The 57289-nt window shown below is 69.3% G+C and carries 50 protein-coding genes (2 of these 50 running past the window's edge); 26 read left to right on the top strand and 24 right to left on the bottom strand.

Features of this window, described 5'->3' with window-relative positions; translation table 11 throughout:
- Together DLJ53_RS23165 and DLJ53_RS23160 are read right to left on the bottom strand one after the other, a co-directional pair.
- Positions 1-199, bottom strand: partial view of a cyclic nucleotide-binding domain-containing protein gene (locus tag DLJ53_RS23165; protein ID WP_111349606.1) — the 5' end (the start) only. The gene continues 260 nt to the left of window position 1, outside the view; only the first 199 of its 459 coding nucleotides appear in the window; it begins with the start codon at positions 197-199; its stop codon lies beyond the left edge, outside the window.
- Positions 196-2817 carry an ABC transporter ATP-binding protein/permease gene (locus DLJ53_RS23160; RefSeq protein WP_111349605.1) on the bottom strand — a complete coding sequence of 874 codons (2622 nt, stop codon included), beginning with the start codon at positions 2815-2817 and terminating at the stop codon, positions 196-198. Before DLJ53_RS23160 ends, DLJ53_RS23165 begins: the two co-directional genes overlap by 4 nt.
- A 309-nt stretch (positions 2818-3126) precedes the next feature.
- Here DLJ53_RS23160 and DLJ53_RS23155 point away from each other — a divergent pair, with 309 nt between their 5' ends.
- From DLJ53_RS23155 to ruvX, 6 genes are read left to right on the top strand one after another with little or no spacing between them, the layout of a single operon-like run.
- Positions 3127-4248: a glycosyltransferase family protein gene (locus DLJ53_RS23155; RefSeq protein ID WP_319005101.1), complete on the top strand. Its 1122-nt coding sequence runs from the start codon at positions 3127-3129 to the stop codon at positions 4246-4248.
- Positions 4248-5462, top strand: coding sequence for a glycosyltransferase (locus tag DLJ53_RS23150; protein WP_111349601.1), 1215 nt, complete (start codon positions 4248-4250; stop codon positions 5460-5462). Before DLJ53_RS23155 ends, DLJ53_RS23150 begins: the two co-directional genes overlap by 1 nt.
- Positions 5462-6538 (top strand): glycosyltransferase family 4 protein, encoded by a 1077-nt coding sequence (locus DLJ53_RS23145; RefSeq protein ID WP_111349600.1) that lies wholly within the window; start codon positions 5462-5464, stop codon positions 6536-6538. The genes DLJ53_RS23150 and DLJ53_RS23145 overlap by 1 nt, the downstream gene beginning before the upstream one ends.
- Positions 6535-7731 carry a glycosyltransferase family protein gene (locus DLJ53_RS23140; protein WP_111349598.1) on the top strand — a complete coding sequence of 399 codons (1197 nt, stop codon included), beginning with the start codon at positions 6535-6537 and terminating at the stop codon, positions 7729-7731. Before DLJ53_RS23145 ends, DLJ53_RS23140 begins: the two co-directional genes overlap by 4 nt.
- Positions 7719-8429: a polysaccharide deacetylase family protein gene (locus tag DLJ53_RS23135; RefSeq protein WP_111349597.1), complete on the top strand. Its 711-nt coding sequence runs from the start codon at positions 7719-7721 to the stop codon at positions 8427-8429. Before DLJ53_RS23140 ends, DLJ53_RS23135 begins: the two co-directional genes overlap by 13 nt.
- A complete protein-coding gene (gene ruvX / locus DLJ53_RS23130; protein WP_111349595.1) occupies positions 8426-8911 on the top strand; it encodes a Holliday junction resolvase RuvX in 486 nt (161 codons plus the stop codon). The genes DLJ53_RS23135 and ruvX overlap by 4 nt, the downstream gene beginning before the upstream one ends.
- Positions 8912-9186: 275 nt before the next feature.
- Here the strand turns inward: ruvX and ychF are convergent, their stop codons facing one another.
- The 7 genes from ychF to DLJ53_RS23095 form a co-directional block, all read right to left on the bottom strand.
- A complete protein-coding gene (ychF, locus tag DLJ53_RS23125) occupies positions 9187-10284 on the bottom strand; it encodes a redox-regulated ATPase YchF (protein ID WP_111349594.1) in 1098 nt (365 codons plus the stop codon).
- A gap of 3 nt (positions 10285-10287) precedes the next feature.
- A complete protein-coding gene (gene pth / locus DLJ53_RS23120; RefSeq protein WP_111349938.1) occupies positions 10288-11058 on the bottom strand; it encodes an aminoacyl-tRNA hydrolase in 771 nt (256 codons plus the stop codon).
- Between the two features lie 21 nt (positions 11059-11079).
- On the bottom strand, positions 11080-11754 hold the full coding sequence (locus DLJ53_RS23115) for a 50S ribosomal protein L25/general stress protein Ctc (RefSeq protein ID WP_111349592.1): 675 nt from the start codon (positions 11752-11754) through the stop codon (positions 11080-11082).
- 266 nt (positions 11755-12020) lie between these two features.
- Positions 12021-12494, bottom strand: a complete 474-nt coding sequence (locus tag DLJ53_RS23110) for a GNAT family N-acetyltransferase (RefSeq protein WP_226579544.1) — start codon at positions 12492-12494, stop codon at positions 12021-12023.
- Positions 12495-12672: 178 nt separating this feature from the next.
- The gene (locus DLJ53_RS23105; RefSeq protein ID WP_111349589.1) at positions 12673-14118 is read right to left on the bottom strand and encodes a sensor histidine kinase; all 1446 of its coding nucleotides are present in this window, start codon (positions 14116-14118) and stop codon (positions 12673-12675) included.
- A gap of 90 nt (positions 14119-14208) precedes the next feature.
- Entirely contained in the window at positions 14209-15612 is a 1404-nt protein-coding gene (locus DLJ53_RS23100; RefSeq protein WP_111349588.1) for a dihydrolipoyl dehydrogenase family protein, read from the bottom strand.
- On the bottom strand, positions 15609-16304 hold the full coding sequence (locus DLJ53_RS23095) for a TVP38/TMEM64 family protein (protein ID WP_111349586.1): 696 nt from the start codon (positions 16302-16304) through the stop codon (positions 15609-15611). The genes DLJ53_RS23100 and DLJ53_RS23095 overlap by 4 nt, the downstream gene beginning before the upstream one ends.
- Positions 16305-16893: 589 nt before the next feature.
- Here DLJ53_RS23095 and rpmH point away from each other — a divergent pair.
- The 7 genes from rpmH to DLJ53_RS23060 all read left to right on the top strand — a co-directional run bounded on the left by rpmH (position 16894) and on the right by DLJ53_RS23060 (position 22338).
- Positions 16894-17031, top strand: coding sequence for a 50S ribosomal protein L34 (gene rpmH, locus DLJ53_RS23090; RefSeq protein ID WP_111349585.1), 138 nt, complete (start codon positions 16894-16896; stop codon positions 17029-17031).
- On the top strand, positions 17028-17402 hold the full coding sequence (rnpA, locus tag DLJ53_RS23085; protein ID WP_111349936.1) for a ribonuclease P protein component: 375 nt from the start codon (positions 17028-17030) through the stop codon (positions 17400-17402). Before rpmH ends, rnpA begins: the two co-directional genes overlap by 4 nt.
- On the top strand, positions 17402-19243 hold the full coding sequence (yidC, locus tag DLJ53_RS23080; protein ID WP_111349583.1) for a membrane protein insertase YidC: 1842 nt from the start codon (positions 17402-17404) through the stop codon (positions 19241-19243). The genes rnpA and yidC overlap by 1 nt, the downstream gene beginning before the upstream one ends.
- 164 nt (positions 19244-19407) lie before the next feature.
- Positions 19408-20028: a ribosome biogenesis GTP-binding protein YihA/YsxC gene (yihA, locus tag DLJ53_RS23075; RefSeq protein ID WP_111349934.1), complete on the top strand. Its 621-nt coding sequence runs from the start codon at positions 19408-19410 to the stop codon at positions 20026-20028.
- Between the two features lie 151 nt (positions 20029-20179).
- Positions 20180-20554: a hypothetical protein gene (locus DLJ53_RS23070; protein WP_111349581.1), complete on the top strand. Its 375-nt coding sequence runs from the start codon at positions 20180-20182 to the stop codon at positions 20552-20554.
- A 173-nt stretch (positions 20555-20727) separates the two neighbouring features.
- Positions 20728-21183 (top strand): hypothetical protein, encoded by a 456-nt coding sequence (locus tag DLJ53_RS23065; protein ID WP_111349579.1) that lies wholly within the window; start codon positions 20728-20730, stop codon positions 21181-21183.
- A 144-nt stretch (positions 21184-21327) separates the two neighbouring features.
- Positions 21328-22338, top strand: coding sequence for a dienelactone hydrolase family protein (locus DLJ53_RS23060; protein WP_111349578.1), 1011 nt, complete (start codon positions 21328-21330; stop codon positions 22336-22338).
- Between the two features lie 1238 nt (positions 22339-23576).
- On the opposite strand, the gene DLJ53_RS23055 is transcribed toward DLJ53_RS23060, so the two are convergent.
- Positions 23577-24074: a hypothetical protein gene (locus DLJ53_RS23055; RefSeq protein WP_146620069.1), complete on the bottom strand. Its 498-nt coding sequence runs from the start codon at positions 24072-24074 to the stop codon at positions 23577-23579.
- 773 nt (positions 24075-24847) lie between these two features.
- Between DLJ53_RS23055 and DLJ53_RS23050 the strand changes: the two genes are divergently transcribed.
- The 5 genes from DLJ53_RS23050 (at position 24848) to DLJ53_RS36145 (ending at position 34949) form a co-directional block, all read left to right on the top strand.
- Complete coding sequence (locus DLJ53_RS23050) at positions 24848-25552, top strand: ABC transporter ATP-binding protein (protein WP_202913307.1); 705 nt, start codon at positions 24848-24850, stop codon at positions 25550-25552.
- Positions 25549-28134 carry an ABC transporter permease gene (locus tag DLJ53_RS23045; protein WP_342353608.1) on the top strand — a complete coding sequence of 862 codons (2586 nt, stop codon included), beginning with the start codon at positions 25549-25551 and terminating at the stop codon, positions 28132-28134. The genes DLJ53_RS23050 and DLJ53_RS23045 overlap by 4 nt, the downstream gene beginning before the upstream one ends.
- 252 nt (positions 28135-28386) lie before the next feature.
- Entirely contained in the window at positions 28387-29085 is a 699-nt protein-coding gene (locus tag DLJ53_RS23040) for an ImuA family protein (protein WP_111349572.1), read from the top strand.
- Positions 29086-29090: 5 nt separating this feature from the next.
- Entirely contained in the window at positions 29091-30635 is a 1545-nt protein-coding gene (locus DLJ53_RS23035) for a Y-family DNA polymerase (RefSeq protein ID WP_162409493.1), read from the top strand.
- A 6-nt stretch (positions 30636-30641) separates the two neighbouring features.
- Positions 30642-34949, top strand: coding sequence for a helix-hairpin-helix domain-containing protein (locus tag DLJ53_RS36145; protein ID WP_244935143.1), 4308 nt, complete (start codon positions 30642-30644; stop codon positions 34947-34949).
- A gap of 14 nt (positions 34950-34963) precedes the next feature.
- On the opposite strand, the gene DLJ53_RS23020 is transcribed toward DLJ53_RS36145, so the two are convergent.
- Entirely contained in the window at positions 34964-35719 is a 756-nt protein-coding gene (locus DLJ53_RS23020; protein WP_162409491.1) for a DUF502 domain-containing protein, read from the bottom strand.
- A 100-nt stretch (positions 35720-35819) separates the two neighbouring features.
- Between DLJ53_RS23020 and DLJ53_RS23015 the strand changes: the two genes are divergently transcribed.
- The 3 genes from DLJ53_RS23015 to DLJ53_RS23005 are packed head-to-tail and all read left to right on the top strand — an operon-like array spanning position 35820 to position 37621.
- Positions 35820-36746 (top strand): cation diffusion facilitator family transporter, encoded by a 927-nt coding sequence (locus tag DLJ53_RS23015; RefSeq protein WP_111349567.1) that lies wholly within the window; start codon positions 35820-35822, stop codon positions 36744-36746.
- A 39-nt stretch (positions 36747-36785) separates the two neighbouring features.
- The gene (locus DLJ53_RS23010) at positions 36786-37220 is read left to right on the top strand and encodes an NADH:ubiquinone oxidoreductase subunit NDUFA12 (protein ID WP_111349566.1); all 435 of its coding nucleotides are present in this window, start codon (positions 36786-36788) and stop codon (positions 37218-37220) included.
- Entirely contained in the window at positions 37217-37621 is a 405-nt protein-coding gene (locus tag DLJ53_RS23005; RefSeq protein ID WP_111349564.1) for a (R)-mandelonitrile lyase, read from the top strand. Before DLJ53_RS23010 ends, DLJ53_RS23005 begins: the two co-directional genes overlap by 4 nt.
- Before the next feature lie 446 nt (positions 37622-38067).
- Here the strand turns inward: DLJ53_RS23005 and DLJ53_RS23000 are convergent, their stop codons facing one another.
- The 5 genes from DLJ53_RS23000 to DLJ53_RS22980 form a co-directional block, all read right to left on the bottom strand.
- Positions 38068-38862, bottom strand: coding sequence for a hypothetical protein (locus DLJ53_RS23000; RefSeq protein ID WP_111349563.1), 795 nt, complete (start codon positions 38860-38862; stop codon positions 38068-38070).
- Between the two features lie 228 nt (positions 38863-39090).
- Positions 39091-39960 (bottom strand): NAD(P)-dependent oxidoreductase, encoded by an 870-nt coding sequence (locus tag DLJ53_RS22995; RefSeq protein ID WP_111349561.1) that lies wholly within the window; start codon positions 39958-39960, stop codon positions 39091-39093.
- Between the two features lie 48 nt (positions 39961-40008).
- On the bottom strand, positions 40009-41145 hold the full coding sequence (locus DLJ53_RS22990; RefSeq protein ID WP_111349559.1) for a trans-sulfuration enzyme family protein: 1137 nt from the start codon (positions 41143-41145) through the stop codon (positions 40009-40011).
- A complete protein-coding gene (locus DLJ53_RS22985) occupies positions 41142-41885 on the bottom strand; it encodes an ABC transporter permease (protein ID WP_111349558.1) in 744 nt (247 codons plus the stop codon). Before DLJ53_RS22985 ends, DLJ53_RS22990 begins: the two co-directional genes overlap by 4 nt.
- Positions 41882-42586, bottom strand: coding sequence for an ABC transporter permease (locus DLJ53_RS22980; protein WP_111349556.1), 705 nt, complete (start codon positions 42584-42586; stop codon positions 41882-41884). Before DLJ53_RS22980 ends, DLJ53_RS22985 begins: the two co-directional genes overlap by 4 nt.
- A gap of 234 nt (positions 42587-42820) precedes the next feature.
- Here DLJ53_RS22980 and DLJ53_RS22975 point away from each other — a divergent pair, with 234 nt between their 5' ends.
- Entirely contained in the window at positions 42821-44008 is a 1188-nt protein-coding gene (locus DLJ53_RS22975; protein WP_111349555.1) for a pyridoxal phosphate-dependent aminotransferase, read from the top strand.
- 191 nt (positions 44009-44199) lie between these two features.
- Here DLJ53_RS22975 and DLJ53_RS22970 read toward each other — a convergent pair whose 3' ends face one another.
- The 6 genes from DLJ53_RS22970 to DLJ53_RS22945 all read right to left on the bottom strand — a co-directional run bounded on the left by DLJ53_RS22970 (position 44200) and on the right by DLJ53_RS22945 (position 50441).
- The gene (locus DLJ53_RS22970; RefSeq protein ID WP_111349553.1) at positions 44200-45471 is read right to left on the bottom strand and encodes an MmgE/PrpD family protein; all 1272 of its coding nucleotides are present in this window, start codon (positions 45469-45471) and stop codon (positions 44200-44202) included.
- 13 nt (positions 45472-45484) lie between these two features.
- A complete protein-coding gene (locus tag DLJ53_RS22965; protein ID WP_111349551.1) occupies positions 45485-46336 on the bottom strand; it encodes an ABC transporter permease in 852 nt (283 codons plus the stop codon).
- The gene (locus DLJ53_RS22960; protein WP_404801174.1) at positions 46333-47328 is read right to left on the bottom strand and encodes an ABC transporter permease; all 996 of its coding nucleotides are present in this window, start codon (positions 47326-47328) and stop codon (positions 46333-46335) included. Before DLJ53_RS22960 ends, DLJ53_RS22965 begins: the two co-directional genes overlap by 4 nt.
- Entirely contained in the window at positions 47325-48608 is a 1284-nt protein-coding gene (locus DLJ53_RS22955; RefSeq protein ID WP_111349549.1) for an ABC transporter substrate-binding protein, read from the bottom strand. Before DLJ53_RS22955 ends, DLJ53_RS22960 begins: the two co-directional genes overlap by 4 nt.
- A 112-nt stretch (positions 48609-48720) precedes the next feature.
- Positions 48721-49731 carry an ABC transporter ATP-binding protein gene (locus DLJ53_RS22950; protein WP_202913327.1) on the bottom strand — a complete coding sequence of 337 codons (1011 nt, stop codon included), beginning with the start codon at positions 49729-49731 and terminating at the stop codon, positions 48721-48723.
- A gap of 80 nt (positions 49732-49811) precedes the next feature.
- On the bottom strand, positions 49812-50441 hold the full coding sequence (locus DLJ53_RS22945; RefSeq protein WP_111349546.1) for a glutathione S-transferase family protein: 630 nt from the start codon (positions 50439-50441) through the stop codon (positions 49812-49814).
- Positions 50442-50611: 170 nt separating this feature from the next.
- Here DLJ53_RS22945 and DLJ53_RS22940 point away from each other — a divergent pair, with 170 nt between their 5' ends.
- Together DLJ53_RS22940 and DLJ53_RS22935 are read left to right on the top strand one after the other, a co-directional pair.
- Positions 50612-51550 (top strand): TAXI family TRAP transporter solute-binding subunit, encoded by a 939-nt coding sequence (locus DLJ53_RS22940; RefSeq protein WP_111349545.1) that lies wholly within the window; start codon positions 50612-50614, stop codon positions 51548-51550.
- 199 nt (positions 51551-51749) lie between these two features.
- Positions 51750-53585 carry a TRAP transporter permease gene (locus DLJ53_RS22935; protein WP_244935142.1) on the top strand — a complete coding sequence of 612 codons (1836 nt, stop codon included), beginning with the start codon at positions 51750-51752 and terminating at the stop codon, positions 53583-53585.
- A 91-nt stretch (positions 53586-53676) separates the two neighbouring features.
- Here DLJ53_RS22935 and DLJ53_RS22930 read toward each other — a convergent pair whose 3' ends face one another.
- Positions 53677-54756: a methyltransferase domain-containing protein gene (locus DLJ53_RS22930; protein ID WP_111349542.1), complete on the bottom strand. Its 1080-nt coding sequence runs from the start codon at positions 54754-54756 to the stop codon at positions 53677-53679.
- Between the two features lie 117 nt (positions 54757-54873).
- Positions 54874-56040, bottom strand: a complete 1167-nt coding sequence (gene pobA / locus DLJ53_RS22925; RefSeq protein ID WP_111349540.1) for a 4-hydroxybenzoate 3-monooxygenase — start codon at positions 56038-56040, stop codon at positions 54874-54876.
- On the opposite strand from pobA, the gene DLJ53_RS22920 reads away from it, so the two are divergent.
- Positions 55976-56980, top strand: coding sequence for a helix-turn-helix domain-containing protein (locus tag DLJ53_RS22920; RefSeq protein WP_342353607.1), 1005 nt, complete (start codon positions 55976-55978; stop codon positions 56978-56980). The two genes, pobA and DLJ53_RS22920, sit on opposite strands and share 65 nt — an antisense overlap.
- 238 nt (positions 56981-57218) lie before the next feature.
- Positions 57219-57289, top strand: partial view of an ABC transporter ATP-binding protein gene (locus DLJ53_RS22915; protein WP_211100659.1) — the start only. Its footprint extends 1825 nt past the window's final position; only the first 71 of its 1896 coding nucleotides appear in the window; it begins with the start codon at positions 57219-57221; its stop codon lies off the right edge, out of view.

The following is a 57289-nucleotide window of genomic DNA, read 5'->3' as shown; positions in this document are numbered from 1 at the left end:
GGGAGCCGACCAGGACATCGGCCCGGCCGGAGAGGATGATGTAGGCGACGTCGCCGAAGTCGCCTTCTTCGACGAGGTTTTCGCCTTCGTCGAACCGCACGCGCTCGGACATGAAGGCCAGGAGTCGGAGCTTTTGGTCTTCGATCCCGCGGAACAGCGGGATCTTGCGGAGCGCGGCGGCGTCCGTGTCGATGCTCATGACGCCTCCTTCTCCCGAGCTTCGTCATCTTCGCCGTAGACGGCGATGTTCTTCACGCTATCCCATCGACCGCGTGCAACCAACCTGCCATCACGCATGACTGCGACCGATTCCATGGCTTCAGCGACCTTCGGATCCGTGGTCCCGACGACGACTGTGCTCGACTGTACTGCACCCAGAACGCGCGAGAGGAGCTGACGGTCCCCGTCGACCACGCTGTCGAGGATGAGAATTTCGGGTTTCTTGACGAGCGCGCGGATCAGGCCGACGCGGCGGCGCTGTCCGGACGAGAGCCGGCCGCCGGCAATGCCGACGTTGAAGTTGAGGCCGGCCCTGGCGATGGGCTCGCGCAGGCCCAGCGCACGGGTGGTGTCGCGCAGCAGCGCGTCGATCTTGTCCGAGGCGCCGCGGCGGTCGACGCGCGGCTTGCCGAACAGGATGTTCTCTTCGATGGACAGGGGGGCGATCACTGTGTTGGCGTCGAATAGGGCGTAGTTCGGGTCGTCCTTCAGCGTCTCGTGGATGACGCCGCGGGCCTCGACCATCTGCTGCTCGTCTTGCTCCGTCAGCGTGACAATGCGGTGACGGCCCGGAATGATCCGGAACGCCAGCCCCACGAAGCTCGCCCGGTCCGCCTTGGAGAGGTCCTCTCCCGCCTTGTGGCGGCGCAGGCGCTCGGTGAACTGCGGGATCTCCTCCGCCGACAGGAACGAGTAGTCGCCGATCAGCGAGGCATCGGCGCCGGTGTCGGAAAACAGCTCGATCATGGTGGCTGCGACATCGGCGCCCATGCCGACGAGCCGGTCGGCGATGCCCGCCTTGACGAGCGCGTTCATGACCGCCGGGTCCGACGCGGCCGACCACACCGGCGTGCCGACGGTCTTGGGGACGCCGTAGAGCACGTTCTCGCCGATCGTCGCGGAGTGGTTGAAGCCGTCCCGGTCCCACAGGGCGACGAGGCCCTTCCAGCTCTTGTCCTCCTGGACGCGGCGCACGACGTCGGCCCGGGCCTTCAGGATCTTCTCGTCGAATCCGGGGTCGCGGTTCTCGAACGAGTAGGACGCGAGGCCGAGCCGGTAGAGGTCGGCCTCCAGCCCGACGAGCTGGACGAGCTCGATCAGCATGTCGTCGAACTCGTCCTGCGCGTCGACGCCGGCGCGGCTGAGATCCTCCCACGTCGCGGAGATGTCGTGCAGCGAGTTGCCGGTGAGCGAGGCCTCGACCTGGCGCAGGTCCGCGAGGTGGTCGCCGTCCTCCTCGATCGGGTCGGTCCTGAGGCCGTAGACGATGTTGGAGCGGATCGTCTCGTTGAAGAGGTAGGGGTCGGAGCCGACGTAGGAGATGTGCCGGGCGATGGTCTGATGCGGCAGGTCGTCGAAGCGGCGGCCGCCGATGGTGCTGCGCCCGGCCATGGGGCTCAGCAGGCCGCACAGGCTCATGACGAGCTCGGTCCGGCCCGAGCCGTCGGCGCCGTAGACCGCGAGGCGGTTGCCGTACTCCACCTCCAGCGTGACGTCGATGATCTCCTGCCCGCTGCCGCCGCCGCTCGCCGAGACGGAGTTGAGGGCGAGGTCGAGGCTGGTGAGCTCGATCGGGCCGTCGGGCTCACCTTTGATCCGCTCCGGCGGCATCGCGTCGTCGACGTCGAAGTTCTCGACGACGGTCTCGTACTTCACCTTCACGCCGGCGAGGGTCTGATACCAGTCGAGCAGCTCCTTCCACGGCGAGGCGAGGTCCTTGTAGGCCGCCAGCACCGCGACGAGCGCACCGAAGGACAGGTTGCCCTGGATCACGAGGTAGCCGCCGACCGAATAGAAGAAGAACGGCGGCAGCTGGTTCATGAAATTATTGATGAACTTAATCATGTACTTGCGGCGGAAAATCGCCAGCCGGATCCGATAGTTGAGGAACAGTCGGTCCGACAGGTCCGCCATGTGCCAGCGGGACGTGTCGTTGGCATGGATGTCGGCGGCCGCGCTCACCGTCTCGTTGATGCGTTCGGAGATGGCGCGGATATTGATGATGCGCTCGCGCGAGAGCTGGATCACCCGCTTCTGCAGCTTCGGGATGATGTAGCCCTGGATCGGGTAGAGCGAGATCGCGGCGGCGCCCAGGAAGGGGTCCTGGGCGAAGATGAAGACCGTGTAGACGAGGAGCGTGCCGCCCTGGAAGGCGGGGGTCGCGATCGCCTCGCCGATGAAGACGCCGACGTCCTCCACCTCGGCGGTGATCATCGGGATCAGCTCGCCGCCCGACACCCTGCGGAACCGCGGGAGCCGGAACCGCAGGATGGAGTTGTAGAGCATGAAGCGCAGGCGCCGCAGCATGCGTTCGCCGGCGATGCCCTTGTAGATGTTGAGGGTGTACTTGACGCCGTTGTTGGCGACCACGAGGAAGAGGAAGCAGGCGCAGAGGGCGATCAGGTAGGGGATCTGCCCCAGTTCGAAACCCCAGAACATCTTGGGGAAATCGGTGCCGGAGATCGCGTCATTGACGATCCACTTCGGCAGTTCCAGTGTCATGTAGAGGATGGGGAACGAGCATACCGTCAGCGCGAGGATGACGATCTGCTGACGCTTGGAATAGCGCCAAATAAAGCCGAAGAGGTTTCGTTCCATCGTGCCCTTTAGCTTATCATTGTCCCGATCCGCCGCAATCGCAAAAAAGCCGCGATTGCGAAGCAGATGGGCCACGCTCGGCCGTCGACAGTATCCCTACGCCGGCCGCTCGTCCCCCGTTGATGTTGCGTCACTGGCGTCCCTGACGCATAGCTCTGATATACAGACAGTTGCCGAGCATCGGCCGCGGTCCGGGTCGAGGGGTCCATGCCGAACAATCATCCCCGCATCCTGATCTATTCGCACGATTCGTTCGGGTTGGGACACTTGCGACGTTGCCGGGCGATCGCGCATTCCATGGTCGGTGCCATGGATACGCTGTCCGTCATCATCCTGTCCGGATCCCCGATCATTGGCAGCTTCGATTTCCGGTCGCGGGTGGATTTCGTGCGCGTGCCGGGCGTAATCAAGCTCCGCGACGGCGCCTACTCATCACATTCCCTTTCGCTCGGGATCGAGGAGATGCTGCGCCTGCGCGCGTCGATCATCGAGCACACGGCCGACGTCTTCGATCCCGACATCGTCATCGTCGACAAGGAGCCGCTCGGCCTGCGCGGCGAGGTGCAGCCCACGCTCGAGATGCTGAAGGAGCGTCGCTGCCGCCTCGTCCTCGGCCTGCGCGACGTCATGGACGACCCGGCGAGCCTCGCCGACGAGTGGGAGCGCAAGCACGCCGTCGCGGCGCTCGAGGAGCTCTACGACGAGATCTGGGTCTACGGCAAAGCCGAGGTGCACGACCCGCTGGAGGGCGTCTGCGTCCCCGACGGCGTGCGCGACAAGATGCTGTACACCGGCTACCTGAAGCGGGAGCTGCCCAACGGGGACTCCACCGCCGAGCTGAACCCGTTCGACGAGGAGCCCTTCATCCTCGTGACGCCCGGCGGCGGCGGCGACGGGATGGAGCTCGTCGACTGGGTGCTGCGCGCCTACGAGGCGCACGAGCGACCGCTCTTCCCCGCCCTCGTCGTCCTCGGCCCCTTCATGCCGACGGAGAAGCAGGCCGAGTTCAAGGCCCGCGCCGAGGCGCTGCGCGACGTCCACGTCATCCGCTTCACCCCGGTGATCGAGAAGCTGATGAACGAGGCGACCGCGATCGTCGGCATGGGCGGCTACAACATCTTCTGCGAGATCCTGTCGTTCGACAAACCGACGCTGCTGGTGCCGCGTGTCGTGCCCCGGCGCGAGCAGGCGATCCGTGCCCGCAAGGCGGAGGCGGCAGGACTTCTCACGTGCCTTCCCATCGACGACTACCCCAACGTGGAGCGAATGGTCGACGCGCTCGCCGAGCTGCCTGAACGCCAGCCCCCCTCCGCCGCAGGCTTCGACGAGCTTCTGTGCGGCCTCGAAACCATCAATGCGCGGACCGAGGAGATCCTGTCCCACCGCAAGACGCGCATGCCCCACTACAGCCGCCTGAGCCTCGTGCGCTGATGGGAGGTCGCGTCGCCGTCGTGGTGAAGGGCTATCCGCGCCTGTCGGAAACCTTCATCGCCCAGGAGATCCTCGGCCTCCAGCGCCGCGGGATCGACCTCACCATCGTGTCGCTGCGCCACCCGACGGAGAGCGCGGTCCACGAGGTGCACCGGCAGATCACCGCGCCGGTGCTCTACCTGCCGGAGTACCTGAAGGACGACCCCGCCCGCGTGAGGGCCGCGCGGCGCATCGCCGAGGGTCTCCCCGGCTATGCCCGCGCCGAGGCCGCCTACCGCCGCGACCTGGAGCGCGATCCCTCGGCGAGCCGCCGGCGCCGCTGGGGGCAGGCCGCCGTCCTCGCCGCGGAACTCCCGGAAGGGACGGGGGCGATCTACGTCCACTACCTCCACACCCCGGCCTCGGTCGCCCGCTACGCCTCGCTGATGACGGGCGTGCCCTACGCCTTCTCGGCCCACGCCAAGGACATCTACACGACGCCGGAGTGGGACCTGCGGGAGAAGATCGCCGACGCGGAGTGGGGCACCACCTGTACCGCCGCGAACCGCGACGTCCTCGACCGCCTGGCGCCGAGGGGCCGGAGCGTGGACCTCGTCTACCACGGCCTCGACCTTTCGCTGTTCCATCCCGAGGCGAAGCGCGGAGAGGGGCCGCTGCGCATCCTCTCGGTCTGCCGCGCGGTGGAGAAGAAGGGCCTCGACGACGTCTTCAGGGCACTCGCGAGGCTCGACGTCGACTGGCGGTTCGAGCATGTCGGCGGCGGCGGCCTGGTGAAGGACCTCACCGGGCTCGCCGAACGGCTCGGGATCGCCGACCGCATCGCCTTCCTCGGCGCGCTGCCGCGCGAGGACGTCGTGGCGGCCTACAGGCGGGCCGACGTCTTCGTGCTGGCGAGCCGCATCGCCAGGAACGGCGACCGGGACGGTCTCCCCAACGTCATCATGGAGGCGATGGCGATGGGGCTGCCGGTGGTCTCGACCGAGGTCTCGGCCGTGCCGGAGATCGTCACCGCGGAGACGGGCATCCTGGTCCCGCCGCGCGACGCCGCGGCGCTCGGCAAGGCGCTCGCCGACCTCGCGGCGTCGCCGGAGACGCGCACCCGGCTCGGCCAGGCCGGGGCCGCCCGCGTCACGTCGCATTTCTCGCCGGACCCCGGCCTCGACCACATCGCCGCGCGCCTCACACAGACGATGTCGGCCCGCCAGGCGGCCTGATGCGGATCGCGCTTCTGACGCCGATGAAGCCGCCGGACCACCCGGTGCCTTCGGGCGACCGCACCTTCGCGAGACTGATCCGCGCGGCGCTGGAGGCCGGCGGCCATGATGTCGTGCTGCCCTCGACGCTGCGCACATGGTGCCGCACGCCCGACGATCTCGCCGCGGTGGAGGCCGAGGCGTCCGCCGAGGTGGGGCGCATCGCCGACACGTGGCTGCGCGGGCTCGCGCCCGACGCGATCCTCACCTACCACAACTACCACAAGGCGCCAGATCTCCTCGGGCCGCCGCTCGCCCGGCTGTTCGGCTGCCCCTACGCCATCGTCGAGGCGAGCCGCGCCGAGAAGCGGGCGAGGGGCCCCTGGGCGCGGGGCTTCGCCCTCGCCGACCGGGCGCTGTCGATCGCCGGCGCGCTCGGCGCGGTGACGGAGCACGACGCGGCGGCGCTGTCCGCCTTCGCGCCGGACAAGGTGATGCGCGTGCCGCCCTTCGTGGACGTCGCTCCCTTCCGCGCTTCGGCCGGGCGCGTCCCCGAAACCCTCGCCTGCGCGGCGATGCTGCGGCCGGGGCGCAAGGCCGACAGCGTGCGCGTCCTCGCCGACGCCTACGCCAGGATCCGCGCCGCCCGGCCCGGCGCGACCCTCACCCTCGCGGGCGAGGGCCCGGAGCGGGACGCGCTCGAGCCGCTGTTCCCCCCCGGGACCTTCTGCGGCCTCCTCGACCAGGAGGCGCTCGCCGACCTCTTCGCCCGTTCGTCCCTCTTCGTGTGGCCGGCGATCGACGAGCCCTTCGGTTTCGCGTTCCTGGAGGCGCAGGCGGCGGGATTGCCGGTGGTCGGCGGCCGCTCGCCCGGCGTGGTGGACATCGTCAGGGACGGCGAGACCGGCATCCTCGTCGACCCCGGCGACCCGGACGCCATCGCCGGGGCGGTCCTGTCGCTCCTCGACGATCCGGCGCGGCTCGCGGCGATGTCCCGCAACGCCGCCGCGTTCGCGGCCGCGAACGACCTCGCCGCCGGCCTCTCGCGTCTCACGGAGCTGATGAAGCGGGCGGCGATGGTGGGCGCGCGCCCATGACCGGAGCGACACCGCCCGCAGCAGCACCGCCCGCAGCAACACGGCCCGGCGCGGTCGGCGGCGGGGCGACCCGTGCCGTCATCTGGGTCCAGCACCTTCTCGGCACCGGACACACCGTGCGCGCGGCGGCGATCGCGCACGCGCTTGCGGCGCGCGGGACCGAGGTCACCCTCGTCCTCGGCGCGACGCCGCCGCCGACGCTCGATCTTCACGGCCTCCGCGTCGCCCGGCTCGAGCCGGTGGTGGCGACGGACGCCACCTTCGCCACCATCGCGACCGCCGGCGGCGTCGCCTACCGCGACATCGCGGCGAGCCGCGCCGCGGCGTTTGCGCAGGTCGTGGACACGGTCCGCCCGGACATCCTGCTCCTCGAGACCTTCCCACTCGGACGGCGCGCCTTCGCGGCCGAGATCCTTCCCGTCCTCGAGGCGCTTCCGGTGCCGCGCCCGCTGGTCGCCGCGTCCGTGCGCGACGTCCTTGTGAAGAAGTCCGCCGGCAAGGCCGCCGCGATGACGGACCTCGCCCGCGCCACCCTCGACATCGTGCTGGTCCACGCCGACCCGCGGTTCGTGACGCTGGCCGACAGCTTCCCCGCCGCGGCCGCCATCGAGGACATGATCCGCTACACCGGCTTCGTCCACAGCACGGCCGCGCCCGACGACGGCGGCACCGACGGCGCGGGGGAGGCGATCGTCTCCTGCGGCGGCGGTGCGGTCGGCCGGGCACTGGTGGAGGCGGCCATCGGTGCGGCGGCGCAGGGTCCCTCGCTCCAATGGCGCATCCTCGTCCCCCGGGGCCTCATGCCGCTGCTGCCGGAGTGGCGGGCCGCGGCGCCGGGCAACGTCCTCCTGGAGCCGAACCGGCCGGACTTCCGGGCGCTTCTCGGCCGCGCGGCGATCTCGATCAGCCAGGCCGGCTACAACACCGCGCTCGACGTCCTGGCGGCGGGCGTCCGGGCCATCTTCGTGCCGTTCGCGGCGCACGACGAGACCGAGCAGACCGACCGCGCCCGCGCCCTCGCCGCGAGGGGTCTCGCGGCGGTGATCGCCGAGCGGGACCTGACGGCGTCGCGCCTCGCCGGGGCGGTTGCGAGCGCCATGGCCGCCCCGCCGCCCGCCCGCCCCGAGATCGACCTCGACGGTGCCGCCCGGTCGGCGGACATCCTCGTCGCGGAGGCCGCATGCAGGCGCTGAGGCTTCTGGAGCGGGCGTTCGACGCCGCCGCCGACACCGGCCGCCGGGTCGAGGTCTGGTGGCGCGACGACGACGCGGTGGTGATCGGCCCGCGGCTGGAACGCATGGTGGCCCTCGCCGAGCGCACCGGCGCCAGGGTCGCGCTCGCGGTGATCCCGGCCGACGTCCACTCCCATCTCCTCGCGTGGTGCGAGCGGCGGGTCGACGTGGTGCAACACGGCGCGGCGCACCGCAACCACCAGGCCTCGGGCAAGAAGGCGGAGCTGGGCGATGCCCGTCCGCTGGAGGAGATCGTCGAGGAGCTGGTCGCCCTGCGTGCCCGCCTCGAGGGGCCGAGCTTCGTTCCCGTGATGGTGCCGCCCTGGAACCGGATGCGCCCCGATCTCGCCGCCGCGCTGCGGGACGCGGGCTACCGCGGCGTGTCGCGGTTCGGCGAGGGGGAGGCGTTCGAGCCGATCCGGCGGGTCGACACGCACATCGACCCGATCGCCTGGCGCGGCGACCGCTCGCTCGCGCCTGACGAGGCGCTGGCGGCGATGGTGACACGGGGGCTTGCGGTCGGCGGCCCGATCGGTCTTCTGACGCATCACGCGGTGGAGACGGATGCTGTGGTCGATTTCGTGGCGCGGTTCGCAAGTCTGGTGGCAAGGCACCCCGGGGCGGTCTGGACCGACGCGGCCCGGCTGTTCGCGTCATGACGGCGCCGGGACCGTTCACCCCGATCGAGGACATCGGCCACCTGAGGGGCGCGCTGTTCGGCCTCGACTTCGGGACGAAGACCATCGGCATCGCGGTGTCCGACGAGGGCTGGCGCATCGCGACCCCGCTGCACACGATCCGCCGCACCAAGTTCAAGGCGGACTCGACCGCGCTCCTCGACCTCGCCACGCGCTACAACGTGACCGCCTTCGTCGTCGGCCTGCCGCTCAACATGGACGGCACGTCCGGCCCGCGGGCGCAGTCGACGCGCGACTTCGCGCGCAACATGGCCAAGCTCTCGGAGCGGCCGATGGTGGCGTGGGACGAGCGGTGGTCGACGGTGGCGGCGGAGCGGGCGCTGATCGAGACGGACACGTCACGCGCCAAGCGCCGCGAATCCATCGACAAGATGGCGGCGACGATCATCCTGCAGGGCGCGCTGGACCGCCTGAGGGCCCTCGATTACCCGATCAGGGGCTAATTTCTCCGGAAGGGCTGCGGCGGGGTCAAGTGGCCGCCCGGAGCCACGCGCAGCCCGCGAGGGCGAGCATGGCGAGGACGGCCGCTTGACGCCGTCGTGGCCCGGAGCAGCCTTGAGAGGAGGGTCGCGGCGGCCGGACGCGCAAGCGGCCGTCCGTCCCGAACCTCTGCCCGTCGGCGAGACGGGGAGGAGCACGAGGAGGGGAACCCCTCCTCGTCTTCGGGCCGGGGCGCGGATCGCCGGCCCGGCGCCGGTTCGATCCGAGGCGCGCCCCGTCAGTTGGCGAACTTGAAGAGGATCACGTCGCCGTCGTGGACGCGGTAGTCCTTGCCTTCGTCGCGGGCCTTGCCGGCTTCCTTCGCCGCCACTTCGCCGCCGAGGCCGATGTAGTCGTCGTAGGCGATGGTCTGGGCGCGGATGAAGCCCTTCTCGAAGTCGGTGTGGATCACGCCGGCGGCCTGCGGGGCGAGGGTGCCGTCGCGGATCGTCCAGGCGCGGGCCTCCTTCGGGCCGGCGGTGAAGTAGGTGATGAGGTCGAGGAGGCCGTAGCCGGCGCGGATGAGCCGGTCGAGCCCCGGCTCCTCCAGGCCGAGTGTCTCCAGGTACTCGGTCTGCTCCTCCGGGTCGAGCTGGGCGATCTCGGCCTCGATGGCGGCGGAGATGACGACCGACGCCGCGCCCTGCTTCTTCGCCATCTCGGCGGCGCGCTCGGAGATCGCGTTGCCGGTGGCGGCCGAGCCTTCGTCGACGTTCAGCACGTAGAGGAGGGGCTTGCCGGTGAGGAGGTTCAGCATCTTGAACGGGCGCCGCTCCTCGTTGGAGAGCTCCAGCTCGCGCGCGGGCCGGCCTTCCTGGAGGAGGGCGATGACCTTGTCCATCAGATCGACGTCGGCCCTGGCCTCCTTGTCGCCGCCCTGGGCGCGCTTGCGCAGGTTGGTGACGCGGCGCTCGAGGCTCTCGAGGTCGGCGAGCATCAGCTCGGTCTCGACGGTCTCGGCGTCGGCGACCGGGTCGATGGAGCCGGCGACATGGGTGATGTCGTCATCCTCGAAGCAGCGCAGCACGTGGGCGATGGCGTCGACCTCGCGGATGTTGGCGAGGAACTGGTTGCCGAGGCCCTCGCCCTTGGAGGCGCCCCGTACGAGGCCGGCGATGTCGACGAAGGTGAGGCGCGTCGGAACGATGTTGGCGGACTTGGCGACCGCCGCGATCCGGGTGAGGCGCGGATCCGGGACGGCGACGTCACCGGTGTTCGGCTCGATGGTGCAGAACGGATAGTTGGCCGCCTGCGCCGCCGCCGTCTTCGTCAATGCGTTGAACAGCGTTGACTTGCCGACGTTCGGCAGGCCGACGATGCCGCATTTGAAACCCATGGCTTACTTCCTGAGAAGGTTGGCGAGCGCGGCGAAGGGGCCGGACGCGGTGGTGTCGGTGCCGCGCTCGGGCGCGGGTTTCGGGCTCGGTGCCGCGGCGGGCGTCTCCTCGCCGGCGGTCTCCGCCTTGCCGGCGGCGGCCTTCTCGGCCTCGGCACGGGCGGCGGAGCGCGCGGCGCGGCGGGCGGCGCCGGTGGACCTGGCGCCTTCGCCGAGGCGCAGATGCACCTTGGAGGCGAACTTGGCGTCGTCGCCCGTGGCGAGGAGGGGGGCCTCCTCGGCAAAGGCGGTCAGCATCGGCTCCAGCCAGTCCTGGTCGGCCTTGGGAAAGTCCTTGAGGACGTAGCCGGGGACCAGCTCCTTGCGGCCGGGGTGGCCGACGCCGATGCGAAGGCGGCGGTAACCGTCCTTCAGCAGCGAGGACAGGGACTTGAGGCCGTTGTGGCCGCCGGTCCCGCCGCCGGTCTTCATCTTGAACTTGCCCGGTGGCAGGTCGATCTCGTCGTGGACGATGATGATGTCCGACAGGTCGACCTTGTAGAACCGCGCCGCTTCCGCGACGGCGTGGCCGGAGAGGTTCATGAAGGTGGTCGGCTTCATGAGGAGGACGCGCGTGCCGTCGATGGTGGCTTCGGCGACCTCGCTCTGGAACTTGGTGCGCCAGGGGGCGCCGTTCCACCGGTCGTGCAGGCGGTCGACCGCCATGAACCCCACGTTGTGGCGGTTCATGGCGTATTCCTTGCCGGGGTTCCCGAGGCCGACGATGAGCTTCAGCATGGGGTAACCCCGGTTCGATTACTCGCTGTCGCTCTCGGCGGCGCCTTCGCCACCCTCGGCGGACTCGTCGGCGCCTTCGGCTTCACCCTCGGCACCCTCTTCCGTCTCCTCCTCCTCGACCGGCTCGGCGACCGGCGCGGTGATGGTGGCGATCGGGAACGGCTCGTCGGTGGTGAAGTTCACGCCGGACGGCAGGGTGACCTGGTCGGACATGACGTGCGCGCCGATCTCGAGCCCGGCGATCGAGACTTCGATGTGCTCGGGAATCGCGGTGGCGCCGGCTTCGACGGTCAGGGTGTGGTGGACGAGGTTGAGGACGCCGTCCTGCTGGGTGAGGCCGGGGCACTCGTCCTCGCCGACGATGGCGACCGGAACGTCCACGGTGACGCGCGAGCGGGCGGTGACGCGCAGGAAGTCGACGTGGAGCAGGCGCTCGCGGACCGGGTCGCGCTGGTAGTCGCGGGCCAGGACCTGGACCTTCTTGCCGCCGACGTCGAGCGTCCAGACGTGGGTCTTGAAGCCGCCTGCGTAGAGCGCCATCGAGGTGGGCTTCCACGGGATCGCGATCGCGACCGGCGGTTCGTTGTTGCCGTAGATCACGGCGGGAATCATATCGGTTCGCCTCAGTGCGCGCGCGGCCCCCTTGCCCGTCCGTTCGCGCACTTCGGCCTTCAGCTCGAAGCCTGCGGCCATCGTACTCTCCTTCGGTGTTGGAACGATGCCGGAGGCTGTCGTCAGCGCCGGCATCCGCGCACAGGTGCGCGTCCCGCCTCCAGGGGTGCGGGCGAGGGGGGTATAAGGTTGACGGAGCGCAAACACAAGAGGGCGAGGGCGCGCCAGCAGCCATGCCGGGCGTCCGCCGAACGGTCAGGCGGCGATCCTAGCGCCCGCGCCGGATTTGGCAAAGCCCCTCCCGCCGCCCGGGATCGGCGCGGATCGGCCTTGCCGGCCGGTCGCCGTCAGCGGGTGTCGAGGCGGAATTTCAGGAACCGGGCGCCGGCGTGCTCGACCGTCCCGACCGGCGCGGCACCGATCCGCCTAAGCGCGCCGAGGTGCCTGCGCGACGGGGGGAGGAGGAAGGTCACGTAAGGGATCCTGGCGTCGGACCTGGCGATTGCGAGGGCCTTCCGGGTGACCGGAAGGCCGAGTCCGAAGCGGTCCGGCCGGAGGACGAGCCCGTAGTCCCACTCGTCGCCCTCCCTCTGGAAGCCACCCCAGCCGACATAGGCGCCGCCGGCGAGAATCCCCCAGTGGCCGAGCCCGTCGCGCGTCCAGCACGCTTCCTTCGCGGCGACGAACCCGGCGAGCCGGGCCTCGTCCCAGGCGAAGTCGAGGAGCGGCATGTGCCGTGCGACGCGCGGGTCGGACATGTGGGCGATGATCTCGCCGGCCGGCACGTCCGGCAGGCGGACGAAGGTGATCTCGGGCGGCACGGGCCGGGGCTCGGCTCGGGATGACGCAGGTGACGCGGCAGGGGGCATGGCGCGGTATCGGTTCACGGCCGGCGCAGGTGGGCCGTGCGCGCCGCGGGGGTCAAGCGGGTGAGGCGCGCAGGGGGGTCACGTTCGGGTGTGCGTCCGGCGGCCGCCCGGCTGCGGCGGCGTCCTGACGTCAGGCGATCGCGGCGCGGCGGACCGAGAGGTCGATGGGCCGGTCGGGGATGATGATCTCGAAGCTCGCGCCGGTGGGCGCGTCGATCAGCGTCAGGCTGCCGCCGTGGGCGCGCACGAGCTCGGCGGAGATGGCGAGGCCGAGCCCGGTGCCGCCCCGGCGCCCGTTGCCCTTGAACGGCTGGAAGAGGCTCTGCTTCACCTTGGCGGGAATCCCGGGCCCCGTGTCGGAGACGACGATGCGAACGACCGATCCCGACCGCTCGGCGGCGATGGCGAGGCGGCGCACCACGCTGTCGTGGTCGCTCGACTCCAGCGCCTCCATGGCGTTGCGGCACAGGTTCATGAGGACGCGGTAGAGCTGGTCCGGGTCCGCGTCGACCTCGATCTCATGCTCGATGATGATGCGGAAGTCGATGTTGGGGTGCGTGTCGAGGCCGAGGATCTCGCCGACGTCGGCGGCGAGATGGTGGAGGTCGACGAGACGGCGGCTCGGCGGCGCCTCGCCCGCGCGCCCGTAGGCGAGCACGCCGGAGGTGTAGCCGACGGCACGGTCGAGCGCGCGCACCAGCTTGGGGACGAACCGCTGCACGGTCGGGTCCTGCACCATCGCGAGGCGGTCGGAGAAGAGCTGCGCCGAGGCGAGGAGGTTCCTGAGGTCGTGGTTGATCTTGGAGACCGCCATGCCGAGCTCGGCGAGGCGGCGCCGCTCGATCATCGTGTCGCAGAGCTGGTGCTGCATGGCGGCGAGGCTCCGCTCGGCCTCGCCCAGCTCGTCGGTGCGGCCGGAGGGGATGATGGTGCGGCTCGTGTCCTCGGGGTCGGTGGCGAAGTCGATCATCGCGTCGGCGAGGCGGCGGACCGGCCGCACGAAGAGCCAGCGCAGCGACATGTAGACGAGGATCGCCGTGACGATGGAGATGACGAGCGACAGGGCGAGGATGTTCCAGGAGTAGGCGAGCATCGCCTGCCGCAGCGGCGTCTCCTCCAGGATGATGTCGACCTCCTCGTCGAGGCCGTCCGGCATCGCGGTGACGCGGATGATGCGTCCGTTGGGGGCGAACAGCGTGTCGAATGCGGAGACGATGGACTGGAAGATCGTCTCGTTGCCGAGCTCGATGTGCCGGTCGACGCTGGTGGGCGGCATCGCCATCGCGAGGAGGCGGCGCCGATTCCCCTCGCGGTGGGAGATCGCGATGGTGTTGGTCGCGGTCAGAAGGCGCAGCTTGAGGCCTTCGGGGACGTTCGGCGTCTCGGCGATGATCGCGGCCGCGACGGAGGCGTTGCGGTGCGCATCGCGCAGCCAGTTGTTGCGGTAGTTGGCGATCGACGGAACGAAGATGAAGATTTCCGACACCATGACGAACACGATCGTCAGGACGAGAAGTTTCGTCCCCAACGATGCGCGTGCCGGGACACGCTCCGTTTTCGTCATCATCATGGCCATGGCCCGCCCACCTTAGACCAGCGTGCCCCGTCTCGGCATCTCATTGTTGGTAATTGCACAATGCCGAGCGATGTGCGTGGCCGGAAGGTCTCACACGCGCTTCAGAAAGGCGAGTAGGGACCGGACCCACTTCTTATCGAGCTTTTTGCCGAAATAAAGTGTCGCGGCCCGTTTGCCGGCTTCGGAGAGGGTCGGGTAGGCGGGGGTGAACGAGGCGATCGTCGCCGGCGACACCTTTGCGGCGAGGGCGAGGGCGTAGGTGGCGACGATGTCGCCCGCCGTCGGGGCGACGACGGTCGCGCCGAGGAGCTTGCCGCGCCCGCTGAGGACGAGCTTCACGAAGCCCTCGGTCGCCGCGTCGGCGCGCGCGCGGTCGTTGCCGGAGAGGGGGGCGACCCAGGCCTCGGCCTTCGGGTCGGCGGCGCGGGCCTCCGCCTCGGTCAGGCCGACCTGGGCGAGCTCGGGGCTCGTGTAGGTGCAGCGGGGCATCAGCGCCGGGTCGTACGTGACCGGCATGCGGAAGACGATCGACTTCACCGCGAGGCTCGCCTGGTGGCCGGCGACGTGGGTGAACTGCAGCCCGCCGGTGACGTCGCCGATGGCATAGATGCGCTTGTTGGAGGTGCGCATCCGCCTGTCGACGGTGATCCCCTTCGCCGTCGCCGCGACGCCCGCCGCGTCGAGGCCGAGGTCGAGGTTGGGGCGGCGGCCGACGGCGACCAGGATGGCCTCGGCGGTGACGGCGCGTCCGTCCGACAGGTGCAGCGTCTTCTCGTCGCCCGAGCGGGTGCAGCGGGCGACCGTCGCTCCCTCTATCAGGTTCACCCCCTCGGCGGTCATCGCGCGGCGCACGACGTCGGCGGCCTCCGGGTCCTCCTTCGAGAGGATGGTGGCGCCTTCCACCACCGTCACCGCGGCGCCGAGGCGGTGGATCGCCTGCGCCATCTCGCAGCCGATCGGTCCGCCGCCGATGATGGCGAGGCGCGCGGGGAGGGCGGTGAGGTCGAACAGCGTCTCGTTGGTGAGGGGATCGCACTCGGCGAGGCCCTCGATGGGGGGCACGACGGGGCTGGAGCCGGTGGCGACGACGAATCGTCGCGCCCGGATCGTCCGTCCGCCCGCCTCGAGCACGTCCGGCCCCGTGAACCGCGCGCTCGCCTGGATCACGGTCACGCCGAGCCCCTCGAACCGCTCCACCGAATCGTGCGGCGCGATGCCGTCGATGACGTCATGGACATGCCGGTGCACGGCGCCGTAGTCCACCGACGGGGCGGCGTGGACGCCGAGGCCCGCACCGGCGCGGGCGGCGTGGGCGTGCCGCGCCGCGGCGATCAGCGCCTTGGAGGGCACGCAGCCGTAGTTGAGGCAGTCCCCGCCCATCTTGCCGCGCTCGATGAGGACGACGCTCTGTCCGAAGGTCGCCGCGGCGGCGGCCACCGTGAGCCCGGCGGAGCCGGCGCCGATGACGGCGATGTCGTAGGGTGTCTCGCTCAACGGGCCGCCCCCTTCGCCTTGCGCCAGCGCTTCAGCGCCACCGGGATCAGCGCCGCGACCGACAGCGCGACGATCGCGGCGATGACGCCGGGCGTGAGGAGGGCGCCGAGCTCGATCTGGCACGTCCCCGCGTCGGCGCAGCCGGGGTTGGCCCGCTCCTGCGCTGCGATCAGCCCGCCGAGGCTGTCGCCCACCAGCGTGTAGGCGAAGGTCCCCGGAATGATCCCGACGGCGGTGGCGATGACGTAGACGCGCAGCGGCACGTCGAAGATCGCCGGCGCGACATTGACGAGCCAGAAGGGAAAGAGCGGGACGAGGCGCAGGAAGAGAAGGTAGTTGAAGGCGTTCTCGTTGAAGCCTTCGGTGAAGCGCTGCGCGAACCGTCCGGCCCGCTCGCGCAGGACGCCGCCGAGCGAGCTCTTTGCGGCGAGGAAGATGACGGTCGCGCCCGCGGTGGCCGCGACCACCGTCAGCGCCGTGCCGAGGACGGCGCCGAAGAGGAAGCCGCCGACGATGGTGATGAGGCTCGCCCCCGGAAACGACACCGCCACGGCGAGCGCGTAGATGCCGAGGTAGGCGGCGACGGTGGCGGCGAGATTGTCCTCCAGCGCCTCCCGCAGCCGCTCGTTGTTGCGGATGATGGCATCGAGCGAAATGTAGTCGTTGAGGCCCGCCGCGTAGAACGCCGCCATCGCCGCCGCGAGCAGGATCAGGGGCCACAGCCGTCGCAGCGACAGCCGGGCCGGGCGATCGGCCGCCGGGGGGGCTGCCGGGACTGAAGCTGCCGGGGAGGGGGCTCCAGAGGGGGCGGGCGGCGCCGGCCGGTCGGACGGTCGCCGGTCGGGCGGGCCGGCCGCCACGGTTTCCCCGGCCGCCGTATCCCTGGCGACGGTCTCCTTGCCGGTTCGTCCCCCGGGCCGATCCGCCGGCGTCGCGTGCCCGGTGTCCGGATGCGGGCCTTTCGCGGGGCCGGGGTCCAGAGCGCCGTCGTTGTGTTGCCGGGTGGGGTGCGCCATCAGCCCTTCGGTGTCTATAAATCCTGCTCTGCCGGTAGACGTAGCGAGGTCGTCCCCCCGTTGCGAGGTGGAGCCGGCCTCAAGGTTGCGTGACCACAGAATGGTTCCCTCGCGCGCAGGGGTGTCGTTGACACTGCGGGTCGGCGTTCATATAGAGGCATGAGACAGGGGGCCGAGCGCTCCCTTTTTCATTGTTCCGACGGGAGGGATGCGGCCGCGCTGGGGATTGGCGCTGCGGTGGCCACCGTCGTCAGGCGAGGCGGTCATGACCAAACGCACCTATCAACCCTCCAAGCTCGTCCGCAAGCGTCGGCACGGTTTCCGGGCTCGTATGGCCACCAAGGGTGGTCGCTCGGTGATCAACGCGCGCCGCGCGAAGGGCCGCAAGAAGCTGTCCGCCTGAGCAATCCGGCGAGACTGAAGCGACGGTCCGAGTTCAAGGCCGTCGCAAAAGGCGTTCGAGTTCATAAACCCGGTTTTACACTGCAGGCGCGTCGACGTGACGAGGCAAATGAGGCAGTGTCCGGGCCGCGGGTCGGCTTCACGGTTACGAAGAAAGTCGGCAATGCGGTGGTGCGCAACCGTATCAAGCGGCGGCTGCGCGCAATTGCGTCCGAAATTCATGATGAATTCGACAGCGCCACCGACTATGTGATCGTGGCACGCCGGGAGGCACTCGGCGAGCCGTTCGCCGACCTCGGCGAAGAGCTCAGACAGGCGCTCGGCGCAGCGGGCGCGAAACTCGACCGACCAGAGGTCCGAAAGAGAGCGTAATGGGCGAAAATCGCAACATGTTCCTCGCCATCGGCCTGTCGCTGGCGGTGATCGTCTTGTGGCAGTTCTTCTTCATCCAGCCGCAGATGGAGGCTCAGCGTCAGGCCGAGCAGGAACAGCAGATCGTCGCCCAGCAGACCGACCAGGCCACCGACAATGCCGGTACCACCGCGCCCGGCAGCGACATTCCGTCCGCCCCGCGCGCCGACGGTGCCGACGTCCCGCAGGCGCAGACGCCCGGCGGCGACACCACCACGGCCGACGCGCCGCGCGTGCCGATCGCGACGCCCAGCGTCGACGGCTCGATCAACCTCGCGGGCGGCCGCCTCGACGACCTGAAGCTGCGCAACTACCACGTCACGCCGGACCCCTCGTCCGACGAGGTGGTGCTGCTGGCCCCCGCCGGCACCGCGCAGCCCTATTTCGTCGAGACCGGCTGGGTCCCCGCCTCGGGCCAGGACATCGCCGTCCCGACCTCCGCGTCCGTGTGGAGCCTCGTCACCGGCGAGAAGCTGACCACCGACACGCCGGTCACCATCGAATGGGACAACGGCGCGGGCGTCGTCTTCCGCCGCAACATCTCGGTCGACGACCACTACATGTTCACGATCGAGCAGACGGTGCAGAACAACACCGATCAGCCGATCGCCCTTCACCCCTACAGCCGCGTGCGGCGTGAGGGCGACATTCCGACGCTGGGCTACTTCATCCTGCACGAGGGCTTCATCGGCGTCCTCGGCGAGGAGGGCCTCGTCCAGGAGAAGTACAAGGCCGTTTCGGAGGAGGGGACGCAGAACCTCGCCCGCTCCGACTCCGGCTGGCTCGGCATCACCGACAAGTACTGGGCGACGACCGTCATCCCGGACCCGGGCACGACGTTCAACCCGCGCTTCCTCTACCGTTCGCTGAACGGCACGCCGGCCTACCAGGCCGACTACCTCGCCGACGCCGTGACCGTCGCGCCGGGCGAGGCGACCGCCATCACGAACCGCGTGTTCGCCGGCGCGAAGAAGACCCGCCTCATCCAGTCCTACGAGGAATCCCTCGGCATCGATCGCTTCAACCTGCTGATCGACTGGGGCTGGTTCTACTTCATCACCAAGCCGATGTTCTATCTGCTGGACTGGATCCAGAGCGTCGTCGGCAACTTCGGCGTCGCGATCCTGATCACGACGGTTCTCGTCAAGCTCCTGTTCTTCCCGCTGGCCCAGCGCGCCTACACCTCCATGGCGAAGATGAAGGCCCTGCAGCCGAAGATCAAAGACATGCAGGAGCGGTACAAAGACGACCGCGTGAAGCAGCAACAGGCGATGATGGAGCTGTACAAGAAGGAGAAGGTGAACCCGCTCGCCGGGTGTATCCCGATCGTCATCCAGATCCCCGTCTTCTTCTCGCTCTACAAGGTCATCTTCGTCTCCATCGAGATGCGGCACGCGCCCTTCTTCGGCTGGATCAACGACCTCAGCGCACCGGATCCGACGACGGTCTTCAACCTCTTCGGCCTGCTGCCCTACGACCCGATGATGATCCCGATGGTCGGCAGCTTCCTGCACATCGGCGTCTGGCCGCTCATCATGGGCTGCACGATGTGGCTGCAGATGAAGATGAACCCGACGCCGCCGGACCCGACCCAGGCCATGATCTTCAACATCATGCCGATCTTCTTCACCTTCCTCCTCGCCTCCTTCCCGGCGGGTCTGGTGATCTACTGGGCGTGGAACAACTCGCTCTCGGTGCTGCAGCAGTACGTGATCATGCGGCGCCACGGGGTGAAGGTGGAGCTGTGGGGCAACATCGCGTCGATCTTCCGGCGCGGCCAGAAGAAGAAGAGCGCCACCTGAGCGGGCCCGACGATACCCCGGCGACGCCCCCCGCGTCGCCGGCTCCTGCGCCCGGCGCGCAGGACGCGCCCGGTCAGGCTCAGCCTGAGCCGGGCTTTTCGGCTGACGTAACCGGTGCGGCGCCGGACGCAGGCGCGGCGCCCGATCCCGAGGCCGCCGAGGCGCTGGAAGCCGGTCGCGTCCTCTTCGCCGGGGACTGGGTGTTTACCCGCGCCTGCCACTCCATCAAGCATCTGCCGGCGTCCGGCCCGGTGGAAGTCGCCTTCGCCGGCCGCTCCAACGTCGGCAAGTCCTCCCTCCTCAACGCGCTGGTCGGGCAGAAGCAGCTCGCCCGCTCGTCCAACACGCCCGGCCGCACCCGCGCGCTCAACCTCTTCGCGCGGTCCGACGGTGTCGGGCCCGTGGTCGTCGACATGCCGGGCTACGGCTACGCCAAGGCCCCCAAGGCCGAGGTCGCGGCCTGGACCGCGCTCGTCTTCGACTACCTGCGCGGCCGACCGAACCTTGCCCGCGTCTACCTCCTCATCGACGCCCGCCACGGCCCCAAGCCGGTGGACATCGAGGCGATGGGGGTGATGGACGAGGCCGCCATCTCCTACCAGGCGGTGCTGACGAAGTGCGACAAGGCGGGTTCCGCCAGTGCCGCGTCGATCAAGGCCACGGAAGACGCCCTGCGCCGCCGCCCGGCCGCGCACCCCGAGGTGCTGCTGACCTCCTCGGCCAAGGGCGACGGCATCGCGGAGCTGCGCGCCGCCATCGCGACGCTCGCCGCCGAGCGCGGCTGACCCCCACTCCCGCGCCGCGAGCTGGTGGCACCGGGCTCGCTAGCCAGGCACCGGCTTGTGAGAAGGGTTGACCGGCCGCGCCCTCGCGCTCCGGTTGACGCGGGGAAGGGGGCGCGTCAGCCTGTGGCGGTCTCGCTCAGGATCCCGCGTCATGCGCATCACCGCCGCCATCGTCCTCGCCCTCGGCGGAGCCGTCATCGCCTCGCCGGCGGCGGCGACCTCCGGATGGGGCTGCTACCGGCCGAACGTCGGCCCGTCCGACCCCCTCAACGTGCGGGCGAGCCCGACCTCGTCGTCCGCCGTGGTCACCGCGGTCGACTGGAACGGGGAGTACATCATCGCCCTCGACGCACCGAACCTCGCCAACGCTGACCTCTTCCAGGTGCACCAGGCGGAGTTCTCGGTGTGCACGCCGTCGAACCTGCCGCTCGGCGCGCGCTGGTGCCCGGTGAAGCTGTTCGGGGGCGACACCACGCTGGCCGGCTGGCTGAAGCGCCGCTTCGTCGACCACAACGAGTGCCCCTGAGCCGAGCGTCGCGGCACCCGGCGCCGTCGATGCACTAAAGCGCGGCTTTCGTTGCGCCTTCACCACAGTGAGCGCAGGCCGGCCCGCACTGCCGTTGCGGACAACACCTTTGGGTTGTTGTTTCGGGCAGGAAAACTCAATCTCGGCGTGAGATGAGCCTTTGGTGACCTCCCATGCCGTGCCTTCGCATCATCGCCGCGGCCCCGCTCTGCCTCGTCCTTGTGGGCTGCAACACCGCCGACCTCGGCCTCTTCAAGGCGAAGGAGCCGGAGGCCGTCTACGTCGAGGTGCCGATCTACATCAAGGGTCCGCCGACCGCCTGGCAGAAAGAGGCGATCATCGGCTACGTCCGCAACGAGTTCCGCGACCCCTATTCGATCCGCGACGCGGAGATCTCCGCCTACGGCATGCAGGCCGAGAGCTCGACCCGCGAGCGGACCATCGTATGCGTTCAGCTCAACGCGAAGAACGGCTATGGCGGCTACGCCGGCCGCCAGATCGTGCAGTTCGAGCTCGGCCCGCGCAGCGTCCGCTCCGCCAGCGAGGACCACGCGCAGTGCACCGAGATGAACGGCCGCGGCCTCAGCTACCAGCCCTTTCCCGAGCTCGAAAATCTCGGCCGCCTCTGACGAGCAGCCGACCCGGCGGGCCGAAGCGGGACGCGTGCGCCGCGCAGGCGGCCCCCACGGAGGCACGGCACCTGGGGGGCCCGGTTGAGTGCTGCGGCAAGGCGGCGCCTTGATCGCTGCCCGGCGGGGTCGACATTTGCGCTCATGCTTAATCATGCCCTGATTGCGACTCTCGCGCTTTTCGGCCTCGGCGGGGCCGCCAGCGCCGATCTCGACACGAGCGGGCGCTGGAGCGAGGCGGCGGTCCGACCCGTCGACGCCCCGGTCCGGAGCTCCAGCCCCTTCAGCCTCAGTGACGCGGCAGGGGGCGAGGCGCCGCCGCAGGCCGCGTCGGTCGACTTCTACCCCGCCGTCGGGGCGAGCGCCGGGAACCCGGCCCCGGCGGCGATCCTCCTGCACGGAGCCGGCGGCGTCAGCGGCAACCGCGAGGGCCGCTACGCGCGCGAGCTGGCGGGGCAGGGCGTTGCCGTCGCCGTCATCGACGTCTTCGGCCCGCGCGCCGGCGGCGGCTTCATCGAGCGGCTGATGACGACGACGGAGGCGATGGCGCTCGCCGACGCCTTCGCGACGCTCGCCTGGCTCGACGGCCGGCCCGACGTCGACGCCGGCCGCACCGCGCTGATCGGCTTCTCCTACGGCGGCATGTCCTCGATCTACGCCGCCTACCGGCAGGTGGTCGAGACCTACGCCCCGCCGCTGCCGTTCGCCGCGCACGTCTCCTTCTACGGGCCCTGCGTCGCGCGCTTCTCCGACCCGACGACCACCGGCGCGCCGGTCCTGATGCTGTGGGGCGAGCAGGACGCGATCATGGATCCCGAGGCGTGCGGCGCGCTGGCGGACGACCTGCGCGCCGGCGGCTCCGACGTCACCGTGCGCCGCTACGATGCGCGTCACCGCTGGGACGGTGCCTCGCGCCAGTGGCGGGCGCCGACGCACATCGCCGACTGCCGCTTCACCGTGGGGCCGGACAATACGGTGCGCGACGACTTCTCGGCCCTGCCGATGGTCAACGCCGCGACGCGGGCGACGATCCTGGCGCTGTGCGCCAACCGAGACGGCTACCTGATCGGCGGCGACGAGGCCGTCCGCGTCCGCTCCAACGCCGACCTCGCCACCTTCCTCAACCCCATCCTGTTCCCCCGCGCCGCCGACTGACGCCGCCCCGGCCCTCCGGGGTGAGGTGGATGGCGCGATGGGCCTGCCGTTGTTCCGCCAGTCGTGGGCGACATGCGGTCGGGGAAGGATGGCCGACGCGCGGCGTGCGTGTCTGGCCCGTTTGGACCGGAACGTCTTTCGCCGGGGGTCTTAGCCCGCCGCGGAGGGGCCTGGACGTTGCGGGCCAAGGAAGGGACCCGCTGCACTCGGGCGGTACCGTCTCGCACCTTGGGGACGGCCGACCGCGATCCTCCGGAGCGTGGTTCGCGAGGGGGGAGAACCGATCGCAATCGGTTCGGATCGTCGCTTGCGGGAAGTGATGACCGATCGCGCCACATTCGAGCGTCGCTGGCGAGGGGCATGGTCCAATCGCGACAGGCACGAGACGTCTTTCGCGAGGGGAGGTTCTGTCGCGATCGGTTCGAGGCATCCTCCGCATGGTGGGGGCGATCGCGGCAACTCGATGTGCCCTCCGCAAGAGATGCTGAGTCTTTCTGCACGTTGGATCGGTCGCCAAGTGGCGGTTCCGTCTTGCGATCGGCTTGAAGCGGCGTTCGCGAGGAGGGACGCGCTTCGCAACGGCGGGCGAACGATTTCACACGAGTGCAGGCGTCACTCGGCAAAAAGGTCGTTCATTCGAGGAGCAGGTGCGCGCAGCTCGACCGGCGAGAGCGCAACGAGTGATCTGTCCTGTAAGCGCCGACACCGATGCTCGGCTTTCAATGCCGGAAGCTCGAGCGCGGGACGGCTGCGCGTATGCCCGACGACGCTTCCGCGGCAGATGGCCGAGCGAGTTGCCGGGCCTGAAGCCGATCGTTCGGTACGAAAGCGCACGGGCTGTACTCGACGGCGCTTCGACGCTCGGTAACCCGGTACGGCGTTTGGCATCACCGGGACGCGACGTAACGTGCTCCGGCGCCGGCGCCCGTCAGAGGTCGGACCCTCATGCACTCCGCTCGCCATCGGAATCGGCATTCGGAGATCTGTACGGATGAGTCCGGGACGGGATGACGAGACGACAGCACGCTGGTGTCGGTCGTCGGAGGGCGTAACCGGATGCTGGCGGTCCCGGCGACTGCCGCGCCGGACGCGGATGGTGCCGGAGACGCAAGGCCTCAATTCACAGAGGCAGGGCCGGGCGTGGGACCTCGTGACCACCGCGCGCCGGCCCATTGCGCGGCGCGCGACGGTCTTTTCGGGCCGCCGGGCTCAGCTTGTGCGGCGGAATCGGCTCCGTCTCAGTTCGCCGGGGCGGGCTTCGCGACGCGGCAACGGCCGTCGTACACACGCCAGCGATCGTACCCGTCGATGCAGACGTAGACGTTCCAGGTGAGGCCAACGAAGCCCGAGTCCTCTTCGACGAAGTAGTACGCGCGGGCCTGGTCGCCGTTGTCGAGGACCACGGTCGCCTCGCAATAGCGGCGGACCAGCGGGCTCGGGTTGTAGACCGGCTGGTGCAGCTCGCCGAGCGGGGTGAGGGAGGTCACCCGGGGGACGCGGTAGACCGGCTCGGCCCGGTTGGCGAAGCGGAGCGCGGCGCTGACGACGGTCTGCGAGGTGCACTCCGGGACGCCCTTGTTGGGGCAGCTCGTCGGGTCGCCCCAGATGAAGTAGTTGCTGAAGACGTTGCACCGCTGACCCTGCTGGATCGGTTCGGCGGCGAGATCGGCGGCGTGCGCCACTGGCACCTGCCATGCCAAGACGGCAGCGATCAGCGCTGCAGCAAATCGAACCATGGCCATTCCCCTTCACACTCGATCAAGTGTCTGACTGAGCGTGAGCGTTTTTTCAACACGCGCCAAAGTTTGCGCGGCTCCGGAGCGACGCTCGCTTCCCCGGCGTGTCTGGATCGCCACAGCCGGGTCCATCTCCCGCCGTGATCCGAGGCCCGGGAGGCGGCCGCAACGCGCTGTCGCCGGGGCTGGCCGAACGTCGTCCATGACACTCCACGCCTTCGCGCTGCTCGGCGGCTGTGGGCGGTTTCGCAGGCCGGGTGACGCCGGCTTCCGATCATCGGCGGCACAGTCGGAACCGCGTCGACGGGACGGACGACTCCGCCAAGCTTGGTAGCCGATGCCCCCGCGGTTGCGGCAAGATCGGCATCTATCCCGGATGCTGCGATGCCTGCCGCGCCGTTTGACTTTTCCCTGAAGCGCGGGGGACAGTCCGAGTATGCTGAGAGCTGTTCTGCTGGTGCCGGTGCATTAATCTGCATGTCCTGGACCCTATGGTCTCATTTCTGGACGGCGTCGGCGTTGCCGTGGAGGCAACGGCAATCCGCGAGGTCCCATCGGACCGTATCGATGCGTCGTGGGACATCGGGTCGAGGGCGATTGTCGAGCCGGATCAAGGCTTGAGGCCGGGCGTTGCCGGAGGCGGCGCGACGCCCACCGCGGCGCTTTGGCCGCACCGGGGCGGAACCATGCGCGATTGCCTTGGCTTGTCGGGTGCATACGTTGATTGAGGCTCCATCCCGGGCCAAGGCGCGACCATGGCGAAAGGACGCAGCATGTCTTCCCCACCCGTGATCGAGGCCCGCGATCTCGCGTTGACGCTGGGACGAGGCTCCTCCGCCGTCGACGTGCTGCGTGGCGCCGATCTCACGGTGCAGCGCGGCGAATCGCTCGCCATCATCGGGCCGTCCGGTTCCGGCAAGTCGACGCTGCTGATGATTCTCGCCGGCCTCGAGCGGCCCGACCGCGGCGAGGTGCGCGTCAGCGGCCGCGACCTGACGGCGCTCTCCGAGGATGAGCTGACGGTGTTCCGCGGGCGTGAGATCGGCATCGTCTTCCAGTCCTTCCATCTCATTCCCACGATGACCGCGTGGGAGAACGTGGCCGTTCCGCTGGAACTCGGTGGGGTGCCGGAGGCGCGCGACCTGGCGCTCGCCGAACTCCAGCGCGTCGGCCTCGCCGACCGGGTGCATCACTATCCGACGGAGCTTTCAGGCGGCGAGCAGCAGCGGGTCGCGGTGGCCCGCGCGCTGGCACCGTCGCCGGCCGTGCTGCTCGCCGACGAGCCGACCGGCAACCTCGACGAGACGACCGGCCAGGGGATCATCGACCTCATGTTCGCGGCCAAGGCGACGCGCGGCCAGACGCTGGTCCTCGTCACCCACGACGCGCGGCTCGCGCGCCTCTGCGACAAGGCCGTGCGGGTCCACGCCGGCCGGGTCGAACCCGTCACGACCGTAGAGTTCGAGGTCGCGCGGTGAGCGACACGGCGGTTTCTCTGCCCCGCCGGCCCGAGGGGCGGCGGATCCCGATTCCGCTCGCCTGGCGATATGCCCTGCGTGAGATGCGGGGCGGGCTGCGGGGCTTTTACGTTTTCCTCGCATGCATCGCGCTCGGTACGGCGACGATCGCGGCGGTCAATTCGCTCGCCTACGGGCTCGTGCGCGGCATCACGGCGGAGGGACAGTCCCTCCTCGGAGGCGACGTCAGCTTCTCGCTGATGCACCGTCAGGCGAATCCCGACGAGGCGTCCTTCTTCGCCGAGCAGGGCCGCGTGTCCACGGTGGCGACCCTGCGGGCGATGGCGCGGCCGCAGAGCGGTCGGCAGATGCTGGTCGAACTGAAGGCGATCGACGACGCCTATCCCCTTTACGGAAGCCTCGAACTCGAGAACGGGCGGTCGGAGGCGGCAGTATTCGGCGCTGCGCCGGACGGCCTGGTTCCGCTGCTGGTGGAGGACACGCTGCTGACCACCGCCGGCATCGCTGTCGGCGACGACCTTGCCATCGGTCGGGCGACAGGGCGCGTCGTCGGGGTCATCGAGCGCGAGCCGGACCGTGTGTCCGGCGGTCTGGCGTTCGGTCCGCGCGTGATGATCCCGCTCCGCTTCCTCGATGAGACCGGTCTGGTGACGACCGGAAGCCTTGTGCGCTGGCACTATCGCATTCGTGGTGTGGACAAGCCGTTCACCGAGGCTGAGCTGAAGAGCGTGCTCGATACCGCGAAGGCGACCTTTCCGTCGGCTGGCTGGCGGGTGGAGACGCGCCTCGACGCTGCACCGCGTCTGCGTGCCTCGATCGAACGGTTTGCCCAGTTCCTGACGATCGTGGGCCTGACGTCGCTTGCGGTCGGCGGTGTCGGGGTCGCCAATTCTGTGCGGGCCTATCTGGGCCGCAAGCGGATGCAGATCGCGACCTTGCGCGCCCTCGGCGCCACGCGGCGGTTCGTCACGACGCTCTATCTGATGCAGATCGCCATTCTGGCCTCTGTCGGTATCGCGATCGGTTTGGTGCTGGGGGCCGTCGCCCCGCCGGTGGCGGCGGTTCTGCTCGACGGGATCCTGCCGGTGACCGCCCTCAACAGCATATTCCCCGGCGCCCTGGCTCTGGCCGCCGTGTTCGGGGCCTTGACGGCGCTGACCTTTGCCCTGTTGCCGCTGGCGCGGGCGGATCGGATCCGTCCCATCGTCCTGCTGCGTGGCGACGCGGACGAGGCGGCGGGATTTCCGCTCGGGTTCGCGGCGGCAGCGCTTGCGTCCGGACTGGTGTTGACCGGACTGGTCGTGCTGACCGCCTACGACCGCTGGCTCGCGTTCCTGTACGTCGTCGGCGCGGCCGTCGTGTTCGGGTTGTTCCGGGTGGTGGCCGTCGCGATCATGGCCCTGGCGCGCCGGATGCCCCGTAGCCGGCGTACCACCGTGCGCATGGCGGTCGCGAATGTTCACCGACGGGGCGCGCTGACACCGACCGTCACGCTCTCGCTCGGGCTCAGCCTGACGTTGCTGGTGGCCCTGTCGCAGATCGACGGGAATTTGCGACAGACGTTGACCTCGACCCTGCCGTCCGAAGCTCCGAGTTTCTTCTTCATCGACATTCAGAGCCACGAGCGCGACGCGTTCCTGGATGCGCTGGAGACGGCCGCTCCGGACGCGGCGATCCAGTCGCAGCCGATGTTGCGGGGGCGGATCGTCTCGATCAACGGCATCGCTGCCGAGGACTGGCCGGATACCGAGGCGTCCTGGGTGCTTCGCGGCGACCGTGGGATCACCTATTCGGCGACGTTGCCGAAGGACAGCAAGGTCGTGGACGGCCGCTGGTGGGCTGGTTCCGGGGCTGGCGAGAACGAGGTCTCCTTCGCGTCCGACCTCGCCAAGGAACTCGGCGTGGGCGTCGGCGACACGATGCGCGTCAACGTGCTCGGCCGGGAGGTCGAGGCGCGGATCACCAATCTGCGCACGGTGGACTGGGAATCGCTCTCCATCAATTTCGTGATGATTTTTTCGCCAAACGTCTTCGCCGGTGCGCCTCATGCCCATCTCGCGACCCTCTCGTTTCCGGGGGGAGGGGACGACGAGAAGGAACTCAAGCTGCTGAAAACGATCACGGATGCGTTCCCGACCGTGACCAGCATTCGCGTGAAGGATGCGCTCGCGGCGGTGAACGGGATCGTCTCCGACCTCGTCTTTGCGGTGCGTATCGCGGCCTCGATCACGTTGTTCGCCTCCATTCTGGTGCTGGCGGGGACGCTGGCCGCGAGCCACCGGAGCCGGATTTACGATGCGGTCATCCTGAAGACGCTGGGCGCGCGACGAAGGACGTTGTTGCTCGCCTACGGGCTCGAATATGCGCTCCTGGGGATGGCTGCGGCGGTGTTCTCGATGGCGGCGGGCTCTCTGGCGGGCTGGTTCATCGTTTCGGACCTGATGGAGCTCGATTTCACGTTCATGCCGGGGGCGGCGTTCGTTGCGGTTGCGGTGGCCGTTATCGTTACCGTGGGTCTCGGCCTGTCCGGCACATGGCGTGCCTTGGGGGAAAGGCCGGCGTTGGTTCTGCGTAGCTTGTAGCGGCGTGTTTTGTGGCGCCTGGTTGGGTGGTATCTGCTATCCTAGATTGATGTTCCGCCATTGACAAGCGTTTTGTTCTAGCCTAATCAGAACATGTAAGGAACATTAACCATTTGAGGCGCCATGTCTTCAGCGCTTGTCCACTCGTGTTCCGAGGTTCGGTTAGGGAGCGCCCTGGAACGGAAAGCGCAGAGGGCAGAGCGCTCCCATGCCTGGGACAAGAACCGTTTCCCTGCGGGAATCCTGGGAGAGATGAGCGCCTTTCTCGACCTCGGAGTGCACATCTTCGAATGCGAGAACGCCGCACACATCATGTCATCGTCGTCCTTTGTCGCGTCGTTGCTCGCCGTTTCGTCGTTCGGAGGGACGATCGTCTGGGTCTCCCAGACGCTGCTGGCCCATGAAGCCGGCGTCATATCGGGACAGGGACTGCAGGAATTCGGCATCGACCCGGATCGCATCCTCTTCGTTCATGCGAAGAAGGCGACCGATGTTCTATGGGTGCTGGAGCAGGCCCTGGGCTCACCTTCGGTTGAAATCGCCATCGGCGAACTCAAGAACGACAAAGGGATCCTGGATCTCAAATCCACACGCCGTTTGAGCCTGAGATCGGCAGCATCTGACATCCCGGTTCACCTGATTTCTGCCGGGAAGACGGGCGCGACGGCCGCACTCAGCCGCTGGAAGGTTGAGCCATTCTCCAGATCCGGATTCCCATGGCCGAGGACACTCGGTTGGTCCGCCTGGCGGCTGGCCTTGATTAAGAACAAAAAGGGTATATATGGAGATCAGTCTGTTTCGTTCGAACCGACAGAGCGACGCTTCGTCTCCGAAAAGCTGCCCGCGACGTCCGCAACGCACCCTCAGGGTTCCACGCCGCCTCAGGTTCCCGCGGAGATTATCGCATGGGATCCGGCCAGGCGTCGGGCAGGCGGGCTGGGGCCGGGATAAAAGCCATGTCGCGCAGGATCCTCTACATCTGGTTTCCCCGGCTGCAGACCGACCGGCTGGCGATCGGGAAGACTGAAAAAGCCGACCATCACCGGCCGGTTGTCATCTTCGACAAGAAGCAGGGCGCGATGCTGGTCGAGGCCGTCAACCTGGCGGCGCACGAGGCCAGGCTCCGGCCGGGCATGACGCTTACCGAAGCGCGGGCGCTCGTCCCCGATGTCGTGGTCCATCCGGCGGATCCGGCTGCGGATCAAAATCTTCTCACCTCGCTCGCGCGGGCGCTCGAGCGCTATACGCCGCTCGTCGCCCTCGATCCGCCCGATGGGCTCGTGCTCGATATCGCCGGCTGCGCGCACCTCTTCGGGGGAGAGGGCGCGCTCGTCGCAACCTTGCGCCATCGGTGCGCTCGCCATGGCCTTCACGCCATCATTGCCGTCGCGGACACGCCTGCGGTCTCCTGGGCCCTCTCCCATTACGCAAACGGCGGCATTGTGCCGGAAGGGGAGAACCTTTCTGCCGTCCGCGAACTTCCGGCGGCGTCGATGCGTCTGCCGGCCGAGACCGTCGCCGTCATGCAGCGGCTCGGCCTGAAGACCGTCGCCCAAGTCCTCGCCCAGCCCCGCGCGCCGCTGGCCCAGCGCTTCGGACCGCTCGTCGGAAGGCGGATCGACCAGATGGCCGGTCTGGAAGAGGAGCCGATCACCCCGCTCACACCGGCCTCGCCGCATGTCTTCGACCGCGCCTTCGCCGAGCCGGTCTCGCATATCGAGGCCCTGGAGGCTGGCCTCGGGCAGCTGGCGGCGACCTTGACGCGTTCGCTCCAGCCCAGGGGGCTGGGCGCGCGCCGGATCCACCTGCGCCTTTTCCATGCCGACGGCGCGGTGCGGGACATCATGGCCGGCGCCAGCGAGCCCTTGGACGATCCCGGGCGCATCGTCCGCCTGATGACGCCGCGCCTGCGGGAGATGTCCACCCGGATCGAGACCGATAGCGGCGTGGATCTGATGCGCATCTACGCTGGCGAGCTGGAGCCCGTCCCGACATGGCAGGGCCGGCTGGGGGAGGTCGGCGATATGCCTCGCGAGCTGGCGGCTCTGGTGGACACCTTGTCCGAGCGGCTGGGCGCGGCGGCGGTCTATCGCCTCGAACCGGTGGACACTCACCAGCCCGGGCAGCAGACCCGGAAGATCCCCGCCCGCCATGCCCATGGCCGGCGTTTCTGGGAGGCGGAGCGGCGGGGGAGGCCGGCGCGGGAGGGGCCTTTGCGGCCTCTCCGTCTCCTCGACCCTCCCGAACCGATCGAGACGGTGGCCGGTGTCCCGGACGGTCCGCCCTTACGCTTCCTGTGGCGGCGCGTCTTCTATCACGTGAGCGTGGCGGAGGGACCCGAACGCATCGCCCCGGAGTGGTGGCGCGAGGAGAGCGGCGACACCTGTGACTACTTTCGTGTCGAGGACCGCGAGGGACGCCGCTTCTGGCTCTTCCGCAAGGGTCTTTTCGTTCGTGAAACCGCGGCGCCGCGGTGGTTCCTGCATGGCTTCTTCGGGTGACGGTCGATGATGGACGGCTTCATCGAACTCGCGGCAAAGAGCAATTTCTCCTTCCTGGAAGGGGCCTCCCATCCCGAGGAACTGGTGGCGACGGCCGCGGTTCTCGGCTCGCCCGGCCTCGCCGTGTGCGACCGGAACACGCTGGCCGGCGTGGTGCGCGCCTATCTGGCGGGCAAGGATGTCGGTATCCGGACCGCCGTGGGCTGCCACCTGATCTTCGACGACGGCACGCCGAACGTCCTCGCCTGGCCCTCCGACCGCGCCGCCTACGGGCGCCTCTGCCGTCTTCTGACGGTCGGCAACCTGCGTGGAGCGAAGGACGACTGCCGCATCCGGCTCGGCGATCTCCTGGAATGGTGCGAGGGTCTCATCCTGGCGATCGTCATGCAGAGCGCCTCGGAGGACGCTGTCGAGCGGGCCGCCGAGGAGCTCAAGGCACACGTCACGCATCCCTTACGCCTCGCGATTTCAATGGCCTATGGAGCGGAAGACCAGAGGCGTCTGGCCAGCGGCGCTGCGCTGGCGCGGCGTTTGGGGCTGAAGCCCCTCGCGACGACGCTGCCGCTCTACCACGATCCGGAGCGGCGCCCGCTGCAGGACGTTCTGGCGGCGATCCGCCTGCACACGACCGTCGAGGCGGCCGGTCGCCGGCTCGTCGCCAACGCGGAACGGTACCTCAAGGCACCCGGCGAGGTCGCTCGCCTGTTCGCCCCTCTTCCGGAAGCGGTGCGGGAGACGGTGGCGGTCATGAACGAGATCTCGTTTTCGCTCGACGAGCTTCGCTACGAGTATCCCGAGGAGCCCAGCGACCCGGGGCGAACACCGCAACAGACGCTGGCACGGCTCACCTACGACGGTGCCGCCAGGCGCTATCCGATGGGGCTGCCGGACAAGGTCGACGCTCTCCTCGCCTACGAACTGGAACTCATCGCCGCCCTCGACTATGCGCCGTACTTTCTCACCGTCTACGATATCGTCCGCTTCGCGCGCGACAACGGGATCCTGGCGCAGGGGAGGGGATCGGCGGCGAACTCGGCGGTCTGTTTCTGCCTCGGCGTGACGGAGGTCGATCCGGAGCGCTCCGACCTTTTGTTCGAACGGTTCATCTCGCCCGAACGCCGCGAGCCGCCCGACATCGACGTCGATTTCGAGCACGAGCGGCGCGAGGAGGTGATCCAGTACATTTACGAAAAATACGGCCGGGACCGGGCGGGAATCGCCGCGACGGTGATCAGCTACCGTTCCCGTTCGGCCGCGCGCGAGGTGGGCAAGGCGCTCGGTCTGAGCGAGGACAGCGTCGCGGCGATCTCGGGCTCCATCTGGGGGTGGAGCTCGCACGGTGTCGACGAGGCGGCGGCGGAGCGGGCGGGGCTCGATCCGCGTGACCACAGGATCGGCCATCTGGTGCGCCTCACGCGCGAGATCGCGGGCTTTCCGCGGCACTTGTCCCAGCATGTCGGTGGCTTCGTGATCACGCGCGGGCGCCTCGACGAGATGGTGCCCGTTGTGAAGGCGTCGATGGACGGTCGCACCAACATCGAGTGGGACAAGGACGACCTCGACGCCCTGGGGATCCTCAAGATCGACGTCCTCGCCCTCGGCATGCTGACGTGCGTGAGGAAGGGGCTGGACCTGCTGGCCCGGCATTATCCTGCGGATGTCACGGCAATGTCCGCCTCCGCCATGGCATCGGGGGCTCTGCCTCGGGCGTCCACGTCGGACCCGCTGTCCGCGGCGCCGCCCATGCCGGGAGTGTCGGGGCCGGGAGTGTCGGGGCCATCCGGTGGGCCTGCCGGGAGCCTGTCCGCTCCGACCGTCGGGGGGGCCGCCAGCGGGGCCCTGCCTGGCCCTCTCGGCAAGACGGAGGAGGTCGTCTCGGGGTCGGCGGGCGAGACATCCAAGCCTTACCGGTTCGGTGCCGGGGCCGGGGCCGGGGCGAGCGCGGCACCCACGCGGAGGGGGGCGGGCGACGCGTCGCCGGAAGAGGCGGAGGAGGCTGCCAGCGGGGAGCTTCCCCGAGGGCGGGCAGGCAGCGAAGCCACCGTCTTGGAGGCGCTGACCGCCGGCCAGTGTTTCGATCCCGTCGCCCCCGGTCCCTTTTCGGTCGCCGGGCGAACGCCATCCCCTGCGGGCGGGGGACCGGTCCTCATCGTCCCGGACGCCGGCGATCCATCGTCCATAGCGGAAGGCCTGGCGCCCGGTTCTCGCGTGGCCGCCTCCCGGGCGGACCACAGGGTTGGCCTCAGGTTGATCGATTGCACCGGCCGTCCAGGCACCGCCGATGCCGCCGATGCCGCCGATACGGCCGATGCTGCCACGGCCGCCGGCCCGACCGGAACCGCTGCGGCGACCGAGGCGCATGACCCGCGGCGAGCGGCCGCTCGCGCCGCGCCGCCACCCGGCGGTTCGGACGCGGCCGCCCGGGACGTCGCGCCGGCGGCCGCACCGGCCGAGGCGATGCGCGGCGTTCCGATCGATCGGAACCGGACCGTCACGCTGGCGAACATCCCGCCCGAGGATCCGGAAGTCTACGAGATGATCTGCCGGGCCGACACGCTCGGCGTGTTCCAGATCGAGAGCCGCGCGCAGATGACCATGCTGCCGCGCCTGCGCCCGAAGACGTTCTACGACCTCGTGATCGAGGTGGCGATCGTCCGGCCCGGCCCGATCCAGGGCGATATGGTGCATCCCTACCTGCGCCGCCGTCAGAAGAAGGAGGAGGTCACCTACCCCTCCAAGGAGCTGGAGGAGGTGCTCGCCAAGACCCTCGGCGTGCCGCTCTTCCAGGAGCAGGCGATGAAGATCGCCATCGTCGCCGCCGGCTTCACCCCCTCCGAGGCCGATCAGCTCCGCCGCGCCATGGCCACCTTCCGCAAGGTCGGCACCATCGGCACTTTCCAGCAGAAGATGATCGACGGCATGACGGCCAGGGGCTACGACCCGGAGTTCGCCGCCCGCTGCTTCCACCAGATCGAGGGGTTCGGCGAGTACGGCTTCCCCGAGAGCCACGCGGCGAGCTTCGCGCTGCTGGTCTACTCGTCGTGCTGGCTGAAGTGCCATTATCCGGACGTCTTCTGCGCCGCGCTCCTCAACAGCCAGCCGATGGGCTTCTACGCTCCGGCGCAGATCGTGCGCGACGCGCGCCAGCACGGAGTGGAGGTGCGCCCCGTCGACATCAACCGGTCCGACTGGGACTGTACGCTGGAGGAGGGGCCGCGCGCGGCCGGTCGGCTCCACCCCGACCATGCCTCGATGCGCACGGCGATCCGCTCGCGGCACGCGGTCAGGCTCGGCCTGCGCCAGGTGAAGGGCCTCGCCGAGGAGGACATGCGTCTCCTCGTGGCCCGGCGCGGGCGGGGCTACGATTCGGTGCGCGACCTGTGGCTGCGGACCGGCCTCTCGCGCGCGGCGATCGAGCGGCTCGCCGACGCGGACGCCTTCGGCTCCCTCGGCCTCAACCGGCGTGAGGCGCTGTGGGGCGCGCGCGGGCTCGACCGCGACACGCGCATGGAGGACCTGCCGCTCTTCGCGCAGTCCGACCTCGCCGATCTGCAGAGGGAGGCCGCCGCCAACCTTCCGCCGATGCCCCCCGGGGAGGAGGTGATCAACGACTACCGCTTCCTCTCCCTGTCCCTGAAGGCGCATCCGGCCCAGTTCGTGCGCGCCGCGCTCGCCCGGGAACGGATCCTCGAGGCGCAGGCCGTCGCCGCGCAGGCGGGGCGGCGCATCTCGGTCGCCGGGCTCGTCCTGGTGCGCCAGCGGCCCGGCTCGGCGAGCGGCGTCATCTTCATGACGGTGGAGGACGAGACGGGCATCGCCAACGTGATCGTCTGGCCGAAGGTGTTCGAGATGTTCCGCACGGTGGTCCTGGGGGCGCGGTTCATCAAGGTGTCCGGGTGGGTGCAGTCGGAGGACGGCGTGGTGCACGTCGTCGCCACCAGGCTGGAGGACCGCACCCCGCTCCTCGGCCGTCTCACGGCGGACATGGCCGACTGGGACGCGCTCGACCGGGCGGACGAGGTGAAGCGCCCCGGGACCGACCCGCGCTCGGACGTCAAGCCGCGGACGATCATCGCCAGCCGCCTCACCGACGCGCTGTCGCCCGGGGAGACGGCCGCAGGGGGCAACCGCCAGGTGGCGGAGGCGCTGGAGGCCCATCGCAAGGCGGCCCGGTCCATCGCGGCGCGGGGCAGGCCGCGCGAAGAACGCGAGGACGGGGAGGCGGGCGACCGCTGGCCGGGACGTGGCCGGAACCGGTGGGACGTGTCGCCCGAGGTCAGGCAGGCCCTGCCGAAGGGGAGGAACTTCCAGTGAGGAGGCGCGGGCCCTCAGTCCTTGCTGGTGTCGGCGCCCGGCACCGCGATCGGCGGTGCTTCATGCTCGCGGTCCTGCTCGTCCTCACGCTTGACGAGACGCGGCGCCGCGCCCTGGGGATGCTGGGGATGGCGGATGCGCTTCATGTAGTCCGGCGCCGTCACGCCCATCGACACGTAGATGTTGGTCAGCCCCTCCACGCCGAAGTCCGCCGGCCGCACCCACTCCGCCGGCAGGAAGAAGAGCCCGCCGCCGAACGGCACCGGCGCGGTCGGCACCATCACGATGCGGTAGTCCTTCCCCTCGATCTGGACCGGTTCGTCCGATGGCATCAGCCCCAGCACCGCGGTCCGCCGCTCGTCGGAGAAGAAGCACCACACCGGGCTCATCGCCTTCACGTCGACATCGTCGCGCCGCTCGAGAAGCTGCACGAACCGCGTGATCGTCTTGTAAATGGTGCCGATCAGGGGGATCCGGCCGATGGTCTCGTCGAAGAAGGTCGACCACACCGTTCGCAGGCGCGACTGCACCAGGATGCCGAGCGCATAGAGCCCCGCCATCACGATCGCGATGCCGATGAGGTAGGCGAGGCGGTCGTCCACCATGAACGCGCCGAGCTGCGAGACCGAGATCCCGAACCACGAGTCCGGCCCGAGGAAGGCGCCGACATAGGCGGCGAACCATCCGATCACCAGGATCGTCAGCAAAACCGGCAGGATCGCCAGGACTCCGGTGACGATCGGCCGGACGATCGTGACGAGGACGCGCATCTCTACTCCTGTTGCATGCCGGTGTTGCTGAACGCATGGAACTGTCGTGCGTTCGAAATTGCATGCGCTGAATTGCATAACACACGGAGACGCTTGCACGATGGCCGCTCAAGGCAACACCAAAGTGATCTACGCGGCCCTGCTCGCCAACGGCGCCATCGCGGTGACCAAGTTCATCGCGTCGGCGATCACCGGGTCGTCCGCCATGTTCGCCGAGGGCGTTCACTCCGTCGTCGACACCGGCAACCAGTTCCTGCTGCTCTTCGGCCTGCGCCGCTCGAAGCGGCCGGCCTCGCCGGAGCACCCGTTCGGCCACGGCAAGGACCTTTATTTCTACGCCTTCCTCGTCGCGATCATGATCTTCGGCGCCGGTGCCGGGTTCGCCGGCTACGAGGGCATCCACAAGCTCCTCAGCCCGGGCGAGGTCGAGCCCTCGTGGATCAACTACGCCGTGCTCGCGATCGCCTTCGTGTTCGAGGCGTACGCATGGTCGATGGCGCTGAAGGGCTTCCAGCGCGCCCGCCAGGGCCGCGGCATCATCGAGACGGTGCATCGCTCGAAGGACCCGACGCTCTTCACCGTCCTCTTCGAGGACACGGCCGCGATGCTGGGCCTCATCATCGCGTTCGTCGGCATCCTTGCCACGCAGCTCACCGGCAACCCCATGTGGGACGCGGTGGCGACGCTCTTCATCGCCGCGGTGCTGGCGACGACGGCGGTGTTCCTGGCGATCGAGACGAAGGGGCTTCTCCTCGGCGAGTCGGCCGACCCGCGGGTCGTCGGCAAGCTCCGGGCGACGATCGCGGCCGACCCGGCGGTGATCGCGGTCGGCGACGTCCTGACGATGCACCTCGGCCCCAACGAGATCCTCGCCACCATCTCCGCCGATTTCGACGACAAGCTCACGTCCGAAGAGGTGGAGGAGGCGACGGCGCGGTTGCGAAAGACCGTGTCGAGCGCCTATCCGGATGTGACGCGACTCTATATCGAGGCTCGGGCGCTCAAGCCCGACGCCGCAGCGGTGTGATGCTTTACATCGCCCCGTCAGCCCACTAGGAACAGCCACATGGCTCAGACTCCGCTTCGCCGTTTGCTGCAAGTCTTCACCTGGTGGAACGGCACCACCATCGGGACGTCGTGGACGACGTACCTGCGCGGTGAGGAAGTCGGGACCGATCAGTACGGAAACCGCTATTTCCGCACGAAGAACGGCAAGAAGGACCCCGCCCTCGGCTACGACCGCCGCTGGGTGATCTACAAGGACCAGGCCGAGGCGACGATGATCCCGCCGGGCTGGTACCGCTGGATGCACCACCTCACCGACCTCCTGCCCGAGCAGCAGGGCTACGTCGTGCGCGAGTGGGAAAAGCCGCACCAGCCGAACCTGACCGGCACCGCAGGCGCGCACCGTCCGACCGGCTCGATCTTCCGGCCGGACCCGGAGGCGGGCATCTCCGCCGGCTATGACGCGTGGACGCCGGGCGAGGCGTCGCCGCAATGAAGATCGTTCGCTGCGGCGAGCTCGACACCGTCGTCGCGCCCGCCTCCTATTTCACCGGCACCGTCTTCCAGCAGCCGATCGTGACCGCGCCGGAACCGGCGCGCGTCAACGCCGCCGCCGTGACCTTCACGCCCGGCGCCCGCACCAACTGGCACACCCATCCGCTCGGGCAGACGCTTCACGTCGTCTCCGGCTCCGGCTGGTTCCAGACCGAGGGCGAGGCGCGGATCGACATCCACGCCGGCGACAGCATCTGGATCCCGCCCGGCGAGAAGCACTGGCACGGCGCGACGGACACGAAGATGATGACGCACATCGCCATCCACGAGCGCGACGGTGATGCCGGGCACATCACATGGCTCGAGCCGGTCGAGGACGCCGACTACCTCGCCGGGCGCTGAACCGTGGCGCCTTCCGGGCGCATGCCGGACGCCTCGGATCGGCGCCGCGCCCTGACAGGGCGCCACCGGTAGCCGGGGCCACTGGTCCAAAGGATCATCGACGACACCGCAGCGGGCGCAGGGCGCCCGCTTTCTTTGTTCCTCGCACCGCCGCTTTGTATTTCGCACCGCCCCTTTGATCCGCGCACCGCCCCATTGCTTTCCGCGTTGCGCCCCGCAGGGCGGTCTACCGGGCAGGAGCGCGCCGAGCCCTGGAGTGACGGCCGGCCCGGCAGACGTTGCCGACCTTCCACCACCGCTGCCGATCCCCGGCAGGTGCTCCGGTTCCGGGATCAGACCCCGGCACACGGGCCCTTGCCCTCCGGAGCCGGTGCCCCGGTGCCGGCCCCGGGCCGGCACGTGCTTCCTGATGCGCCGCCGACCGCCACGCCCTCGGGCGCGTCCGCTCACTCCGGGGTGGAGGTGTCGCGGTTGCGGTCGCGGTCCATCGTCGGGATGGGCTTGCGGTCGGTCGAGCCGGTCCCGCCGGACGAGCCGCCGAAGAGCTGGGACGCCATCCCCGTCAGCGCCAGCGTCGCAGCGAAGACCCGGGCGGCGGCGACCCGGCCGAGCCGGCGGGTGCGGCGCGCGATCGGCGGCACGGCCGGCATGTCGACCGGGGCGGAGCGGTCGACGCTGATGACGGCCTGCGCCAGATAGGACGGGTGCCAGTTCGTGAAGGTGTCGTCCTCGGGGCCGTCGGCACGGTAGGCCGCCACGTGCGCGCAGAGGAAGTCGCCGACCTCCTCCGGCAGCGCGATCACCCCGCGCACGCTGGACTCGGCGAGGCGGGCGCGGAAGGCGACCTGCGGCGGCCGCCCGTTCCTCGGGCGGGGAAAGACGGTCGCGATATCCGCGATGCCGTTGTCCCGGGTGACCGCACCGGCACGGACGGTGCCGTCGTTTCCGGCAGGCCCCCGCAGGTCGACGGTCACCGGGACGCCGCGGAGCGGCGCGAGCTCGGCGTCGACGATCTGAATGCGCAGGAGAAGCGGCACCCCATCGGGCACCGCGGCCTCGTCCGCGTCGGCGCCGGGCGCCGGAGCAGCCTCGTAGCGGGGGGCGATCCGGGCGATGGGCGCGCCGGAGAGGAGGGGAGCCGCACCCCAGACCGGCCGCTCCAACAGTTCTCCCGACGGGATGGCGTCGATCAGCGTGAGCTCACGCCGACGGCCGGAAGCGATGTTGAACTGCCAAACCAAACTCTCGTCTCCCTCATGCCGACGGTCGGTCCAGGCTTTGGACAAATGGACCCGGGGCGGCAGGAGTTGCACGCCGGCGGGGTTATCCACCGGCGCCTTCCATATAGTGCTAACGCATCCTTAAAGCTCCGCCCGGTGCGCAAGGGCGCCCTGCGCGAGGCGCAGACGCGGCGCGCCGCGAGATCGCGGGCCGGGCGGGCGTGAAAGGGGCGACGACGCGGCTCCCGGTCAGGAGCGCTCGAGGCGGGCGAGCAGGGACGAGGTGTCGTAGCGACCGCCGCCCATCTTCTGCACGTCGCCGTAGAACTGGTCGACCAGCGCCGTCACGGGCATGCGCGAGCCGTTGCGACGGGCCTCCTCGAGGACGATGTGGAGGTCCTTGCGCATCCAGTCGACCGCGAAGCCGTGGTTGTACTCGTCCGCGTCCATGGTCTTCCAGCGGTTCTCCATCTGCCACGAGCCGGCCGCGCCCTTGGAGATGACGGAGACCACCTTCTCGATGTCGAGACCGGCGGACTTGGCGAAGTGGATGCCCTCGGCGAGCCCCTGAACGAGGCCGGCGATGCACGTCTGGTTCACCATCTTGGTGAGCTGGCCGGCGCCCGTCGGGCCCATAAGGCCGACCATCTTGGCGTAGCAGTCGATGACGGGCCTAGCCTTTTCGAACACGGCCTCGTCGCCACCGACCATCACCGTGAGGGCGCCGTTCTCGGCGCCGGCCTGGCCGCCGGAGACGGGCGCGTCGAGGAATTCGAAGCCGGCCTCCTTGGCGGCGGCGCCCAGCTCGCGGGCGACCTCGGCCGAGGCGGTGGTGTTGTCGACGAAGATGGCGCCCTTCTTCATCGCGCCGAACGCGCCGCCCTCGGCGATGGTCACCGAGCGCAGGTCGTCGTCGTTGCCGACGCAGCAGAAGACGAAGTCCTGGCCGTCGGCGGCCTCGGCCGGGGTCTCCTTGTAGGTTCCGCCGTTCTCCTCGGCCCACTTGCGGGCCTTGGCCGTGGTGCGGTTGTAGACGGTGACGGTATGCCCGCCGTTCTTGAGGTGGCGGGCCATGGGATACCCCATCACACCAAGGCCCAGGAATGCGACGTTTGCCATCGAGCGCTCCTTGTCAGTTCTAATGTATTAGCGTGCGTTGTAGGGCCTTTAGGGCACGGCGTCCAAGGCCTGATCAAGGTCGGCGACGATGTCGCCGACCGCTTCGATCCCCACCGACAGCCGGAGCAGCCCCGGCGGCATGTGGGTCGACGGCGGCTCGATGGAGTGGCGATGCTCGATGAGCGTCTCCACGCCGCCGAGCGACGTCGCGCGCTTGACGAGCTTCAGGCGCGCCGCCAGTGCCAGCGCCGCCTCCGCGCCGCCTGCCACGTCGAACGAGAGGAGGGCGCCGAAGCCCCCGGTCATCTGCGCCGCCGCCACCGCGTGCCCGGGATGGCCGGGCAGGCCCGGGTAGCGCACCGTCGTCACCTTGGGGTGCGACGCCAGCCAGTTGGCGATGTGGAGCGCCGCGTGGGAGGCGGCGGTGACGCGCAGGTGCACCGTGCGCATGCCGCGCGTCAGGAGCCACGCGTCGAACGGGGAGAGGACGCAGCCTTCCTTGGAGCGGATGTCGAGCGCCGCGTCGAACAGCGTACGGTCGCCGCCGCCGACCACGAGCGCGCCGGCGAGCACGTCGGAGTGGCCGTTGAGGCCCTTCGTCGCCGAGTGCATGACGATGTCGGCGCCATGCTCGATCGGTCGCGTCAGGATCGGCGTCGCGGTGGTGGAGTCGACCGCGAGCGAGGCGCCCGCCTCGTGGGCGATCTTCGCCGCGCTGGCGATGTCGATCACGTCGAGGAACGGGTTCGACGGCGTCTCGATGAGCACCAGCGCCGGCTTGTGGCGGGCGACGGTCTCGCGCAGCGAGTCCAGCGACGCACCGTCGAACGTGATCGGCTCTGTCCCCTCGGCGAGGCGCTCGGCCAGCACCTGGGTGCCGTAGTAGGAGCCGCGCTGCACCGCGACGCGCGGGCCGCCGGCCGCGCGCATCAGCGCCGCCGCCGCGGCGAGGCCGGAGGAGAACAGCGCCGCCTCGACGCCGCCTTCCAGCGCCGCGATCACCGCCTCGGCCTCCCGGGTCGTCGGCGCGTGCGGGCGGCGGTAGACGTCGCCGGAGGGCGGGGTCGCGTAGTCGGTGTCGCGCACGAAGGTCGTCGAGGGCTGCCATGCCCCGACGATGCCGCCGGTCGCGGTGTCGATCTGCCCGTTCGCCTGGGCGGCGATCGTGGCGCGGTCGTAGCTCATGTGGCCCCTATGGTGCTGGGTTCGATGGGTCGCTTGGTGGCGAGCGGGCGCGGCGTCAGGTGCCGGTTCAGCCGCCGCTCCAGGAGATCCCACACTCGCCGCAAGGTTTCCACCAGGATGAGGTAGAGCGCGGCGGCGTAGAAGTAGACGTCGAAGCGGAAGGTGTCGGAATAGGCAAGCCGCGTCTCGCCCAGGAGGTCGTAGACGGTGACCACGGAGGCGACGGCCGAGCCCTTGATCATCAGTATGATCTCGTTGCCGAATGGGCGCAGCGCGATCAGCGCGGCCTGCGGCAGGATGATCTTGCGGAAGATCACCGGCGTCTGGAGGCCAAGGGCCTCGCCGCCCTCCCACTGCCCCTTGGGCACCGAGCGGATCGCGCCGCGGAAGATCTCGCCCTGGTAGGCGGCCGTGTTGAGGATGAAGGTCAGCACCGCGCAGTTGAACGGGTCGCGCAGGAACCACCACAGCCCGATGCCGCGCCAGAAGTGCGAGAACTGCCCGGCGCCGTAGTAGATCAGGAAGAGCTGCGCGAGGAGCGGCGTGCCGCGGAAGAGGTTGGTGTAGAACCAGGCGAGCGCCCGCACGATGCGGTTCTTCGACATCCGCCAGTAGGCGACGAAGCAGGCGAGAACCGCACCGATCCCCACCGACAGGCCGACGAGCTGGAGCGTGACGACGAAGCCGTCGAGGAGGTCGTCGCCGTACTCGGCGAGGATCTTCGGCATGAACTCGTTCATCGGGCGTACCCGCGGCTGTAGCGCGCCTCGAGGAGGGCGAGGATGCCGGACGAGACCATGGAGATGGCGAAGTAGATGATCATGGCCACCGCGAAAAAGAAGAACGGCTCCTTGGTGGCGCCGACCGCGATGAAGGTGCGCCGCAGGAGGTCGGGGAGGGCGAGCACCGAGACGAGCGCCGTGTCCTTCAGGAGCACCAGCCACAGGTTGGAGAGGCCCGGCAGCGCGAGGCGCATCACCTGCGGGATCATCACCTTGCGCAGCGTCGCCCAGCGGCCGAGGCCGAGCGCGTGCGCCGCCTCGATCTGCCCGCGCGGAATGCCGCCGAGCGCGGCCATGAACACCTCGGAGGCGAACGAGGCCGAGACCGCGCCGAGGGCGATGACACCCGACAGGAAGGCCGGCATCGTCACGTAGGCGTCGCTGAAGAGGGCGACGAACCAGCGCAGCAGGAGCGCCACGCCATAATAGACGATGAAGAGCGTGATGAGCTCCGGCAGCCCCTTGAAAACGGTCGAGAAAATCGTCGCCGGGATGCGCAGCAGCGGCCGGTCGGAGCGGCGGGCGAGGGCGAGGAGGAAGCCTGTGATCAGCGCGAGCGGGGCGGTGACGAAGGCGAGGGCCAAGGTGATCTTCAGGCCGGCGAGGAGCTCGTCGCCCCATCCGTCCGGGCCGAATGAAAGCAGGGAAAGGTTGTCCATGAAGTCCGGCAGCTAGGGTGGCGGGCGACAACGTGATGTGGATTCACGTTATCCTTATGGGCTCGCGGGTCAAATTATTCTCGATTTTCGTGGCGGCACGTTTCTCCCGGATGCGTTGGGCTTTTTGCCCTATCGGACAATTTAATGATGAGTGAATGAGAGGATTAATCCGCCATTGCCTTGAGGTTGAACGATAATCGCGCCAACCTCTGGTGAGCGAACCGGAGGCAGCCCATGCGATATGCATCGATCACGGACAGGCTTCGCGGTCTCGGATCCGGCAAGTGGGCCGTGCACTTCGAAGCACGGCGCCGCGCGGAAGCGGGTGACGCGATCATCGAGCTGACAATCGGAGAACCGGACATCCCTCCGGAAGACGATCTCCTCGACGTCTGCAGCGCCGCGATGCACGCGGGCCGGACCGGCTACGGCATCGGCGGCGGCGCCGATCCGGAGCTCGCCGAAGCCATTGCGGCGAAGTACTCCCGCCGCACGGGGCGCACGATCACGCCGGCCAACGTGCTGGCCTTCCCCGGCACCCAGACGGCGCTCTACGCGTCGATGATGGGGATCGCCGAATACGGCGACGAGGTGCTGGTCGGCGACCCGCTCTATGCAACCTACCAGGGCGTGATCCACGCCGTGGGCGCGACGATGCGCACCGTGCCGCTGCGTGCCGAGAACGGCTTCCACATGCGCGCCGAGGACCTCGATCGCCGCGTCACGGACAAGAGCCGCGTCGTGCTCCTCAATTCGCCGCACAACCCGACCGGCGCGGTGCTGACGCGCGGGGAGCTCGAGGCGATCGGCGAGGTCTGTAAGCGGCACGACCTCTGGATCATCTGCGACGAGGTGTACGAGGAGCTGATCTTCAACGGCGAGTTCGTCTCCCCGCTCGACCTTCCGGACCTCGCCGAGCGGGCGATCGCCGTCTCGTCGATCTCCAAGTCGCATGCGGCACCGGGATTCCGTTCCGGCTGGGCGGTCGGCCCGGTGGAGTTCTGCGAGCGCCTCCTGCCGGTGTCCGAGACGATGCTGTTCGGCAACCAGCCCTTCATCGCCGACATGACGACCTACGCCCTGACCGAGCCGTCGCCGACCGCCGCGACGCTGCGCGAGACCTACATGCGCCGCGCGAACGTCGTGGCGAAGGCGCTGAAGGGGTCCGGGCTGGAGCCGCTGATGCCGGACGCGGGGATGTTCATCCTGGTGGACGTGTCGGCGATGGGGATCGACGGCGAGGCGTTCGCCTGGCGCGCGCTCGCCGAGGGCGTTGCGGTGATGCCGGGCGGCTCCTTCGGCCAGCAGGCGAAGGACTTCGTCCGCATCAGCCTCACCGTTCCCGACGAGGACCTCGAGACGGCCTGCGCCCGCATGGCCGCGATGGCCCGCACCAAGGAGAACGTCAGGCAGATCGCCTGACGCCCCGCCACCGCGCTCACCACGATCACGACCGACACGACGATCCGTAGGCCTGCATTCGCCCGAACGCCGATCCCGCGCGGGCGGCCTACCGCCGCGCGGACCGCGCGCCGGTTCGCGGCCGGCGCGGGCGGAGGCGCCGCCGCGCCCCGACGGGGCGCATCCGTGGTTGGGGGAGCGCATGGGCGCCCTCAGGCGTCGGCGGTGAGGCGGGCGTACATCGCGTCCGCGTCGCCGCGCCCGGCCTCGGCGAAGAGGGCGTCGAACTTCGCGCGCAGGTCCGCCGGGGAGAGCGGCTGGTCGGCGTCGCCCGGCGCGCCGTCGACGGTCGCCTCGTATTCGGTGCCGTCGATGAGGTGAACCCTTGCCGTGCAGCGGCGGACGGGGAGGGCGTCCGTGGCGTCCGGATCCTCGACCACCTCGATGCGGCGCATCACCTCCCGCATCATCGGGCTCTGCACCGCCGCCTCGTAGTTCGCGGCGGTGATGGGCTTGGCCCCCGCCGCGAGCGCGACCGTCGCCGGGATCGAGAAGCGCCCGGCCATGACGTTGACGGGCTCGCGTTCGGAGAGGTTCGCGGCCGGGTCGAAGGTCGCGATCTCAATCCAGGCGATTTCGGACGCGGCGTGGCCCGCCGGCCAGGCGGCGCGGAAGGCGGCGAGCGCCCCCTGCGTCTCGCGGCAGGAGGCGTCGAGCTTCATGAAGTTGGTGTCGATCAGGAAGGTCTCGCCGAGGCCGGCCGCCGCGGCGTCCGCGTCGAACGCCGAGCCGAGGACCTTGCCGAACACCGCCTCGATGCCGCCGGGTTCGCCGGTGACGCCGGCGTCGTGGAGGTCGAGCGCCAGCAGGCCGTTGCGCGCGGCGACGCCGACCCAGGCCGAGCGGATCGTGCCGCCCTTCATCGGCGCGGTGACGCTGGTTCCGAGGCCGAGGCCGCCGGCGATGTCGAGGATCGCGGCGAAGTCCTCCGGCTCGCGGCCCGTCAGGTGCGCGGCCGCGGCGGCGGCGCCGATGGCGCCCCACGTGCCGTGACCGTGCGCGTCGGGCCGCAGCGTGGTGCCGAGGCCGACGCGGGCGCCGACCTCGTAGCCCACCAAGAAGGCCTCGAAGCGGGCCTTGTCGTCGGATTTGAGCTGGGCGGCGACGGCGAGAGCGCCGGCCGCGGCGTGGGCGGCGGGGTGGCTTCCGGTCTCGTAATGCCCGTCGTCGAGTTCCAGCGCGGCGGCGGCGAAGCCGAGGATCAGGGCGAGGTTGCCGTAGGCGGCCTTGAGGCCGGTGAGCGGCTCGGTCACGCCGTGGCCGGAGAAGCGCCGCGCGAACCGCGCCACCTCCGCGTCGCACAGCCCCCCGACCATGCAGGCGATCGTGTCGGCGTAGACCCGGGCGGCGTGGGCGCGGGAAGACGCCGGCATCGAATCGGCGGAGAAGCCGCTGAAGGCGTCCGCGAGCGTCTGCGAGATCATGGCCGGTGTCCGATCAGCGGCCGCGGCGCGAGCGTGCGCGGCCGATGAGCGTGATGGTCGCCAGGCTGAAGCCGATGACCACCAGCGACACGCCCGTCACGACCGTCCCGAGAGCGTAGACGGCGGGTGTCGTGACGGTCTGCGTCAGGCCGCGCAGCTCCAGCGGCAGCGTGTTGCGTCCGCCGATCGCCTGGCTGGTGCGGGCGAGCTCGTCCCAGGACAGGGTGAAGCCGAAGAGGCCGATACCGATGAGCGACGGCAGGATGATCGGCAGGATCACGAGCCATAGCGTCTGCCACGGGCTGGCGCCGAGGTCGCGCGCGGCCTCCTCGTAGCGCCGGTCGAAGCGGTTGAAGGCGGCGAGCAGGATGAGGAGGCCGAAGGGGAGCGTCCAGGTGAGGTGCGCGCCCAGCGCCGAGGAGAAGAGACCCGTCGACGTCTGGTGGCCGACGATGAACTCCTTCACCCAGTCGTCGAACAGGCGGAACTCGAGACCGATGCCGAGCGAGACGACGATGGACGGCACGATCAGCGAGGCGATGACGGTGTAGAAGAGGAGCGTCGCCCCGCGGAAGCCGATCCGGTAGGCGAGCGCCGCCGGCAGCGAGATCACGAGCGTCAGCGCCGAGACCACCGCGCCGAGGCGCAGAGAGCGGCCGAACGCGGCCCAGATGTCGACGACGCCGACACCCTTCCAAAGCTCCGAGAACCAGTGCGTGGAGAAGCCGCGCATGGGGAAGGTGAGCCCCCCCTCCGGCCCCTGGAACGACAGCGCGAAGATCGCGAACATCGGCCCGTAGAGGAAGAGGACGAAGAGGGTGAAGATCCCCGCCAGGACGTAGTAGCGGCGGCCGCGCTCGTTCATAGCTCACGCCTCACGTCGACGAGCCGCGTCATGGCGAAGATGATCATCAGCACCGCGCCGAGGAGCACGACGGCGTTGGCGGCGGCGATGGGGAATTGCAGGTATTGCATCTGCACCTGGATGGTCTTGCCCACCGAGGCGATCTGCTGCCCGCCCATGACGCCGACGGTGATGTAGTCGCCCATCACGATGGTGATGACGAAGATCGAGCCGATGACGATGCCCGGCCGGCACAGCGGCGCGATCACCGACAGCGCAATCGTCCAGATCCCAGCGCCGGCGTCACGCGCGGCCTCGATGATCTCCCGGTCGATGCGCATCATGGAGTTCACGATCGGGACCATCATGAACATCGTGTAGAGGTGGATGAAGGCGAGGATGACGGCGAAGTCGGAGTAGAGCAACCACTCCTGCGGCTCCGAGACGATCCCCATCGACATCAGCACCTGATTGACGAGGCCGTTGCGCCCGAGCAGCGGGATCCAGGCCATCATGCGGATGACGTTGGAGGTCCAGAACGGGATCGTGCAGATGAGGAAGAGGGCGATCTGCGTGGAGGTCTTCTTGACCTCGAACACGATGAACCACGCCAGCGTGAAGCCGAGCACGAGCGTGATCGCCCAGACGATGAAGCAGAACTTCAGCGTGGAGAGATAGGTCGCGAAGGTGACGCACAGGTTCGGCAGCTTGGCGACGCACTGGTAGAAGACGTCCTGGTAGTTCGTCGTCACGAAGGCCGGCTCGATGGAGTACTGCGTGTACTCCCAGAACGAGACGATGATCGTCAGGATCAGCGGTCCGACGAAGAAGAGCGCCATGACGAGCAGCAGCGGGCTCGCCAGGGCGTAGGGCCGGTCGAGCAGGCTCCGGCGGCGCTTCACGCCGTGCACGGCCGCAGCGTCGCTGTCCGGGGAGACGAGCGCGGTGTGCGCTCGCCCCGGCCCGGTGAGGGCGGTGGGGCCGCCCTCGGGTGCCTGCTCAGCCGTGGTCACGATGCGACGAACTCGTTCCACTTGCGGACCATGTAGACGTTCTCGTCCATGACCGCGTTCCAGCAGGAGATGGCGCCGAGACGCTCCTCGTAGGAGCCGCCGTCACGCGTCTCGCCGGTCTTGGCGAGGAGCTGGCCGGACGGGGACATGATGTCCTGCTCGGCGGGCTTGCCCTCCATCCAGTAGGCCCACTCGTAGGGCTCCATGTTCGCCTTGGCGGTCGACAGGACGGCCGAGTAGTAGCCCTGACGGTTGAGGAAGGCGCCGGCCCAGCCGGACAGGAACCAGTTGATGAAGTCGTAGGCGGCGTCGAGCTTCTTGCCCTCGGCGGTGGCCGGCAGGCCGAAGCCGGCGGCCCAGGCGCGGTAGCCTTCCTTCAGCGGCTGGTAGATGCAGGGGATCCCCTGGGTGCGCACGGCGGTGACGGCCGGCGACCACATCGACTGGATCACCACCTCGCCGGAGGCCATCAGGTTCACCGACTCGTTGAAGTCCTGCCACAGGGCGCGGAACTGTCCCGACCTCTTCGCCTCGATGAGCGTGTCGACCGTGAGGTCGATCTCATCGCGGGTCATGTTGCCCTTGTCCTCGTACTTGTGCTTGCCCAGCGCCTCGACGACGAGCGCGGCGTCCATGATGCCGATCGACGGGATGTTGAGGATCGATGCCTTGCCCTTGAACTCGGGGTTCAGGAGCTCGGCCCAGCTCTCGATCGGACGGCCGATGAGGTCGGGGCGGATGCCGAGCGTGTCGGCGTTGTAGACCGTCGGGATGAGCGACATGAAGCCGGTCGGCTCGTCGGCGAAGGTCTTGGCGGACTCGCCCGGCAGCCAGATCACCTTCTTCGGCGCGGTGCCCTGGTCGCCCACGGCCTTGCCGTCGACGGTGCCCTCGGTGAAGAGGGTGGTGATGTTGTCGGACTCCTTGATCTTCTTGGTGTCCATGCCCTTCAGGTTGCCCGTCGGGACGACGTTCTTCAGCGACATGTACTCGATGTCGACGAGGTCGAACGTGTTCGGCTGCGTCACCACGCGGCGCGTCACCTCGTCGGTGGTGACGGGGATGTACTCGATGGTGATGCCGAGGTCCTCTTTGACCTTCGCGGCGATCTCGGCGGATTGGTTCACCGCGGTGCCGAGGTAGCGCAGCGTGACCGGGTCCTGGGCGTGAACCGCCGGCGAGAACAGGTTCGAGGAGGCGGCGAGCGCGGTGGTCGCGGTGGCGCCGTAGAGGAACTTGCGGCGGTTCAGACCGCCGGGGCGGCTCGGACGTTCGGTCATAGGTGCTCCATCGTTTCTGCTTGATCTTCCGTGCGCTGTGCCGGCCGCGCCGATCCGCGTGGTGGTGCCGGGTGCAGCGCGGTGAGGGAGTGGGGCGCCACGCGTCGCGCCCCTACGCCGCTGCGCGCGTTTCGTCCGCCTCGGGGCGGCCGAGGACGATCACGTCCCCGTCGCTCCAGTCGATGCCGACGGTGTCGCCTTCGCTTACGGGCCGGGCGAGCATCGCCTCCTCGCCGACCATGGCCGACAGCTCGTCCCCGGCCGAGAGGCGCACCAGCACGTAGTGGCCCTGGTACTCGACCGAGGTCACGGTCGCCGCGCGGCGGCCGCTGTCGACGTCGGTCAGGCGCAGCTTGTCGGCGCGCAGCGAGAACTCGCGGCCCGCTTCGGTCAGCACGTTGTGGGCGCCGATGAACCGGGCGACGAACGCGGTCCTGGGGGTGTCGAACACGTCGCGCGGGGTGCCGGACTGCTCGATGTGACCGTCCTTCATCAGCACCACGAGGTCGGAGAGGGCGAGCGCCTCGTCCTGGCTGTGGGTGACGTGCACGAACGTGATGCCGAGCTCGTGCTGCAGACGCTTCAGCTCGGCGCGCATGCGAAGGCGCAGCGCCGGGTCGAGCGCCGACAGCGGCTCGTCGAGGAGGAGGATCGAGGGGTCGGTGACGAGCGCCCGGGCGAGGGCGACGCGCTGCTGCTGCCCGCCGGAGAGCTCGGCCGGGCGGCGGTGCGCATACTGCGTCATCTCGACGAGCTTCAGCCGCTCCATCGCCTCGTCGCGGCGCTTGGCCTTCCGCATCCCCCGCACCTTGAGCGCGAAGGCGACGTTGTCGAGGACGGTCATGTGCGGGAAGAGGGCGTAGGACTGGAACATCATCGCCGTGCCGCGCTCGGCCGGCGGCAGGCCGGTGACGTTCCGTCCGCCGAGGATGATGTCGCCGTCTGTGGCCACTTCGTGGCCAGCGATCATCCGCAGCGTGGTGGTCTTGCCGCAACCGGAGGGACCGAGGAGGCAACAGTAGGCGCCGGCAGGGACCTTGAGATCGACGCCACGCACTGCCGTGGTGTCGCCATAGCGTTTCGCGACACCGATGAGTTCAAGCTCTGCCTCGTGCAACCGCAGTCCTCCCGTGTGCCGCTATTTGCAGCAAGTCCCATGCCATGGCTTCCGTCAAGGCGGCGCATGGGAGGAGGCGGGCAGGCTCAGGGGAGCGGAATGTCCTGCTGGGTGGGGACGCTGTAGCCGCGCTGCACGGCCGGCCGGTCGGCGAGCTCCAGGTACCAGCGCCTGACGTTCGGGAAGGCGTTGAGGTCGACGCCGTGCCAGGCGAAGCGGGCTGCCCACGGCCAGATCGCGCAATCGGCCACCGAATAGGCGCCGGCCACGCATTCCTGCCCGCCGAGCTGCTTGTCGAGCACACCGTAGAGGCGCTGCGTCTCCTTCAGGAAGCGCTCCTCGCCGTAGTCGGACTTGCCCTTGTTGAAGTGGTGGAAGTGGTGCGTCTGGCCGAGCATCGGGCCGAACCCGCCCATCTGCCACATCAGCCACTCGATCACCCGCCAGCGGGCCTCGCCGGGGGCCGGGAGCAGCTTGCCTGTTTTTTCGGCAAGGTAGAGGAGGATCGCACCCGATTCCATCAGCGACATGCCGGTGTCGGTGTCGACGATCGCCGGGATCTTGTTGTTCGGCGAAATGGCGAGGAAGGCGGGATCGAACTGCTCGTCCTTGCCGATGTTGATCGGGTGGACGTTATAGTCGAGCCCCACCTCCTCGAGCATGATGGACACTTTTTTGCCGTTGGGTGTGCCCCAAGTGTACAGTTCAATCGTCATGGCGGTTCCTCGCGTCGTTTCAGCGCGATGTAGCACGGCCTTGATTGAACAGGCCATATTTTGAGAAAAGCCTTTCACTGCCCATAGGCAGGCCCTTGCTCCCATTGGTCAATCGATTAATATACCAGTCGAAGGAGCGGCGAATGACAGCCGCCCGATGGGAGGACATTATGAAGAGCCATCTCCTGGCCGCCGTGGCGGTCGGTGCCGTATTCGTTGCCGGCTCGGCCAATGCCCAGCAGCTCCGCCTGATGACCGGACCGCAAGGCGGTTCCTGGTACCCGCTCGGCGGCGCGATCCAGAACATCGTCGAGAACAACGTGGACGGCGTCACCGTTCAGGTTCTTCCCGGCGCGGGCATCGCCAACGTGAAGGCCGTGGAGGCCGGCAAGGCGCAAATGGGCTTCGCCAACTCGGTGTCGACCGTGGACGCCATCCAGGGCAACGAGCCGTTCACCGAGAAGGCGACGAACGTGTGCAACGTCGCCACGCTCTACCCGCAGTATTTCCAGGTCATCGCCCTGAAGGACTCCGGCATCGACACGCCGGCCGACCTCGCCGGCAAGGCCGCCGCCGTCCAGCCGAAGGGCAACACCGGCGAGGCGATCACCGCCCACCTGCTCAAGGCGATCGGCACCAACTACGACGCCCTGCCGCGCGTCAACCACGGCTCCTACACCGACGCCGTGTCGCTGATGAAGGACGGCAACGCCGAGTGGTTCACCCTCGGGACGACGGTCCCGGCCGGCGCCGTGATGGACCTCGCCTCCGCCCGTGACATCAAGGTCGTGCCGATCGAGGGCGAGGCGCTCGAGAAGATGCAGGAGCTGAACCCCGGCTACAAGCCGATCACCATCAAGGCCGGCTCCTACCCGGGGCAGGACGAGGACGTCCAGACGATCGGCTACGCCACGCACCTCATCGCCCAGTGCGACCTCGATCCGGACGTCGTCTACAACGTCCTGAAGAACATCTCCGAGCACGTCGGCGACCTCTCCGCCATCGCCAAGGCGATGTCGGGTGCCACGCCGGAGGACATGGGCCGCGACATCGGCGTGCCGCTGCACGACGGGGCCAAGAAGTTCTACGACGAGGCCGGCGCGAGCTGATCGCCTCACTCCAGGGGCCGGCCCGCCTTGCGGGGGCCGGCCACGACGGGTACGCGGCGCGCCCCGACGGATCGCTGATCCGCAGCGCCGCGAACCAGGCACATCCTTGCTGCTGAATGAGTGAAGAGGACGCCGGCGCAAACCGCTGGCGGTGCGCGCCATGCTCAAACGCCTGTCATCGAACTGGGGAGCGACCGCCGTGGCCGGCGTCGCTCTCGCGATGTCGCTCTACCACCTGTGGGTGGCTTTCTTCGGCCCGCCGGACGCCCAGAAGTTCCGTGCGATCCACCTGACCTTCGTCGTCGCGATCGCCTTCCTGATGCTGCCCGGCCGGGGCTATCGGGACCCGGAGACCGGCAAGCCCAACATCTTCGACCTGGTGCTGCTGGGACTCGCCGTGGCATCCGCCGCGTACCCGATCTTCGCCTACGACTACCTCGTCAAGCGCATGTACTACGTGGACGAGCTGACGATCCCGGACTTCATCTTCGGGTCGCTCGCCGTCATCCTGGTGCTGGAGGCGACGCGCCGCGCCGTCGGCTGGGCCCTGCCCGCCACCGCAGCGGCCTTCCTGATCTACACGCTGATCTGGCGCGGCTTCGGCCTCGAGATGACGCTGGACCAGCTCTACCTCACCACCGAGGGCATCTTCGGCATCCCGCTCGGCGTGTCGGCGACGTACATCGTGCTCTTCATCCTGTTCGGCGCGCTCGTCGAGCGGTCAGGGGCGGGCAAGCTCTTCATGGACTTCGCCATGAGCCTCACCGGCCACGCCGCCGGCGGTCCGGCGAAGGTGGCGTGCGTCACCTCCGGCCTCTTCGGCTCGGTCTCGGGGTCGGCGGTCGCGAACGTCATGACGACCGGCGTCTTCACCATCCCGCTGATGAAGCGCATCGGCTACCGGCCGGGCTTCGCCGGGGCGGTCGAGGCGGTGGCGTCGACGGGCGGTCAGATCATGCCGCCGATCATGGGCGCGGCGGCGTTCGTGATGGCCGAGTTCCTCGGCATCGGCTACCTCGAGGTCGCGGCCTTCGCCCTGTTCCCGGCGATCCTCTACTACGTCGCGCTCTTCATGGCGGTCCACTTCGAGGCCAAGCGCACCGGCATGGTGGGCCTGCCGCGCTCGGAGCTGCCCAGCCTGAAGGACACGCTGGCGAGCCGCGGCCACCTCTTCCTGCCGCTGGTCATCATCATCGCGACGCTGCTGATGGGCTACTCCGCGCCGCTCTCCGCGCTGGCGGGCATCGTGTCGGTGGTGCCGACGGCGATGCTGCGCAAGGAGACGCGCAAGGACGTCAACCTCCACATGATCGGCGACGCGCTGATCTCGGGGGCCAAGAACACCGTGCCGGTGGCGCTCGCCTGCGCCTGCGCCGGCATCGTGGTCGGCTGCATCACGCTGACCAACCTCGGCACCGAGTTCACCGGCCTCGTCATCGCGGTCTCGCAGGACTCGCTGGTCCTGGCGCTCGTCCTGACGATGATCGCCGGCATCATCCTCGGCATGGGCATGCCCACGACGCCGGCCTACATCGTCCAGGTCGCGCTGCTGGTGCCGGCGCTGGTGAAGCTCGGCGTCATGGTCGAGGCGGCGCACATGTTCGTGTTCTACTACGCGATCCTGTCGGCGATCACGCCGCCGGTGGCGATGGCGGTCTACGCGGCCAACGGCATCTCGCGCGCCGGCCTCTGGGACACGGGCTTCTCGGCGCTGAAGCTGGGCGCGACGGGCTACATCATCCCGTTCATGTTCGTCTTCGGCCCGTCGATCCTGCTCATCGGCGAGTGGCCGGTGATCGTGACGACGCTCTGCACCGCGCTGATCGGCGTCGTGTGCCTCGCGGCCGGGATGACCGGGTTCCTGATCACCCGCGCCGGGATCGTCGAGCGGCTGCTGCTCCTGGCCGCCGCGCTGGTCCTCATCAAGCCGGGCCTGTGGTCCGACCTGACGGGCATCGGCCTCCTCGTGGTGGTGTTCGCCTGGCAGTACATGACGGGCCGCAAGCCGGAGCTCGCGAGCAAGCCCGCCCAGTAGGCGAGGGCGGCTCAGCAATGCCAAGAGGGCGCGGACCTTCCCGGTCCGCGCCCTTTTTCGTGCCGGCAGGTCTCGCGTGCCGGTCGCCGGCTTAGCCGCGCGCTTCCAGAACCATGTTGAACGGGCTGTCGGCGACCCGCTTCACCTCGGTGAAGCCGGCCTTGTGCAGCACCGAGGTCAGCACCGCCGCCCCCGCCTGAGCGCCGAGCGCGCGGCCGGTCTCCTGCGCCAGCGAGGCGGGAACGCAGATCATCGTCGAGCCGCCGTAGTAGAGCCGTCCGACCGGGTTGAAGTTGTCCTCCAGCCGGTCCGCCGCCTGCGGCTCCACCACCATCAGCGTGCCGCCGGGCGCGAGGGCGCCGCGCACATGCGCGGCCGCGCCGACCGGATCGCCGAGGTCGTGCAGCGTGTCGAAGAAGGCGATCAGGTCGAAGTCGCGGCCGGGGAAGTCCTTCGCCGTCGCCACCTCGAAGCGGACGCGGTCCGCGACGCCGTGGGCGGCGGCATGCTCGCGCGCGGCCGCCACCGAGCCCTCATGGAAATCGTAGCCGGTGAAGGTGGAGTTCGGGAACGCCTCGGCCATCATCACCAACGCAAGGCCATGGCCGCAGCCGATGTCGGCGACGCGCGCGCCCGCTTCGAGGCGCTCCGTCATGCCGCTCAGCGCCGGGATCCAGTTGGTCAGCAGGTCGTTGCGGTATCCGGTACGGAAAAAACGGGCCATTGCACAAAAGAGGCAGCCCTCCCTGTTGTCGTAGTGGACGCCCTCGCCGGTGCGGAAGGCGGCCATCACCGCGTCCGCCTCGCGCGCGATGGACGCGGAAAGCTCCACCGCACCCATCATGAAGACGGGGCTGTCCTCCACGGCGAAGACCATCGCGTGCTCGGCCGGGAGCGTGAAGCGGCGAGTGTCGGGGTCGTACGTCAGGTAGTCGGACGCGGCCTGCTGGGCGAGCCATTCGCGCACGTATCGCTCGGCGCAGCCCGTCTCGGCGGCGAGTTCGGCGGACGTCATCGGCCCCTTGGCGTGGAGCGCCTTGTAGAGGCCGAGCCTGTCGCCGATGCGCGCCAGCGTGATGCTCCCTGCCGCGCCCAGCTCGCCGAGCATGCGGCCGACGAACGCCTCGAGGCGCTGTTCGTCGAGGCGGGCGGTCGTGATTGGCTGATCCATGTGTTCCCCCGTTGGTGTGGCCGGGGCCTTCGCCCCGTTATGGGCCACAACGTGGGGTCGAACACATCGCGTGCTGTGCTGGTCAGCACGGCCGCCGGGCGGCGGCGGACAGGTCGCTCAGGTGAGGAGGCCGGTGTAGTTGCGCGCGAACGTCGTCTGGGCCGAGGCCGAACGCTCGATGTGGGCGAGCTCGGCCTCCTGCAGGCGCTGCTCGAACGCGGTCTGATCGGGGAAGCGATGCAGGAGGTTCGTCATCGAGACCGAGAAGCGGATCGCCGACCAGACACGCTCCAGTGCCCGGTCCGAGTAGGTGTCGAGCGCGGCCGCGTCGCCGGCGAAGTGGGCGGTCAGCACTTCGGCGAGGAGTGCAACGTCGCCGATCGCGAGGTTGAGGCCCTTCGCGCCCGTCGGCGGGACGATGTGCGCCGCGTCCCCGGCGAGGAGGAGCCTGCCCCACCGCATCGGCTCGCACACGAACGCCCTGAGGAGCGCGATGGACTTCTCGATCGACGGGCCGGTGACGAGGCCGTCGGCCGCGTCGTGGGGGAGGCGGCGGCGCAGCTCGTCCCAGAACGCCTCGTCGCTCCAGTTCTCGACGCGCTCGTCCGCCGGTACCTGCACGTAGTAGCGCGACAGATGCGGGTTGCGCATCGAGGCGAGGGCGAAACCGCGCTCGTGGTTGGAGTAGATCAGCTCGTGCGACACCGGCGGCGTCTCGGAGAGGATGCCGAGCCAGCCGAAGGGGAACACCCGCTCGAACTCCGTGCGCTTGCCGGCCGGGATCGACTGCCGGGCGATGCCGTGGAAGCCGTCGCAGCCGGCGACGATGTCGGCCGTCAGCTCGTGCGCGACGCCGTCCTTGCGCCAGGTGACGCGGGGCGCCGTGCCGTCGAGGTCGTGGAGGGCGACGTCCTCGGCCTCGTCGATGATGGTGGCGCCCATCGCGTCCTGTGCCGCGTAGAGGTCCTTGGTGATCTCGGTCTGGCCGTAGACCATCACGGCGCGGTCGCAGCGCTCCGTGAAGTCGATCCGGAACTGGTGGTTCGTGTGGCCAAGTGCCACGCCGTGGTGCACCTCGCCCTCGGCGTCCATGCGCCCGCCGACGCCGGCGCGGCGCAGCGCCTCCACCGAGCCCCACTCCAGGACGCCAGCACGTATGCGCGAAAGGACATGGTCCCGGCTGCGCCGTTCGAGCACGACCGTGGAAACGCCTGCCTTCATGAGGAGCTGGGACAGCAGGAGACCTGCCGGCCCCCCTCCGATGATAGCGGCTTGTGTTCTCATTGGTCTGGTCCTCCCGGCACGATTGTGCAACCGAGGGGGCCTTCCAGGAATGGACGTGGACGCCACCAACTTGCACTATTCGAACATAGAAGCCATCGCAGTCCCCAAGTTTGAACTGTACGGGGAGCGAGCACTTCTGCCGGATGTCCTGCACTGCGAGACGATTGCCGACAGATCCAGCTTGCACGGATGGGCCATCCAGCCCCACCGGCACGAAAGGCTGCATCAATTCCTCCACGTGGCCGAAGGCACAGCGTACGTGAAGCTCGAGGACCGCGAGACGACCCTTCACGGGCCGGGCGTCGTCAACGTGCCCGCCGGCGCGGTGCACGGCTTCCGCTTCTCGCCGGAGACGCGCGGGACGGTCGTCACCGTCCCCGTCGAGGCGCTGGATGCGACCATCGGCGCCTGCCCGATGCTGGCGACGCCGGCCGTGGTCGCCTGCGAGCCGCAGCTCGCCGAGCTCTTCGCCGCGGTCGCCGATGAATTCGCCGCCACCCGGCCGGCACGCACGCAGTGCCTCTCGGCCATGGCGACGCTGATCGCCGCGCGCGTCGCGGGCGGGATCGCGCCGGAGATCGGCGGCGGCGACGGCTCGCCGCTGCTGCGCCGCTTCGAGGCGCTCATCGAGGCGCACTACCGCAGCCACTGGCGCGTCGCGGACTACGCGGCCGCTCTCAAGGTCTCCACCACACACCTGTCGCGCGTGTGCCGGGCGGAGACCGGGGCGGGCGCCTCGCGCGTGATCGAACTGCGCCTCATGAAGGAGGCGCGGCGGCTTCTGGCCTATTCGGCCCACCCGGTCGGGCGGATCGCGGTCGACCTCGGCTTCGTCGATCCCGCCTATTTCACCCGCGCCTTCACGCGCTCGGCGGGGATGACACCGTCCGCCTTCCGCGCCAGAGTTGCCGAAGGCCCCGCGCAGTCGCACCATAGGTAAATCCACTCCGGCGCCCTCGCGACACTTGGCGGGGGAGGTCGGCGTGCCGGCGGCTCCCATATGTCCGCGTGGACCCTTCCGCGCCCGGACGAGCCGCGGCATCGCGCCGACGGACCACCTTGCGCCGGAAACCGGGACCGTTCGCTCGATCGGCCCCACCCGTACTATGGACCGCGCCGCCGCCGGCCGAGCTCCGGCTCACCGCAGCGACCGGGCGGCTGGCGAAAAGGCACGTTGAGTGAAGCCGATCATCCGCACGCCCGATCCGGAGTCCCTGCCGGACGTCGAACCTCTCGCCCGCGTCTTCGG

This window comes from Acuticoccus sediminis (assembly GCF_003258595.1).
Classification (GTDB): domain Bacteria; phylum Pseudomonadota; class Alphaproteobacteria; order Rhizobiales; family Amorphaceae; genus Acuticoccus; species Acuticoccus sediminis.
This window is presented reverse-complemented; position numbering and strand designations above follow the sequence as displayed.

Coding starts and splice junctions, on each gene's coding strand:
- DLJ53_RS23160 (WP_111349605.1), bottom strand. CDS start 2,817: ATGGAACGAAACCTCTTCGGCTTTATTTGGCGCTATTCCAAGCGTCAG.
- DLJ53_RS23155 (WP_319005101.1), top strand. CDS start 3,127: ATGGATACGCTGTCCGTCATCATCCTGTCCGGATCCCCGATCATTGGC.
- DLJ53_RS23150 (WP_111349601.1), top strand. CDS start 4,248: ATGGGAGGTCGCGTCGCCGTCGTGGTGAAGGGCTATCCGCGCCTGTCG.
- DLJ53_RS23145 (WP_111349600.1), top strand. CDS start 5,462: ATGCGGATCGCGCTTCTGACGCCGATGAAGCCGCCGGACCACCCGGTG.
- DLJ53_RS23140 (WP_111349598.1), top strand. CDS start 6,535: ATGACCGGAGCGACACCGCCCGCAGCAGCACCGCCCGCAGCAACACGG.
- DLJ53_RS23135 (WP_111349597.1), top strand. CDS start 7,719: ATGCAGGCGCTGAGGCTTCTGGAGCGGGCGTTCGACGCCGCCGCCGAC.
- ruvX (WP_111349595.1), top strand. CDS start 8,426: ATGACGGCGCCGGGACCGTTCACCCCGATCGAGGACATCGGCCACCTG.
- ychF (WP_111349594.1), bottom strand. CDS start 10,284: ATGGGTTTCAAATGCGGCATCGTCGGCCTGCCGAACGTCGGCAAGTCA.
- DLJ53_RS23115 (WP_111349592.1), bottom strand. CDS start 11,754: ATGGCCGCAGGCTTCGAGCTGAAGGCCGAAGTGCGCGAACGGACGGGC.
- DLJ53_RS23105 (WP_111349589.1), bottom strand. CDS start 14,118: ATGGCCATGATGATGACGAAAACGGAGCGTGTCCCGGCACGCGCATCG.
- DLJ53_RS23095 (WP_111349586.1), bottom strand. CDS start 16,304: ATGGCGGCGTTCTACGCGGCGGGCCTCAACGACTACATTTCGCTCGAT.
- rpmH (WP_111349585.1), top strand. CDS start 16,894: ATGACCAAACGCACCTATCAACCCTCCAAGCTCGTCCGCAAGCGTCGG.
- yidC (WP_111349583.1), top strand. CDS start 17,402: ATGGGCGAAAATCGCAACATGTTCCTCGCCATCGGCCTGTCGCTGGCG.
- DLJ53_RS23070 (WP_111349581.1), top strand. CDS start 20,180: ATGCGCATCACCGCCGCCATCGTCCTCGCCCTCGGCGGAGCCGTCATC.
- DLJ53_RS23065 (WP_111349579.1), top strand. CDS start 20,728: ATGCCGTGCCTTCGCATCATCGCCGCGGCCCCGCTCTGCCTCGTCCTT.
- DLJ53_RS23060 (WP_111349578.1), top strand. CDS start 21,328: ATGCTTAATCATGCCCTGATTGCGACTCTCGCGCTTTTCGGCCTCGGC.
- DLJ53_RS23055 (WP_146620069.1), bottom strand. CDS start 24,074: ATGGTTCGATTTGCTGCAGCGCTGATCGCTGCCGTCTTGGCATGGCAG.
- DLJ53_RS23050 (WP_202913307.1), top strand. CDS start 24,848: ATGTCTTCCCCACCCGTGATCGAGGCCCGCGATCTCGCGTTGACGCTG.
- DLJ53_RS23040 (WP_111349572.1), top strand. CDS start 28,387: ATGAGCGCCTTTCTCGACCTCGGAGTGCACATCTTCGAATGCGAGAAC.
- DLJ53_RS23035 (WP_162409493.1), top strand. CDS start 29,091: ATGTCGCGCAGGATCCTCTACATCTGGTTTCCCCGGCTGCAGACCGAC.
- DLJ53_RS36145 (WP_244935143.1), top strand. CDS start 30,642: ATGATGGACGGCTTCATCGAACTCGCGGCAAAGAGCAATTTCTCCTTC.
- DLJ53_RS23020 (WP_162409491.1), bottom strand. CDS start 35,719: ATGCGCGTCCTCGTCACGATCGTCCGGCCGATCGTCACCGGAGTCCTG.
- DLJ53_RS23015 (WP_111349567.1), top strand. CDS start 35,820: ATGGCCGCTCAAGGCAACACCAAAGTGATCTACGCGGCCCTGCTCGCC.
- DLJ53_RS23010 (WP_111349566.1), top strand. CDS start 36,786: ATGGCTCAGACTCCGCTTCGCCGTTTGCTGCAAGTCTTCACCTGGTGG.
- DLJ53_RS23005 (WP_111349564.1), top strand. CDS start 37,217: ATGAAGATCGTTCGCTGCGGCGAGCTCGACACCGTCGTCGCGCCCGCC.
- DLJ53_RS22995 (WP_111349561.1), bottom strand. CDS start 39,960: ATGGCAAACGTCGCATTCCTGGGCCTTGGTGTGATGGGGTATCCCATG.
- DLJ53_RS22990 (WP_111349559.1), bottom strand. CDS start 41,145: ATGAGCTACGACCGCGCCACGATCGCCGCCCAGGCGAACGGGCAGATC.
- DLJ53_RS22985 (WP_111349558.1), bottom strand. CDS start 41,885: ATGAACGAGTTCATGCCGAAGATCCTCGCCGAGTACGGCGACGACCTC.
- DLJ53_RS22980 (WP_111349556.1), bottom strand. CDS start 42,586: ATGGACAACCTTTCCCTGCTTTCATTCGGCCCGGACGGATGGGGCGAC.
- DLJ53_RS22975 (WP_111349555.1), top strand. CDS start 42,821: ATGCGATATGCATCGATCACGGACAGGCTTCGCGGTCTCGGATCCGGC.
- DLJ53_RS22970 (WP_111349553.1), bottom strand. CDS start 45,471: ATGATCTCGCAGACGCTCGCGGACGCCTTCAGCGGCTTCTCCGCCGAT.
- DLJ53_RS22965 (WP_111349551.1), bottom strand. CDS start 46,336: ATGAACGAGCGCGGCCGCCGCTACTACGTCCTGGCGGGGATCTTCACC.
- DLJ53_RS22955 (WP_111349549.1), bottom strand. CDS start 48,608: ATGACCGAACGTCCGAGCCGCCCCGGCGGTCTGAACCGCCGCAAGTTC.
- DLJ53_RS22945 (WP_111349546.1), bottom strand. CDS start 50,441: ATGACGATTGAACTGTACACTTGGGGCACACCCAACGGCAAAAAAGTG.
- DLJ53_RS22940 (WP_111349545.1), top strand. CDS start 50,612: ATGAAGAGCCATCTCCTGGCCGCCGTGGCGGTCGGTGCCGTATTCGTT.
- DLJ53_RS22930 (WP_111349542.1), bottom strand. CDS start 54,756: ATGGATCAGCCAATCACGACCGCCCGCCTCGACGAACAGCGCCTCGAG.
- DLJ53_RS22920 (WP_342353607.1), top strand. CDS start 55,976: ATGAGGAGCTGGGACAGCAGGAGACCTGCCGGCCCCCCTCCGATGATA.
- pobA (WP_111349540.1), bottom strand. CDS start 56,040: ATGAGAACACAAGCCGCTATCATCGGAGGGGGGCCGGCAGGTCTCCTG.